Source organism: Paenibacillus silagei, from assembly GCF_017874735.1.
Lineage (GTDB): Bacteria > Bacillota > Bacilli > Paenibacillales > Paenibacillaceae > Paenibacillus_AQ > Paenibacillus_AQ silagei.
The window spans coordinates 173,014-230,684 of sequence record NZ_JAGGLV010000003.1 but is presented as its reverse complement, the minus strand read 5'-3'; the positions used below and the strand labels follow the sequence as shown (position 1 = coordinate 230,684).

The 57,671-nt window shown below is 53.9% G+C and carries 45 protein-coding genes (2 of these 45 only partly in view); 3 read left to right on the top strand and 42 right to left on the bottom strand.

Translation table 11 applies throughout. The features are described from left to right. The 3 genes from J2Z70_RS06495 to J2Z70_RS06485 form a co-directional block, all read right to left on the bottom strand. Nucleotides 1-399: the start of a sensor histidine kinase gene (locus J2Z70_RS06495; protein ID WP_209870644.1), read on the bottom strand. It extends 1,026 nt beyond the left edge of the window; the window shows 399 of its 1,425 coding nt (coding positions 1-399); it begins with the start codon at nucleotides 397-399; its stop codon lies beyond the left edge, outside the window. Continuing rightward, complete coding sequence (locus J2Z70_RS06490; protein WP_076075611.1) at nucleotides 377-1,084, bottom strand: response regulator transcription factor; 708 nt, start codon at nucleotides 1,082-1,084, stop codon at nucleotides 377-379. The genes J2Z70_RS06495 and J2Z70_RS06490 overlap by 23 nt, the downstream gene beginning before the upstream one ends. Nucleotides 1,085-1,383: 299 nt before the next feature. Beyond that, nucleotides 1,384-2,178, bottom strand: a complete 795-nt coding sequence (locus tag J2Z70_RS06485) for an SDR family oxidoreductase (RefSeq protein WP_209870641.1) — start codon at nucleotides 2,176-2,178, stop codon at nucleotides 1,384-1,386. A 159-nt stretch (nucleotides 2,179-2,337) separates the two neighbouring features. Here J2Z70_RS06485 and J2Z70_RS06480 point away from each other — a divergent pair, with 159 nt between their 5' ends. Further along, entirely contained in the window at nucleotides 2,338-3,243 is a 906-nt protein-coding gene (locus J2Z70_RS06480; RefSeq protein WP_209870639.1) for a LysR family transcriptional regulator, read from the top strand. Nucleotides 3,244-3,591: 348 nt separating this feature from the next. Here J2Z70_RS06480 and J2Z70_RS06475 read toward each other — a convergent pair whose 3' ends face one another. The 7 genes from J2Z70_RS06475 to J2Z70_RS06445 all read right to left on the bottom strand — a co-directional run bounded on the left by J2Z70_RS06475 (nucleotide 3,592) and on the right by J2Z70_RS06445 (nucleotide 14,754). Beyond that, nucleotides 3,592-6,402, bottom strand: coding sequence for a glycoside hydrolase family 2 TIM barrel-domain containing protein (locus tag J2Z70_RS06475; RefSeq protein ID WP_209870636.1), 2,811 nt, complete (start codon nucleotides 6,400-6,402; stop codon nucleotides 3,592-3,594). A gap of 11 nt (nucleotides 6,403-6,413) precedes the next feature. Beyond that, entirely contained in the window at nucleotides 6,414-8,018 is a 1,605-nt protein-coding gene (locus J2Z70_RS06470) for a response regulator (protein ID WP_245368025.1), read from the bottom strand. A 1-nt stretch (nucleotide 8,019) separates the two neighbouring features. Then, the gene (locus J2Z70_RS06465) at nucleotides 8,020-9,807 is read right to left on the bottom strand and encodes a sensor histidine kinase (protein ID WP_209870633.1); all 1,788 of its coding nucleotides are present in this window, start codon (nucleotides 9,805-9,807) and stop codon (nucleotides 8,020-8,022) included. Between the two features lie 167 nt (nucleotides 9,808-9,974). Continuing rightward, nucleotides 9,975-11,672 (bottom strand): type 2 periplasmic-binding domain-containing protein, encoded by a 1,698-nt coding sequence (locus J2Z70_RS06460; protein WP_342592992.1) that lies wholly within the window; start codon nucleotides 11,670-11,672, stop codon nucleotides 9,975-9,977. A 64-nt stretch (nucleotides 11,673-11,736) separates the two neighbouring features. Next, nucleotides 11,737-12,633 carry a carbohydrate ABC transporter permease gene (locus tag J2Z70_RS06455; RefSeq protein WP_209870629.1) on the bottom strand — a complete coding sequence of 299 codons (897 nt, stop codon included), beginning with the start codon at nucleotides 12,631-12,633 and terminating at the stop codon, nucleotides 11,737-11,739. A gap of 6 nt (nucleotides 12,634-12,639) precedes the next feature. Next, entirely contained in the window at nucleotides 12,640-13,533 is an 894-nt protein-coding gene (locus J2Z70_RS06450; RefSeq protein WP_209870626.1) for an ABC transporter permease, read from the bottom strand. A gap of 240 nt (nucleotides 13,534-13,773) precedes the next feature. Beyond that, a complete protein-coding gene (locus tag J2Z70_RS06445; protein ID WP_209870623.1) occupies nucleotides 13,774-14,754 on the bottom strand; it encodes an aldo/keto reductase in 981 nt (326 codons plus the stop codon). Between the two features lie 179 nt (nucleotides 14,755-14,933). On the opposite strand from J2Z70_RS06445, the gene J2Z70_RS06440 reads away from it, so the two are divergent. Continuing rightward, a complete protein-coding gene (locus J2Z70_RS06440; RefSeq protein WP_209870620.1) occupies nucleotides 14,934-15,851 on the top strand; it encodes an AraC family transcriptional regulator in 918 nt (305 codons plus the stop codon). Nucleotides 15,852-15,858: 7 nt separating this feature from the next. Here J2Z70_RS06440 and J2Z70_RS06435 read toward each other — a convergent pair whose 3' ends face one another. Together J2Z70_RS06435 and J2Z70_RS06430 are read right to left on the bottom strand one after the other, a co-directional pair. Further along, on the bottom strand, nucleotides 15,859-17,340 hold the full coding sequence (locus tag J2Z70_RS06435; protein WP_209870618.1) for an Lsa family ABC-F type ribosomal protection protein: 1,482 nt from the start codon (nucleotides 17,338-17,340) through the stop codon (nucleotides 15,859-15,861). A gap of 299 nt (nucleotides 17,341-17,639) precedes the next feature. Then, complete coding sequence (locus J2Z70_RS06430) at nucleotides 17,640-18,491, bottom strand: Cof-type HAD-IIB family hydrolase (protein ID WP_209870615.1); 852 nt, start codon at nucleotides 18,489-18,491, stop codon at nucleotides 17,640-17,642. A gap of 414 nt (nucleotides 18,492-18,905) precedes the next feature. On the opposite strand from J2Z70_RS06430, the gene J2Z70_RS06425 reads away from it, so the two are divergent. Continuing rightward, nucleotides 18,906-19,850: a hypothetical protein gene (locus J2Z70_RS06425; RefSeq protein WP_209870612.1), complete on the top strand. Its 945-nt coding sequence runs from the start codon at nucleotides 18,906-18,908 to the stop codon at nucleotides 19,848-19,850. A 564-nt stretch (nucleotides 19,851-20,414) separates the two neighbouring features. Here J2Z70_RS06425 and J2Z70_RS06420 read toward each other — a convergent pair. From J2Z70_RS06420 to J2Z70_RS06275, 30 genes are all read right to left on the bottom strand, one after another. Continuing rightward, nucleotides 20,415-21,569 carry an amidohydrolase family protein gene (locus J2Z70_RS06420; protein WP_209870609.1) on the bottom strand — a complete coding sequence of 385 codons (1,155 nt, stop codon included), beginning with the start codon at nucleotides 21,567-21,569 and terminating at the stop codon, nucleotides 20,415-20,417. Continuing rightward, complete coding sequence (locus J2Z70_RS06415; protein WP_209870605.1) at nucleotides 21,566-22,630, bottom strand: pyridoxal-phosphate-dependent aminotransferase family protein; 1,065 nt, start codon at nucleotides 22,628-22,630, stop codon at nucleotides 21,566-21,568. Before J2Z70_RS06415 ends, J2Z70_RS06420 begins: the two co-directional genes overlap by 4 nt. 25 nt (nucleotides 22,631-22,655) lie before the next feature. Beyond that, nucleotides 22,656-23,408 (bottom strand): ABC transporter ATP-binding protein, encoded by a 753-nt coding sequence (locus J2Z70_RS06410; RefSeq protein ID WP_209870602.1) that lies wholly within the window; start codon nucleotides 23,406-23,408, stop codon nucleotides 22,656-22,658. Then, complete coding sequence (locus J2Z70_RS06405) at nucleotides 23,399-24,163, bottom strand: ABC transporter ATP-binding protein (protein ID WP_209870600.1); 765 nt, start codon at nucleotides 24,161-24,163, stop codon at nucleotides 23,399-23,401. The genes J2Z70_RS06410 and J2Z70_RS06405 overlap by 10 nt, the downstream gene beginning before the upstream one ends. Further along, on the bottom strand, nucleotides 24,160-25,029 hold the full coding sequence (locus tag J2Z70_RS06400) for an ABC transporter permease (RefSeq protein WP_209870597.1): 870 nt from the start codon (nucleotides 25,027-25,029) through the stop codon (nucleotides 24,160-24,162). The genes J2Z70_RS06405 and J2Z70_RS06400 overlap by 4 nt, the downstream gene beginning before the upstream one ends. Beyond that, nucleotides 25,026-26,015 (bottom strand): ABC transporter permease, encoded by a 990-nt coding sequence (locus J2Z70_RS06395; protein ID WP_245368024.1) that lies wholly within the window; start codon nucleotides 26,013-26,015, stop codon nucleotides 25,026-25,028. The genes J2Z70_RS06400 and J2Z70_RS06395 overlap by 4 nt, the downstream gene beginning before the upstream one ends. Next, nucleotides 26,012-27,610 carry an ABC transporter substrate-binding protein gene (locus tag J2Z70_RS06390; protein WP_245368023.1) on the bottom strand — a complete coding sequence of 533 codons (1,599 nt, stop codon included), beginning with the start codon at nucleotides 27,608-27,610 and terminating at the stop codon, nucleotides 26,012-26,014. Before J2Z70_RS06390 ends, J2Z70_RS06395 begins: the two co-directional genes overlap by 4 nt. A 161-nt stretch (nucleotides 27,611-27,771) precedes the next feature. After that, nucleotides 27,772-28,899: an NAD(P)/FAD-dependent oxidoreductase gene (locus tag J2Z70_RS06385; protein WP_209870592.1), complete on the bottom strand. Its 1,128-nt coding sequence runs from the start codon at nucleotides 28,897-28,899 to the stop codon at nucleotides 27,772-27,774. Between the two features lie 36 nt (nucleotides 28,900-28,935). Beyond that, entirely contained in the window at nucleotides 28,936-29,691 is a 756-nt protein-coding gene (locus J2Z70_RS06380; protein ID WP_209870589.1) for an alpha/beta fold hydrolase, read from the bottom strand. A 575-nt stretch (nucleotides 29,692-30,266) separates the two neighbouring features. Beyond that, nucleotides 30,267-31,139 carry an amidohydrolase family protein gene (locus J2Z70_RS06375; RefSeq protein ID WP_209870586.1) on the bottom strand — a complete coding sequence of 291 codons (873 nt, stop codon included), beginning with the start codon at nucleotides 31,137-31,139 and terminating at the stop codon, nucleotides 30,267-30,269. A gap of 20 nt (nucleotides 31,140-31,159) precedes the next feature. Then, entirely contained in the window at nucleotides 31,160-34,279 is a 3,120-nt protein-coding gene (locus tag J2Z70_RS06370) for a GNAT family N-acetyltransferase (protein WP_209870583.1), read from the bottom strand. Between the two features lie 125 nt (nucleotides 34,280-34,404). After that, nucleotides 34,405-34,899: a DedA family protein gene (locus J2Z70_RS06365; RefSeq protein ID WP_036728489.1), complete on the bottom strand. Its 495-nt coding sequence runs from the start codon at nucleotides 34,897-34,899 to the stop codon at nucleotides 34,405-34,407. Nucleotides 34,900-34,905: 6 nt separating this feature from the next. Then, nucleotides 34,906-35,430, bottom strand: a complete 525-nt coding sequence (gene pssA, locus J2Z70_RS06360) for a CDP-diacylglycerol--serine O-phosphatidyltransferase (protein ID WP_076075653.1) — start codon at nucleotides 35,428-35,430, stop codon at nucleotides 34,906-34,908. 39 nt (nucleotides 35,431-35,469) lie between these two features. Continuing rightward, nucleotides 35,470-37,224, bottom strand: coding sequence for a sensor histidine kinase (locus J2Z70_RS06355; protein ID WP_209870581.1), 1,755 nt, complete (start codon nucleotides 37,222-37,224; stop codon nucleotides 35,470-35,472). Further along, the gene (locus tag J2Z70_RS06350; protein WP_036728495.1) at nucleotides 37,221-37,901 is read right to left on the bottom strand and encodes a response regulator transcription factor; all 681 of its coding nucleotides are present in this window, start codon (nucleotides 37,899-37,901) and stop codon (nucleotides 37,221-37,223) included. The genes J2Z70_RS06355 and J2Z70_RS06350 overlap by 4 nt, the downstream gene beginning before the upstream one ends. Nucleotides 37,902-38,725: 824 nt before the next feature. Continuing rightward, entirely contained in the window at nucleotides 38,726-40,567 is a 1,842-nt protein-coding gene (locus J2Z70_RS06345) for an ABC transporter ATP-binding protein (protein ID WP_209870578.1), read from the bottom strand. Further along, a complete protein-coding gene (locus J2Z70_RS06340) occupies nucleotides 40,551-42,296 on the bottom strand; it encodes an ABC transporter ATP-binding protein (RefSeq protein ID WP_209870575.1) in 1,746 nt (581 codons plus the stop codon). Before J2Z70_RS06340 ends, J2Z70_RS06345 begins: the two co-directional genes overlap by 17 nt. Nucleotides 42,297-42,340: 44 nt before the next feature. Next, complete coding sequence (locus J2Z70_RS06335; RefSeq protein ID WP_209870572.1) at nucleotides 42,341-42,826, bottom strand: nitroreductase family protein; 486 nt, start codon at nucleotides 42,824-42,826, stop codon at nucleotides 42,341-42,343. Nucleotides 42,827-43,359: 533 nt separating this feature from the next. Next, on the bottom strand, nucleotides 43,360-44,301 hold the full coding sequence (locus tag J2Z70_RS06330; RefSeq protein WP_209870569.1) for a ketopantoate reductase family protein: 942 nt from the start codon (nucleotides 44,299-44,301) through the stop codon (nucleotides 43,360-43,362). A 180-nt stretch (nucleotides 44,302-44,481) separates the two neighbouring features. Continuing rightward, on the bottom strand, nucleotides 44,482-46,803 hold the full coding sequence (locus J2Z70_RS06325; protein ID WP_209870567.1) for a universal stress protein: 2,322 nt from the start codon (nucleotides 46,801-46,803) through the stop codon (nucleotides 44,482-44,484). A gap of 63 nt (nucleotides 46,804-46,866) precedes the next feature. After that, on the bottom strand, nucleotides 46,867-47,487 hold the full coding sequence (kdpC, locus tag J2Z70_RS06320) for a potassium-transporting ATPase subunit KdpC (protein WP_209870564.1): 621 nt from the start codon (nucleotides 47,485-47,487) through the stop codon (nucleotides 46,867-46,869). 43 nt (nucleotides 47,488-47,530) lie between these two features. After that, nucleotides 47,531-49,564, bottom strand: coding sequence for a potassium-transporting ATPase subunit KdpB (gene kdpB, locus J2Z70_RS06315; RefSeq protein WP_209870560.1), 2,034 nt, complete (start codon nucleotides 49,562-49,564; stop codon nucleotides 47,531-47,533). An 18-nt stretch (nucleotides 49,565-49,582) separates the two neighbouring features. Further along, nucleotides 49,583-51,259: a potassium-transporting ATPase subunit KdpA gene (gene kdpA, locus J2Z70_RS06310; RefSeq protein WP_209870557.1), complete on the bottom strand. Its 1,677-nt coding sequence runs from the start codon at nucleotides 51,257-51,259 to the stop codon at nucleotides 49,583-49,585. A 19-nt stretch (nucleotides 51,260-51,278) separates the two neighbouring features. After that, nucleotides 51,279-51,356, bottom strand: a complete 78-nt coding sequence (locus J2Z70_RS33965) for a potassium-transporting ATPase subunit F (RefSeq protein ID WP_076154139.1) — start codon at nucleotides 51,354-51,356, stop codon at nucleotides 51,279-51,281. Nucleotides 51,357-51,586: 230 nt separating this feature from the next. Next, a complete protein-coding gene (locus tag J2Z70_RS06300) occupies nucleotides 51,587-51,904 on the bottom strand; it encodes a hypothetical protein (RefSeq protein ID WP_209870554.1) in 318 nt (105 codons plus the stop codon). 237 nt (nucleotides 51,905-52,141) lie between these two features. After that, the gene (locus J2Z70_RS06295) at nucleotides 52,142-52,858 is read right to left on the bottom strand and encodes a response regulator (RefSeq protein WP_036728515.1); all 717 of its coding nucleotides are present in this window, start codon (nucleotides 52,856-52,858) and stop codon (nucleotides 52,142-52,144) included. Further along, entirely contained in the window at nucleotides 52,851-55,511 is a 2,661-nt protein-coding gene (locus J2Z70_RS06290) for a sensor histidine kinase (RefSeq protein WP_209870551.1), read from the bottom strand. The genes J2Z70_RS06295 and J2Z70_RS06290 overlap by 8 nt, the downstream gene beginning before the upstream one ends. 119 nt (nucleotides 55,512-55,630) lie before the next feature. Further along, entirely contained in the window at nucleotides 55,631-56,470 is an 840-nt protein-coding gene (locus J2Z70_RS06285) for an RCC1 domain-containing protein (RefSeq protein WP_209870548.1), read from the bottom strand. Nucleotides 56,471-56,543: 73 nt separating this feature from the next. Continuing rightward, nucleotides 56,544-56,966 (bottom strand): FMN-binding protein, encoded by a 423-nt coding sequence (locus tag J2Z70_RS06280; protein ID WP_209870546.1) that lies wholly within the window; start codon nucleotides 56,964-56,966, stop codon nucleotides 56,544-56,546. A 46-nt stretch (nucleotides 56,967-57,012) separates the two neighbouring features. After that, on the bottom strand, nucleotides 57,013-57,671 hold the 3' portion of the coding sequence (locus tag J2Z70_RS06275; RefSeq protein ID WP_209870544.1) for a flavodoxin family protein. 112 nt of this gene lie beyond the right edge of the window; only the last 659 of its 771 coding nucleotides appear in the window; the start codon falls outside the window, past its right edge — the gene reads right to left on this strand; its stop codon occupies nucleotides 57,013-57,015.

Genomic DNA, 57,671 nt, shown 5'->3' with positions numbered 1-57,671 from the left:
CTCCGTTACGCTCGTAATAGAATAATAAAAGAGTTGGTCGCTGCGGTTCTCCAGTCCCTGAAACAGGCTGTCCTCATCATAAACCTGAATCTCATCCTGCTTCTCGCCAACAACACGGATCACCCGCTTGCCGGAATCCAGCAGCTCCAGCCAGCCTCCGCTCTTCAGCAGACGCTCACTTTCCGGCCCTTGGCCCAGCTCCTCCCGGTACGCCCCGGCTTCCACAGACAGATTGGGGTCAGGCGTCATTTGCTCCCGGATAACCTCAGCAATATCCTTTTGTACGAATAGATAGACCACTAACACCAGCATCAGCAGCATGCAGTTGAACAGCAGGAAGTCGATGGTCAGCGACGTCTGCAGCGGGCGGTTATCTCTACTTTTCCACGGGTGCTTCAATTTTGTACCCCAATCCCCTGATCGTCTTCAGGTATTCCGGTCTCTTGGAATCTCGTTCGATCTTGTCGCGGATGTTGCTGATGTGCACCATAATGCTGTTGTCCTCGTAGACGTAGAAATCTTCCCAGACGGTCTCATAGATCTTCTTGCGTGTAAAAACACGGCCCGGCTGCTGCATCAGCAGCTCCAGGATTTTATATTCGGTAGAGGTCAGAGCGACGGCCTCACCGGCCACCTCAACCTGACAGGTACTCCGGTCCAGCGTCAGCCTGCCGAGCACGATCTGCTCACTTGGCTTCTCCTCCTCCGGTGCCTTGGCATCGAACTGATGCACCCGCCGCAGCATGGCCCCGGCACGCGCCACAATCTCCAGCGGATTAAAAGGCTTAGCGATGTAGTCATCCGCTCCAAGCTCCAGCCCCAGGATTTTGTCATGATATTGGCTCTTGGCGGACAGAAACAATACGGGGAAATGCTCATGCTCCCGAATCCGCTTCAGCAGCTGCAGCCCGTCCATCCCCGGCATCATAATGTCCAGTATCGCCAGGTCAATCTTGTTATTCTGCATCAGCTTCAAGGCTTCGATTCCGTTCTCTGCCGTCAAAATGTTATATTCCTTCTCCAGATACAGCTGCAGAAGCTCAACAATCTCCGATTCGTCATCGGCTATGAGAATGGTATACATGGTGAATCCCCCTCTATCTTGTCATGCAAGCCGCGCTCTTTGTAACTATAGCCTGCCATTCTTAATCCAGTCTAAACCAAATCTAAAGAAAAGATAAAGAATTATTACAACTGACATTATAACTCGAAGCTTGGTCGTCGCTGCGGTGAACATTTGGACTTCCGGCCGCTGTTGTGTTTGGATTTCCTGACCAAAACAAATAAAAGAAAAAGGAACAGCCCGCTCAGCCAATGAATGGCTAACGGACTGTCCTAATAGTATAGGTTAGTTTAGACAGAGCTTAACCTTGAAGCTTCACCTTACACCGTAGGTACGGTTCCACCGTCAATCACGTACTCGGCACCCGTAATGGAGGCTGCGCGGTCGGAAGCAAGGAAGGCTACCAGCTCACCTACCTCCTCAGGGAAGCCGGGGCGTCCGATAGGTATGCCGCCCAGCGCGTCCATTACCGACTGCAGTGCACTTTCCACACTGCCTGTTACCTCCGCAATACTCTTTAGGAAGTCCTCGCTTGCTGTGGTTTGAATGAAGCCCGGCGCAACCCGGTTCACCCGGATGCCCTTCGGAGAGAATTCCTTAGATAAGCTCTTGCTGTAACTGCTTAACGCAGCTTTGGCGGCTGCATAGGGGATGGTCGATTCGATCAGCGGCAACACTCTTTGAATGGAAGAGATGTGGATGATGACTCCCTTGCCTTGCTCCAGCATGAGCGGGATCAGCCCCCGGTCCAGCCGCACAGCTGCCAGCAGGTTCAGATTCAGCGCATCCATCCAGTGTTCATCGGATGCTGCGAGAAATCCCCCCGCTGGTGTTGAGCTGCCGCCAGCGTTATTCACCAGAATGTCGATCCGCCCGAACCGGGCCTTGACTGCGGCAATGACTCGCTCCACGCCTTCGGGCGTGGACAGATCGGCCTGGACGAACAAATCCGAAGCGGGCCCTTCCGTCGGAAGTGTCCGGGCAGTAGTCATAACTTCAGCGCCTGCCGCTGTGAATCGGGCAGCGATTGCCTGTCCCATCCCCTTGGTACCGCCTGTTACCAAGATTCTTTTACCTTCGTATTCTGTCAGCGGGCTAGCATAAGTTACAGCCATCGTTACAGCCTCATTTCATTAGGGATTCCTCAGGATAGGCTGGAAGTCCAGCCGCCCTAAGGTCTATATGTATATATTAGACTTGATTAATATGAGCGTCTAATTTATTATTTTCATTAAAGTCATGAATAATATTAATATATAAAGGAGGCTGCCTGCATGGAGCTTACACAATTGGAGTACTTTCTGACCGTAGCCCGGCTTGAGCATATGACCTCAGCGTCCAAAGCGCTGCGAATTACGCAGCCTGCCTTGAGCCATGCGATTTCCAAACTGGAGAGCGAGCTGGGGGTTCCTTTATTCGAGCGTAAGGGCCGCAATGTCCAGTTGAACCGCTATGGGGTTATGTTCAGTTCACGGGTCGAAGAAGCGCTGCGCAGTATCGGGAATGGGGTGCGGGAGATTGAGGAGTCGGCCAATGCGGAGAGCGGAACCGTTCATCTGTCTTATCTGAATATTCTTGGCGTGGACCTGATCCCATCGCTTATCAGAGACTATCAGGCAGACCATCCGAAAGTGCGGTTTGATCTGTATCAGGGGAATCACGGGGATATCGACGAAGCGCTGGATAACGGGACCTCGGATATGCTGATTACGTCTAGAGAGACTACGGCGGAGAATAAGGAATGGATGGTGTTTCGCAGATTACCGATTTATATTGTGGTCTCCAGTTCCCACCGGTTCGCATCGCGTTCCTCATTGAGTCTGTTCGAGCTGTCGGGTGAGCCGTTTGTGGGACTGAAGACGAATTGCGGACTCAGGGACACCATTACCTCCCTCTTCCAAAATACTAATTTCGAACTGGCTCCCACCTATTATGCAGAGGATCTGATTACTGTGGCAGGCTTCATCAAAGCCGGGCTCGGCGTATCCGTGCTTCCGCAGACGCTGGGACTGATGCTTGACGGTCTGGTCTGGATTCCCATCCAGGAACCGGGCTGGGAATGGGAGGTGGGCCTGCAATGGCGGCGGGACCATTATCTGTCCCCCGCCTCCAGAAGGTTCATGGAGTATATTCGGGAAACTAGGGAGGTAGCAGATTTAGCCTTGCGAGTAATACAATAACCCATTAACACATTAACCCACTACAAGCTGAGGGTTTGCCGAGCGTCTGGTAAAGGTACACAGTTGGGCTTAATTGCAATCTGTACAGCTAAATCATTCGATTTTCTACCGAAAGTATGTTTAGTTGTATAAGGTACATTTAAAATTCCCTCACAGCCGGGTTTTCGCTCATTCGGGCAATTTTAGTTGTACAAACTACAGTTAGAAGCAGAATGCCTTCCTTTTTGCTAGTTTTAATTGCACGGAATACACCTATCTCCGAATATTAGCTTCAAACGAGGCTTCCGCATTCTAAAAAGCTGCCCCAACCAGCCGCTTCACGGCTGTGGGACAGCTCTACCCAGTCTTTTAACGAATCAATGCCTGAATCTCTGCAATCGTTGCCCGGTACTGCGGCTGGAAATCAGCAGAATTCATATAACCGGCTATGCTGGTCAAGAATTGTCTGCCTTCAGTGGTCCGGCTCACCTTAGCGGCATCCAGTACACACAGCAGCAGATTACCGTTACCTACGCGGCACTCTGTGAGGAAACTCAGCTTGTGATTACGCTCGAAATTATCGATGGTCTGTACGATGGGATTCCAGCTGCAGTCCGCCTCATCCATGATAAGCGATTTGGAATGCTGGGCGATAGTCCACCACGGGTAGGTGGAATGCGTTTCACTCGGGAAATCGCGCAGCACCGGATGCCCGTTATCGATCAGCAGGCCCATCGTACCGATGGGAACCGGCCGGTTCATGCTCTCCGAGATCGAGCGGAACATCGGGTAGCACCAGAAATCCGTGCAATAATAGCCTTCGATTCCGTTCTGAACCGACTCCGGCTCCGGCATCAGCAGCACGTTGCCGCCTTGCTCCAGCAGGGAGACTGCCTCCTCAGACAGCTCTGTGAACACATGGATGCCTTCAGCTTCAAGCGGTTTATCCCTCTGCTCAGGATATATCCACAAGTCGTAGCTTTTGCGGATATCGGTTCCTTGGACCCGAAGCGCCAGCTCCGCACGGCTCATCCGGTCAACCGCAGGAAGCTCAATCGCCAGATCACAAATGTCAATGTAATGGGTTCCGGCAGGAATAAAGGCTCCGGCTGAGCCCGTTGTCCGGGCTCTCCCTTCAACCGCAAGCTCCCAGTGCAGCTCAATGGCATCCGGCATGCCGCTGCGGAAGCAGCTCAGCTCCACATGGGCCTCGAAGGTCTCCCCGGCGCCGTAGTTGTATTTAGGGAATCTTGCCAGCAGCACGGCATCATTACAGAAGGTCCGCCACTCTTCCGGGCTAATCAGCCCCTTGGAATCCATGAAGGCATCCAGAACACCTACCAATGCTGTACCCTGGCCGCTGAAGTCCTGGAGATCCAGAAGCTGGAATCCCGCTAGCCGGCGGGAACGGAAGGCAGCCTCAAGCTCTTCCTTGTAGCAGGCGACAGCGAGCTGGCCTGAGCTTTTGAAGTATGCATCGGCCAGATGGCCAAGCCCCTTGCTCTCCAGCCGTTCCCGGAAGATAATGAAATTCTCCGCTTTGAGCGAACCGGTATATTTCTCAATTTCCGCAAAATTCGGAAACGTTGCATATTGTCCAATCTCATGCGAGATTACCGGAACCTGTGGTATCCATTCACCGGACTCACTGCCGGATTGTACGGCCTTGGCTTCGGTACCGTACTGGATCAGGATCTCGCCGCCTGCCTCGACGGACACTCCTTCACCATTCCCGAAGCCCGGCGGAACAATCTGATCGTCGTAATCCTTCATTGTACTTGGCAGCGAGGTCTGGACATGGCCTAGCGGAGCATCGCACATGGCATAGGACCCTCTGAACAGCCGGTCGCGCGTGAAGCGCACACCGCTGAAGAAGTCATCATGCTCCAGCACTTCAGGCACCCATTGATGATTATTGGAGCCTTGGGTGTATAACGGCCGGTCATCGAATGCCTTGTAGTCCTTCAGGAATGAATCAATCCGCTCCTTGCTGCCCCATAACTCATTGCCTAGCGACATCATGACGAAGGAAGGATGATTGCCGAATTCCCGCAGGATGGAGTATCCTTCACTGATCAGATAATCCTGCTCCACCTGGTTATGTCCTTCGTCCGTCTCTACTGTAATCGTGCCCCAGAACGGCAGCTCCGGCTGCATGTAGATCCCGAGCAGATCGGCAGCGGTGAACGCAGCCTCCGGGGGGCAGCAGGTGTGGAAGCGGTAATGATTGATCCCGTAAGACTTCGCAATACCCAGAATCCGCACCCACTCTTCTACGTCTGTTGGAGCATAGCCAGTAAGTGGAAAGATCAGGCCGTCATGCTTGCCGCGCAGAAAAGTCTTTTCCCCATTAATGGTGAACTTGTCCCCCTCAGCCCGGAATGACTTAAGCCCAAAGATCACCTCCTGCCGGTCCACGGGAATTCCATCGCTGCCCTTGAGAACAAGGCTGACAGTATACAGATTGGGAGCGAATTCACTCCACAGCAGCGCATCGGGACCCAGTGCATAGTCTATAGTGAACGGACCCGGTGCGATGACATATTCCTGTTCCTCTACGGAATGTGTTATCTCACTATTGAAGCTATTAGCAGATACCGCGAGTGTAGCACCTTGCATGCTCTCCAGCGTTGCCGAGATCTGCACCGAACGTGCAGGCAGATCAGACTTCAGCCGGATGCCGCTAATCCGGGCTTCCCCATAGAACTGCAGCTCCATCCGCCCGGTAATTCCGTTCCAGTTGGTCTGGGTGTCCGGCGAGGTCATATGCCCGCCTTTGGTCGGATAGCCGGTGTTGTCCACCCGGATAGTAAGCGTATGACTCCCGGGCTGCAGCTGCGGCAGCTCATATACATGCGGAGTATTCAAGCTGTCGCGGCTGCCGATCTCCTGACCGTCCAGCCAGAGGGTGGTAAGCCTTGTACGTTCCAGATATAAGCAGCAGTGCTTACCTGCCAGCTCTTCCGGAATCACAACCTCTCTGGAGTACCAGACCGGTCCTTCGTACAGATATTCATCCGTTAGTGCGCCTACGAGAATCTCGGTATTCTTCGGCCCTTTACGGGCGAAGGAGGTAGTTCCCGGCAGCATAATTACATCGGTAAAAGGTAGCACCAGTCCTTGCCCCTTCTCTTCCAGCTGCAGCTTCCATTCGCCTTCAAGGCTGATCTTTGACAGCACAATTATCACTCCTAGTAATGGTAATCTCTATACTCTTGCGGGGTAGTACCGGTGGTCTTCTTGAAGAGGAAGGCGAAATAGGCCGCCGTCTGAAAGCCTACCTGCTCCGCGACTTCATAGACCTTAATGCCAGGATCACGGAGCAGCTCCTTGGCCTTATTCATACGCGTTTCCTGGACATATTCGGAGATCGTCTGGCCTGTTTCTTTTTTGAACAGTACACTTAAATAACTTGAATTCAGATGGTACAGGCCGGCCAGCTGCTTCACCGTCAGATTCTCCTGCAGATGTTCAGCCAGATGCTGACGGACCTGCTGGATCAGATGATGCTGCTGTGCAGTCTGCTCCTTCTGCTTATGCTGTGTATAATGAACGAGATATTCCAGCACGACCTTCCGCACTTCCTCCACTCCGGTGCAGTCAATTAAGCGCTGCCACATCAGAATATTCGTTTCGGTATCCGTGTCCTGATTCCGCTTAAGCTTGCGTGCCAGCTCGCTGAGCAGTCCCATGCCGAACGCCTGCACATAAGAGAAGGAGATTGGCTCTCCGGCCAGCATCATCTCAAAAGCATGGCTTGCATAAGCCGACGCCTTGCTGTTCTCCCCAAGCTCAATCAGCTTGACGATCTCCGGGATATACTCCTCACGCAGCCGGAAATCATGATATTCGTTCATCAGATGCCGGTCACAATATACAATCTGCCCATATCCGGCAAGCCGTGCATCGGCAATCATATGCCGGACCTCTTTATACAGGAGCGGAATTTCCGTCCAACTGCACGCCATTCTGCTGACCCCGACCGTAACGGAAGCACCATATTGTTCCTGAAGCACTTCCTGAATGAAGCTTAGCTGCTTCTCCAGACTGGCCCGCACCTGCGGAACCGCTTCCAGAACCAGCACAGCGCTCTCCCCTGCTCCCGCTTTCCCGATATAAGCGCCGGAGAAGCCGGCCAGCCCAAGCTTCACCGCATTCTGCAGGCCTTCACCCAGCAGAATCTGTTCCTTAGCATCATGGCTATGATGCAGGTGAAGACTGTCACAGTCGAACAGAAACAGCGTAGCCTGCCAATCTCCTGCCGGAAGATCAAGCAGACGCCGCCACGAATCCAGCAGTTCATCACTGTGAATCCAGCCTCCGGTCAGATCCTTAATGAAACGCTCCAGCAACACTTCCCGGCTCTCTGTAACCTTCTCCTTGAGCAGGGCTGTTTCCTGCTCCAGCAGTTTTTTCTTCTCAGCTGCTGCGCGGAGAGCCTCCAGCTTCTGTTCCAGCTCCTGCGTCTTGACCGGCTTCAGCACATAGGCCTTAGCCCCAAGCTGGATCGCCTCCTGCACGAATTCAAATTCATCGAAGCCGCTGATGATTATCGTCTGCATAGACTGCTGCTGCGGATAATCAGCCTGAATTCTGGCGAGCAGCTCGATTCCGGTCATCCCGGGCATTGCCACATCGGTAATGAGCACATCCACTTTGTTCTCCTGCAATATAGCGAGCGCTTCCATCCCGGATCGGGCGGTAAGAGGCGCCCTATAGCCTAGCGCCTCCCAGCGGATATGCCGGAGGAGACCTTGAATCTGCATGGGCTCATCGTCAACAATCAATGCACGCATGTTACCCCTCCTTCTTCTTCAGCTCGGGACGTTCTACGCAGAGCGGAATATGGATGGTTACCACCGTCCATTCGTCTTCTGCACTGTCGATTTCAAGGCGGCCCCCGGAACCGAAATATAGTGCCAGACGTTCCCTGATATTGTTCATGCCGAATCCGTTCCTCGTGCCGCTGTAGGTACCGGAGCGTATCTTTTCAAGCTTATCCTGTCCGATCCCTTGCCCGTTGTCAAAAACCTGAATGCGCACCTCATCCCCTCTGCGTTCGGCCGTAATCTGAATAAAAGCATGCTTCCTGGCCGTAATGACTCCATGCAGATAACAGTTCTCTACAATCGGCTGCAGGATTAGCTTGATGGTATAGAGATTCAGGATCTCCGGCTCCACCTCCCACTCCACCGACACCTGGCCCGGATAACGGAGCTGCTGGATATCGATATACGCCTTCACATGCTCCAGTTCATCGCTCAGCCGGGTTACATTATCCTGATTGCCCAGTGCCAGCCGGTAAAAGGTCGTCAGCGCATCTATCGTGCGGACTTGCAGCTCATCCTGCAGATCCAGCGCCCGCCAGCGGATCAGGCTAAGCGAGTTGTAAATGAAGTGCGGATTAATCTGTGCCTGCAGCGCCCGAAACGATTGCTCGCGCTCCTTAAGCAGCGCTTCCGTATGCTCTTCAACCAGCTTCCCGAGCCGCCCTGACATGGAGTTAAACAGCACCTCCAGCTCGCCCAGCTCATCCTTGTCCCGGTTCTTCACCTTTACTTCGAAATATCCTTCCGATATATCCGTCATCCGGTTCCCCAGCTTGCGTATCCGCCAGATGATATTCTTCAGGACAATCATAATCAGGAAAACAGACAACAGCAGGAAGAACGCTATTCCCGCTGCGATATAATACAGAATCCGTCTGGACTGCTCCTCCAGGCGGTCCAGATGTACCAGTGCGCCAACCCGCCAGCCGGATTTGATCTCCTGTGTAATCAGTACCGTTCCGTTGTTAGTCCGGGTAGTTCCGTCAGGCCTGCCCCAGTATTCACTTAATGAGGAGGAGGATAACGAGGTAGCGATCTCGGACGGTTCTGAGGAGGCAATGATCCGCTGGCTGCCGTCAACGATATACATCTCCCCGGCGCCGTCAAAGGGATGGTCGAAGGATTCCGCGAACACGCTTTTATAATCCAGCAGCAGATAGACCAGCCCGTGTACGTCCCCATTGCTGTCAAGGATTTTGTGGGATACGACAAGCTTGTTTCGGTCATCCTTGGCATTGGTCCATACCAGATTATCCTGAGAAGATAGCCGCTGCGCATACCAGTCTTGCTCACGCTGTCCGGACAGCATCCGCCCCTCAGGCTTCCACAACAGGCCGCCATCCTGCACCAGCGTAGCATTGGTATGGTAGATGCGGAAGTTCTCAATACCCGGAAGGTATTTGCTGGTAAACAGGAAGGATCTGTCCACGTAATTGACGGTGCCAAGCTGTTCTGAGATATCCGTATAATCCCGCGTTATTCTTGAGATCAATTCACCATCTGTCGCTGTCCGTGTAGCTAGAAGGTCATAGCTCTGCTTGCGGAACTCGATGCTCTGCGCACTCTGGCGTACAGCTTCCCTGATGGTCAGAATATAATTGGCCCGGACGGTCTGCAGCATCAGGTAGCCTGCTCCCGCTGCAAGCAGCACGGTAGGAAGGAATACAATCAGGCCGTAGAACAGGACAATTTTACCTCTCAGGTTCATGGACCGGGTCATACGAATAATCCCTTTTTCTATACTCTGCTTGATCATATGGCCCTCCCACGAACTATAAAGGGAGCCCCCCTCACAGGTGAAGGGCGCTCCGGCATATTTTAAAATTTAAGAATTTATATGTTTCACGCTATACATTATCCTTCTATTTCTCGCTGAAACGGTGCCGTCCTTTAAAAGGACAGCAAAGCCGTTTCCACTTGTTTCTAGCTGCCTGCGTTCGTTTCTTCCTCATATCTGCTTAACCACTCGGCCTTGACCTCACTCCAATGTCCGCGTTTCTCCAGCGCTTCCTGGAACCCGTTCCACTCCGCTTCGAATTTGGCATCATCCCCCGCCATCAGCAGCTTAGCCCGGTATTCCTTGCGGATATTTTCCAGCTCCAGTGAGTATTTCTCCCATACCCCGCCCTGCTTAACCTCGATCAGATCATAAGGCTCGGCTACACGGATCGTGCCCATCTTCCCAATGGCTTCGGTGAATTGAATCGTCTTGGCTGCGCCTGCCTTACCGCCATCTTCTGTGTTCCACCACGGGTACCACTGATTACTGTAGGAAGAGGTCATATAGAGCTCTGGTGTCACCTTGGATTTCTGGGCGGCATCTCCGGAGTTGCGTGCGGTCTTATACGTCTCATCTGTAAATTTCCACTTGCCCAGCGGCTGGTCCACCCAGTCCCAGTACTTGCCTGCCGGCCCTTCGCTCATTACCTGCTGTTGTTCCGGCTTCGGCTGCAGGCTGTAATCCAGGAATTTCAGAATCGCCTCAAGATTCTTGGTCTTCTGGCTGATATAGACATCATAACCCGGATTCGGGTTCGTGACCTGATTAATGCCCAGCTTCTCAACCCCCGCAACCTTAGGGAAAGGAATGACCTCATAGAACCAGCCTGGCTCAGTAGGGCCATCCAGCGTCTCCCAGGCAGTTGCGTTGATGTTCCAGAAGCTGCCTACATTCAGCGCGACCCGGCCGGATTTGTTCTTCTCAATATATTGCTCTCCCTTATTGGTCACTACTTCCGGATCAATCAGCTTCTCCCGGTACAGCTTATTCATCCATTGATAAGCGGCCTTATAATTGGGATTATCATAAGCGAAGAGAAATTGATCCCCCTGCTTCTGAATGCCATTGCCGCCCGTACTGACTCCAAACGCAGTCAGTACCGCATTCTCGTCACTCCAGCCGAGCGAATCATTAGTGTCCATAAGGAAGGACATGGGAAGCAATGTTTTGCCGGAGGCGTCTTTCTGCTCTGTAGCCTTCTTCAGAAAGTCCTCAACCCCATCCAGTGTTGACAGATCGGCTGTAGTCATGCCTGTCTTCTCCAGCACATCCGTTCTGACGAACCAGCCCTGCGAGGCCCAGCCCGGCCAAGGCTGCTCCGGGTTCTGGTCAAACCAGGTCGGAATCGACCAGATATGGCCGTCCTCATCCTTCATTAACTCCAGATATTGCTTCGGAATCGCCGCAAGTCCCGGATATTTATCCGGCATGTCGAAATACTGCTCCACTGGCAGCACCTGCTTGGAGCGCCGCATGGCGCTTTTCACCGTCTCGTTCCGGCTGAAGATCGCCGCATCCTCGAACCCGCCGGTATTGATCTTCAGGTTAAGCGCTGTCATCGCATCGCCCTGTGTAGCCTCCAGCTTCACATCTACCCCCGGCTCCTCTTCCCGCCAATACTTCTGCACCAGGCTGTCATTATTGATGGTCGCCGTCCAGCCAAGCCAGAGGTTGAAGCCTGTAGAACCGCCCGCTGCCTGAGAAGCTGCCGGTTTATTACCAGTACCGCTGTTGTTTGCCGCCGTATTTCCGCCGCCGGAATTGGAGCCGGAACACCCGCTGATGATCGTCAGCAGAGACGTCATGGTCAGAGCTGTTAGCCGGGCTTGTTTGATTGTCACTAGAATACTCCCCCTATATGGTTATTGTACTGCATAATGCTTCTATGGCGGTTAAACTTAGAGGTCAACCCTTTACTGATCCCAGGAGAACGCCTTTGACGAAATATTTCTGCAGGAAAGGATACACACAGAGAATCGGCAGTGCACTGACCATCACCACAGACATTTTGATCGACATCAGCGTAATATTCTGAAGCTGCGAGCTCCGGGCCAGCGCCTCCTGATTATTGTTGGAGCCGAGCACGGCCGACAGATCCTGTGCCGCCAGCAGCTGCTGCAGGAAGGTCTGCACCGGAATCAAATTCTGCTTCGTGACGAAGAAGGCCCCGGCGAACCAGTCATTCCAGTGGCCCACAGCCGTGAACAGCCCCAGCGCAGCGAGCATAGGCTTCGATAACGGTACGATAATTTGCCATAGAATACGGACCGGTCCTGCCCCATCCAGCTCCGCCGACTCGATGAGTGCTTCCGGGATGCCCTGAATGAATTTCAGCATGACGAACATGTTCCAGACGGAGAACAGTCCCGGCAGAATATACACCCAGAACGTATTAATCAGGCCAAGATTATTGAGCTGAATATAAAAGGGAACGAGCCCCCCGCTGAACAGCATAGTCAGCAGAATGTAGCTGAGAATCATGCTGCGCAGCGGCAATCCCCGGTAGGAGAGGCCGAAGGCCACCAGCAAGGTGACCAGCAGCCCGCCAACCGTCCCAATTATCGTTCTGCCCACTGTAATTAGATAGGAATGCCGGATGGTCTCGTTGCCAAGCACAATCTCGTAATTGATCAGTGTGAAGCTGCGCGGCCAGAGATAGACCCCGCCTTTGGCCGCATCCGCACCGTCATTCAGCGAAATCGCCAGCATGTAGAGGAACGGATACAGCACCGATACGCATAACAGGGATAGCAGAATAATAATGATGTATTCTGCTATTTTTTCACCACGGCTTGCTTTCATGGGCCATCACCACAGTCCTTCCCCGTTTAGTTTTCTGGACAGCTGATTGGTTGAGACGACCAGAATCAGGCTGATCAGCGAAGACAATAGTCCTACTGCCGTCGCCATTCCGAAGTACCCCTGCTGCAAGCCGTTGCGGAGAATATACGTATCCAGCACATCAGCAACGCTATGATTGGCAGAATTCATGAGCGGATAAATCTGATCCATTCCCACTGTTATTAAGCTTGGAATACTGAGAATCAGCACAATGGAGATAGTCGGCAGTATTCCGGGAATTGTGATATGGCGGATCTGTGCCAGCTTGCCTGCACCTTCCACCTTCGCTGATTCATACAGCTGGGGATCAATGGTTGTAATGGCGGCCAGATAGAGAATGGTGTTCCAGCCGGTCTCTTTCCATAAGCCGCTGAAGATAACTATTGGACGGAACCACTCCGCCGAGCCCAGGAAGAATACCGGTTCTCCCCCCGCCTGCCCGATGAATTGATTGACCAGCCCGCCGTCCAGCGTGAGGAAGGATTGCAGAATATAAGCAACCACGATCCAGGAGAAGAAATGCGGCAGATAGCTGACCGACTGGACGAAACGCTTGAATGCCGGCCGGGTCACTTCATTGATCAGGAGCGCCAGCAGAATCGGGGCGGGGAAGCCGCAGATGAACTTCAGCACCGAAATGTACAGCGTATTCTGGACCACGGTCAGGAACTGCGGGTCTTCCAGGAATGTGAAGTTATCCAAGCCTGCCCATGTGCTGTCCCAGATCGAAGTACCAATCTGAAAATCCTTGAAGGCAACCTGAATGCCGGCCATGGGGATATAGCTGAACAGAAACAGCAGGACTACTCCGGGCAGGATCATCAGATATTGCCAGCGGTATTTGTAGATTTTGTTGAACAATGGTCTCCCCCCTTGATACTTCTATCATAAAAGGAACTGCCACCCGCGCCTATATAACAGCGGTTGGATATCTATCGTTCTGATTTGATCTTGTGAAGCGCTTACCAACAGAGGTAGGTTTAAGGGATACGGGCGGGTATGGCAGGCAGGTGTGTCGGTGCAGCAAAAAGCGCATGCCGGATCATACCGGCACGCGCTCAATGGATGGAGCTGATTCCGTTGTCTACTGAATGGAAATTTTTAAAGCGCTCCAACGATAGCATGCGGCACGTAGTGGTCTTCCAGCCGGGCAATCTCTTCAGCTGTCAGCTGAAGGGATAACGCTCCCACCGCATCGGTAATATGCGACAGCTTCGTCGCCCCGATAATCGGCGCAGTGACCGGCTGTTTCTGCAGCAGCCAGGCCAGTGCAACATGGATGCGCGGAACTCCGCGCTCTGCCGCAATGGCAGCTACCTGCTCGACAATCAGGCGGTCCTTATCGGCTGTAGCATCGTATTTGGATCTCTGTACCTGATCCGTTTCCGAGCGCAGCGTAGATTCCGCCCAGTCCCGGGTTAGCCGGCCAGAAGCCAAGGGGCTGTAGGGGATGACCGCAATGCCCTCTTCCTTACAGAGCGGGAGCATCTCACGTTCCTCTTCACGATAGATGAGATTCAGATGGTTCTGCATGGAGACGAACCGGGTCCAGCCGTTCATATCAGCAACATGCAGCGCCTTCTGGAACTGCCAGGCATACATGGCGGAAGCGCCAATGTAGCGGGCTTTTCCCGCCTTCACCACATCATGCAGGGCTTCCATCGTTTCTTCAATCGGCGTAGTATAATCCCAGCGGTGAATCTGGTACAGATCAACGTAATCAGTTCCCAGCCGCTTCAGGCTGTGGTCGATCTCGCTCATAATCGCTTTGCGGGACAAGCCCCCGCCGTTCGGTCCGGTTCGCATAGGGAAGAATACTTTGGTCGCAATCACCACCTCATCCCTGGCAGTCATGTCCTTCAAAGCCCGTCCGAGCATTTCTTCACTCGTGCCGTCAGAATAGACATTGGCCGTATCGAAGAAATTAATGCCCAGGTCCAGTGCGGTACGGATCATCGTCCGGCTCTGCTCTTCATCCAGCACCCAAGGGTGCACCCAGCGCTTGGCATCGCCAAAGCTCATACAGCCCAGGCACAGTCTGGAGACATCAAGGCCGGTGTTGCCCATTTTTGTATATTCCATTCGCTTGTTCCCTGCTTTCCTGAGAATAGTGTATATATCAGTCTCTCTTATTGTGCAACAGATAATGGATTAGCGTTATCACAATAGTCGCGAATGATTGCCTAATCCTACCGTTCTCATTAACACTCCCGCCGGATATGCCCTATAATGAAACCATATGAACCTAAGGAGGCTCTCAAGTGACTGAAGCTATCGCAACGCAAAAGCTTGAGCTGTGCCGGCTGATTGAGCGGCATACCGGCCGGGACGGCGCTCATGAAACGGCCGTGCCTGCACTGCAATTCATCCGTTACTCCCAGGCGAGTGAGCCTGCTTACCGGGTGTATAACCCGTGTTTCTGCTTCATTACCCAAGGCGTGAAGGAGATTATGCTGGCTCAGGAGCATTTTGTATATACCTCTTCTGATTTCCTGGTGGCTTCAATGAATTTGCCGGTAGTGGGACAAGTGATTAAGGCGTCCCCGGAGGTTCCCTATTTAAGCTTCAAAATGGAATTCACGCAAAACCAGATTCTGGAGGTCCTCCATGAATCGCAGCTGCAGATTCTCCCCCGGGAGAATGCCCGGCGTGCCTTATTCGTCGGACACATCGACACGGATCTGCTGGATGCGCTTCACCGTCTGGCGCGGTTGCTCAATACTCCCAAAGACATCCCGTTCCTTGCCCCTCTATATACTAAGGAAATTCTGTATAAACTGCTGCAGGGACCATATGGAGTAACGCTGGCCCAGATTGCCATGGAAGGCAGCAGCACTTACCGGATCAGGGAAGCAATTGAGCAGATTGTCAGCCATAGCGAACAGGCTCTGCGGATCGACGAGCTGGCCGATATCGCCAATATGAGCGTCTCCGCATTCCACCGCAACTTCAAGGAAGTTACGGCTATGAGCCCGATCCAGTTCCAGAAGCAGCTGCGCCTGCAGGAGGCTCGCCGCCTGCTATTAGCCGAGTCTGCAGATGCAGCCGATGTTGCCTTCCGGGTCGGCTATGAGAGCGCCTCACAGTTCAGCCGGGAATATTCCCGTATGTTTGGCGCTCCCCCGCGGGCCGACATCAAGCGGTTGAAGGAACAATTTGAGCTTCCGGTACAGATTTGATACCTGCTTAGTCGAGTACAACCTGCTTAGTTGCAATATTCGCGCAGAATTCGCGGTCATGCTCCACGAACAGGATCGTCGGTGTATATTCCAGCAGCAGCTCCTCGATCTGCATCCGGGAGATGACATCGATGAAGTTCAGAGGCTCATCCCAGATGTGCAGATGCACCTGCTCACTGAGGCTGGCGGCAATCAGCACCTTTTTCTTTTGCCCGCCGCTGTACGTGGACATATCCTTCTCGAATTGCAGCCGCGAGAAATCGAGCTTCCGCAGAATCGACTTGAACAGGCTCTCGTCGATCCCCTGCTCTCTCGCATATTCACTCAGGCTGCCCTTGAGCTGCGAAGTATCCTGGGATACATAAGAGATAGACAACTGGCTGTCCCGTGCGAAGTGGCCGGTATAGTTTATGTCCTCCCCGCAGATCAGCTTCAGAATGCTTGATTTGCCTGAGCCGTTGCTGCCGGAGAGGGAGATCCGGTCCCCCTGTTCCAGAGCGAAGCTAACACCGGAGCATACCGTTTTGTCGTCATAGCGGATCGACAGATCCTCCAGCTCCACCAATTGCTGCTTATGATAAGGAAGCTGTGCAATCTTCAGACTGTCCGCGCTCTCCAGATTACGCAGCAGCTTCGACTTCTCCGCGATGGCGGATTCCTGCCGCTGCTGAATCGACTTGGAGCGCTTCATCATCTTGGCGGCCTTGTGGCCGACGTAGCCTTTATCCAATTTGTTGCCGGAGCTCCGGGTGCCATTCTTAGATTTCTCGACTTCATGCGCCCAGCCGCCCGTTCTTTTGGCAGAGTCCGACAAGCGCTTGATGTCCTTCCGCAGCTTCTCATCCTCCGCCAGCTCGAACTGATCCTGTCTGGACTTATTCTCCCACCAGCTGCTGAAGTTGCCCTTCTGGATCTCAATATTGGTCTTGTTAATCGACAAGATATGGTCCACACAGTTATCGAGAAAAGCACGGTCATGCGACACCAGAATATACCCGCTCTTCGTACGCAGATAGTCACTGACCAGCTTCCGGCCCTTCGCATCCAGATGGTTCGTCGGCTCGTCTATGAGCAGGAACTGGTTCTCGCGCACGAACAGAGCGGCCAGCAGCACCTTCGTCTGCTCCCCGTTCGACAGCGATTCAAACGGCCGGTAGAGCGTATCTTCGGACACCCGCAGCAGCGACAGCTCGCGCATGAGCTTCCAGTGCTCCATCTCCGGGTCGATCTCCTGCATGACATCCATGGTCAGAGCCGCAGGGTCAGCCACCGCAAACGGGAAATACTCGAAGCCCACCTGCGCGGATATCGTCCCGCTGTACTCATATTTGCCAAGCAGCAGGTTCAGGAAGGTTGTTTTGCCGCGGCCGTTGCGTCCGGTGAAGCCCAATTTCCAATCTGTATCCAGCTGAAAGCTCACATTCTCAAAAATATGTTCGTAAGTGCCCTCATAGGCAAAAGTCAGCTTGCTCACATTAATCAAAGACATACACGTATCCTCCTGTATTTACAAAAATAAAAGCTGCAAGAAGGTTCTCCTCCAGCAGCTCAAATAAACACAGCAAATCCCATACCCGGACACTATCTCCAGGCGGACTTGAATAAGGATATTTGGACCAGAGTGAAAAGAGGCAGACCCTTCCTGCATATCAACCATAAATTGCGCGCCACAAATAACGCTTGTTTATTGGTCACATTACGCAAGAAATGTCCGCACGATACTCTTCAACTCCAATCGCTTAATTAAGTGCATTTTAACACGAGTCTTCCCGGAGATCAACCCGTTAGTCAGATCAGTCCGTGCTTCAGGAAGCAATTATACAGTCCATCATTCTCAATAGAATCTGTGATATCATCGGCAATTGCTTTGAGCTGCTCGCGGGCATTGCCCATGGCAATCCCCACCTGGACATATCCCAGCATCTCCAGATCGTTAAGTCCGTCGCCAATCGCCATACTGTCCTCCAGGGGGATATTCAAATGCTGCAGGACATCGGCAATAGCCGCAGCCTTATGAACACCAGGCATCATCAGCTCCCCGCTGTTCTCCCCGAAGATCGGGATGGAGCACTGAATTGCCGTGAAGCGATCCTGTAACTCCTTCTGAATCTGATCAAAGGGCAGGCTGCTCTCCAAGAAGCATATCTTATTAACGTCATCCAGATATAACTCCTCGTCCCCATAAGTTAGTGTTGCAATATAGGGATGGGGTGACTGCCGTTTTCTCTCCTGAGCCTCGGGGTCATTCAGCAAGTCGCCATAGATTCTGCGTTCCAGATGCGGTTGTAAATGGCGGCTGCCGTGAAGCGCCGTATTGGATTCCAGAATGAAATCGACCCCGTTCGCGTTAAAATAATCGATCAAATGCTTCGCATCCTCCGGGGTCACTTTTTTATGATAAAGCATTTCGCCACCGCTCTCCACATATCCGCCGGCCGCTCCAATCAACCCGTCGAACCCGATCTCCCAGATATAATCATAGATTTCAGCCTTGGAGCGTCCGGTGCACAGGTACAGCAAATGCCCGTTCTTCCGTGCCTGCTGGCATGCCTGCACTGCCGATTCCGGAACTATTCCATTCTCCATAAGAAGCGTTCCGTCAATATCGATGAAAACAATCTTTCTGCTAGTTTGATTCATGTCCTCTTCTCCCCTTTGTCTAGTCTTCCACTGAACTATAGGTTATGAAATGCGTTCCAAGTCAAGCGTTATTTCATATGAGTCGCCCGATTCATCCATTCCGGATCTGTCCAAATAAATAGGATAGATTGAACTAATGGCTTTTATGTTTTGGGATGTGCCGTGACTCCAGAGAAGTTTTGGACTTCCGGCCGCTGTTGTCAGCAGATTTCATGATTTATCCGTTTTTAACGGTAGAAATCCGCAGACTGCTGATGCTGTAGATAGCGAGCTTTCCTACGGAAAGCTTTCAGGCGGTCGCTACCGCTCCTCCAGTTCCAAAATTCCCCTCCGCCACTTTTCCCTTAACTTAAATCCTTAAGTTCAATTTATATAGGCGTTGCAGAAAGCATCTTATCCCACAGGAGGTACATAATGAGAACATTACCAGAAACCTTAGCAAAAACAGCAAGAGCGGTGCTGCTCGGTACAGCTCTGACTCTGGCAGGCGGCACAGTGTTTGCAGGCGTTGGTGGACAGCCCGTAGCTGCAGCGTCGGCATCCACAGCTGATGCCCAGACGGTCTACAACCAGTTCCGCAAATATGCCAGCAATCCCGCAAGCCTCGCGCAAGCACGCAAATATCTTATGAATCATATCTCCAAAGTTGGTTCCTGGTACGGCACGGTAATGACCCTTCAATTGGAGAATGCCCAGAAGGCTGGGCTTGAGCAGTTCTCTGAGAAGCTATATACAGATTCTGTGCAAAGGGCACTAATGGATGCCGAAATTAACAACGATATGACCTATACGGAGATCCTGAAGCGGGTTAAAGCGCCTGCGGTCCGCAAGCTGATGGAAGAGATTTGGGATAAAGGCTATAAGCTGGAGACCAGCGAAGGCATGTATTATGCGGTTATGCATTATGAAGGCTTCAAGGTCTTCAAGCCCTATGTCAGCAAGGATATCGCCGCGTATATTGATATCATGGCAACGGAGAGCAACAAGCCTTCCACCTTCGATGCAGGTATCGTGATCACTTGGGATGAGCTGATCGGCAGAGCGGCTATCATGAGTGATTATGTTCAGGATTATCCGAAGTCGAACCGGACGGCGGCCATCCGCAATGAAATGTCCTATACGGTTCGACTAGTACTGCTCGGCTCGGATAACACCCCAGCCTACGATTACGACACGAATGAACTCGACCCTGAGCTGCGCCGGGCCTACGACCACGTCCTGATGGAGGGCCCGGGTGACAACAAGGTGCTAAATATTCTGCCCAAGCTGGTAACGCTGCTCGATGCTGCCGGGGATAAGAAGACACCTGCGGTTGAGTCCTACCTGGATCAAGTGGTTAAGCAGTATACTGAGCTGTGAATGGTTACGATTTGAATTGAATGATGCTGGCAGGTGAAAATCTGGGAGGCTCAGAGGGCACAATGTGATCGGTTTTTCGATTACATTTGGTCACACACCTCCGTAGCGTCCTAATGTGATCGGTTTTTCGATTACATTCGGCCACACGCCTACGTAACGCTCCAATGTGATCGGTTTTTCGATTACATTCGGCCACACGCCTACGTAGCGCTCCAATATGATCGGTTTTTCGATTACATTCGGCCACATGCCTACGTAACGCTCCAATGTGATCGGTTTTTCGATTACATTGGGACCACACGCCTACGTAACGCTCCAATGTGATCGGTTTTTCGATTACATTCGGCCACATGCCTACGTAACGCTCCAATGTGATCGGTTTTTCGATTACATTTGCTCACACGCCTACGTAGCGCCCCAATGTGATCGGTTTTTCGATTACATTTGCTCACACGCCTACGTAGCGCCCCAATGTGATCGGTTTTTCGATTACATTTGGCCTCGGGCCATCACACCGCAAAAAGGCTGTCCTTCATCAGAAAGGACAGCCTCTTTGCACAACCGTTATAGCAAATCCTCTTCCTGCGCTCCAGTAATGACCGTAACAATGCTTGTGCGCAGTTGATCCGCATTCTTGGCCTGATAAGGATCGGCGGCGTAGATGACGGCATCGGCAAGATAGCCTTCCGCAATCCGGCCCAGCTCATGGCCGCTTCCAAGTATCGCCGCTGCGTCTTCTGTAGCTGACCGCCAGACCTCCGCCCGGCTCAGGCCGTAGTCCAACAGCGTGTCGAATTCCTGCAGGTTGTAGCCATGCAGCGCAGGCGTAGCATAATCGGTGCCGAAGCCAAGCCGCACCCCTGCCTCCCTGGCATATCCGAGCGCGATGGCATGAGCATCGGCGGCCCGGGCGGCCCGTTCACAGATGAGCGGACTTAGCGCCAGCACTCCCTTCGGATCGGCGGCGATCCGGTAGATTGAAGTGGTCGGCACGTAAGCCACGCCGGATTCGGCCAGTCTCCCGGCCTGATCCCAGGTCATGAACATCCCGTGCTCAATAGATTCCACTCCGGCTTGGATCGACCAGTCAATCGTCACCCCGCCCCAGGTATGCACCAATACCTTCTTCCCGTTCGCATGGGCATGACGGACGATGAAGGCGAACTCCTCCCCGGAGAAGTTCGGCTCCGTAACCTTCTCGGTAGGTGCGCCAAGACCGCCGGTTGCCATGATTTTGACCCAGCCTGCCCCGGTCGCGTAGATCTCCATCAGGCGGTTCTCCAGATGCTTAACCCCCTTGGCATCGGAAGCTCCCAGCATTTCACTGCTGGTCTCTACCCGCAGCGGCTGCTGGTAATACTTCACGAGATGCCGGATCGTGGCTGGCAGAATACCGCCGGCGTCGCGGGCTGTAGTTACCCCCGTCCGCAAGGTAGCGGCGAAGGCCTCCGCCTGCATGACCTCAATCTCGCGGGGGTCCCGGCGGAGCTGGTCGTCATGGTCGAAGTCGGTCCAGGCCAGATGGGTGTGTAGATCGAGAATGCCCGGACTGATCCATAGCTGCTGCTGCCGGGAGCCTTCCGCCTGTTCCGGGTGCGGACCTACTTCTGCCACTGCGGTGAACCGCCCGTTCGTAATCTCGATATCGAAGCGTTTCCCCTGGGTGCCTGCAATATGGATTCCAGTGTATGCCTGAAATTGAGGCTGCTTAAGGATCATTCCGCTTCCCCCCAGACCTGGCGGACGGCCTGCACTGCCGGTTCAGCATCCAGCTTCAGCAGTCTGGCCAGCGTCTGCACCGCTGCTTCGACACTCTCCCGGCTGGCATTCGTTCCGAAATGATTGATCCGCAGCAATTGACCGAATAATTCCCCGTCCCCGGGAGCTACGATACCGACAGGCTGCTTGATCAGCAGAAGCGGCTGCTCGTCAATCCGAACAGTCGTAGTCAGCGTGGAATAATGACTGCTGTCCTTCTGCCAAGGCGCAAGCCCAAGCTCCGAGACCCCTGCGACAGCAGAGGCCGCCGCACGTTCATGCCGCTGGATAACCTGTGAAAGCCCCTCTTCGGCAACAGCCTCCAGGGCTTCGATTAGAGCTCTGGCTTCCAGGACCGGGATATTCGGCGGGACGCGGAGCGGCGCTGCTCCGTCCGGGGACGGCTGCAAATCCAGCAAGGACAGAATGGAATTGCGCGGAGCCCGTTCGTTCGACTCCAGGAAGGCCCAGCCGCGGGGAGAAATACTGACCGCGCTGATTCCGTTAGGACCGGCGAGCGCTTTTTGCGCACCCATTACAGCGAAATCCACCGCCCACTCATCCACAGACAACGCCTCTCCCCCGACAGCCGACACGGAATCCGTTACCGTAATCAGGTCATGCCTGCGGGCCAGCTTGAAGATCTCCTCCGCAGGGTTCGAGCCGCCTGTAACCACCTCTGCCTGTACCAAAGAAATCGCAACCGGCTGATGCTTCTCAATCGCTGCGGCCACCTCCTCTACTGTAACCACCTGGTCGAAGGGAACCTTCACTTCCTTAACGGTAGCCCCGCCGCGCGTAAGCCATTCCCCGAACAAGCTGCCGTAAGGTCCGGTCACTACGTTCAGAATCGTACGTCCCGGCGCAGCAATTCCTGCCGCTACCGCCTCAATGCCTAGAATCGCCTCCCCCGGAATGATTACCGGAGGATGCTGTGTCCCTAATAGCCGGGATAGCTGCTGTGTTAATGTGTCCAGTTCAGATAGCGTGAGTGGTACGAATCCTGTAATTTGACGGTTCATATAATCCTCCTGATGGTATGAATGTTCAATATTGCGGCATCTTGGGCACCGCAGACAATAGCTCCCGGCTGTATTCATGCTGGGGCCGGACGAAGAATTCATCCTTCGAATTCACCTCGACCAGCTGCCCCTGGCGCATCACAGCGACGGTATCGCTGACGGCATGAATGACTCCCAGATCATGGGAGATGAACAGCATCGTCAGATTAAGCTCGGCTTGCAGCGTATGGAATAGCTCCAGCACGCTGCGCTGCACTGAGACATCCAGTGCGCTGGTAGGCTCATCGGCGATCAGCAGACTAGGCTCCACGCTAAGCGCGCGGGCAATGGCAATCCGCTGGCGCTGGCCGCCGGAGAATTCATGCGGATATCTGTCCAGAGATTTGGCATCCAGCTGCACCCGGCTAAGCAGCTCCTTACTTCTGCGCTCAACCTGCGAACGCTCTACAATCCGGTGGAACAGCAAGGCTTCCGCCAGAATCTGCCGGACGGTATGCCGGGGATTCAGCGAAGAATCCGGGTTCTGAAAGATCATCTGAATCTGCTTATGCTGCGCCTTGCTCCGCTTCTTGCCTAACGGCTCCGCACCCAGCAGAAGCTGTCCTTCATCCGGAGTGATCAGTCCGGCAATGACCCGGGCCAGCGTAGACTTCCCGGAGCCGGACTCACCGACAAGCCCCAGTGTGGTATGCCGCGCAAGCTCCAGCCGGATCTGATCTAGTGCGGTGAAACCGCCATAACGGACGGTTATATCCTGCACCTGTAGTGCTACTTCCACGAGACCCCGCCTCCTTCCAGCTCCGGCAGAGGAAGCACCGAATCCATTAACATCTGTGTATATGCCTCAGCCGGATGCCGCAGCAGGCTATGCGTCTCGCCTTGCTCAATGATCCGGCCCTGCTTCATTACAACCAGTCTGGAGCAGAGATTGGCGGCAATCGCCAGGTTGTGGGTCACAAAGACCATAGCGAAGCCCAGCTCCTGCTGCAGACTCGTAATCGTATCTATAATCTGGCGCTGAACCGTCACATCCAGCGCCGTAGTCGGCTCATCGCAGAGCAGAATACCCGGCTTGCAGGCCAGCGCCAGAGCAATGACGACACGCTGGCACTGGCCGCCGGAGAGCTGCCCCGGGTAGCGGTCTTTTGTCTTCAGCGATGCTGGAAGACCCAGCCGCTCAAGCAGCTCCAGGGCGATGCGCCGCGCAGCCTTCAGACTGGTTCTCTGTCTGTAATAGACAACCTCAGTCAGTTGCTTCACTACCGGACAGAGCGGGTCCAGTGCTCCTCTGGGGTCCTGGAACACCATGGCACTGCTTACCTTGCTGCGGACCACTCCCCCGGTCTGCTCCACACCACGCGGAAGCAGGCCGAGAATCGCCCGCAGCGTCAGCGATTTGCCGGAGCCGGATTCGCCGACTAGTCCCAGGCTTTCGCCGCGTTCAAGGGAGAAGCTGATGCTGTTGACCAGAATTTCTGTGGACGGGGCCGCGAGTGTCAATTCTTCGAGTTCAAGTACAGGTTGTATTGTCATCCTTTTCTCCTCCAGATATCGGCCAGCCCGTCTCCCAGGAGAGACAACGCAATTCCCGTATACACGACTGCGAAGCCGGGAACCGCCGACAGCCACCAGGCTGTGGTAATGAAGGGCTGTCCGTCTGCGATCATCGTTCCCCAATCCGGCGTAGGCGGGGCAATCCCTATTCCCAGATAACCCAGCGTAACGATGGCTACCAGGAGTCCAATCATATCCGTCATCAGCACGACAACGGCTTGCGGCAATACATTCGGCAGAAGATGGCGCAGAAGGATACGGTGTCCGGGCAGACCTAGCGTCTGCGCCGAGGCGATCCATTCCTGCTTCCGGAAGGATGCGCTGAGTCCTCTGACCACACGGGCGAATACAATCCAGCCTACGAGAATGAAGGTAATATAGATTCCGCGCTCTCCTGCCCCGCTGGCGAAGGCCACGATAATGACGATCAGATAGAACGGGAAGGCAATAAAAGTGTCCGTGACCAGCGCTATAATTCTATCGGTCCATTTGCCATAGTACCCCGAAATCATGCCCAGCATGACGCCCGTGCAGAACGGAATAATCTCAGCCAGCACCATGATCGTCAGATCCGTCCGGGCGGCATAGATCAATCTGGTGAACAAATCACGGCCAAGCTGGTCGGTACCGAGCCAGTGGGCTGCGGAAGGCGGCTGCAGGAAGGCGCTCAGATTCTGCTCCGTCGGGTTGTACGGACTTAAATAAGGAATGAATATGGCGAGCAGTATAAGTATAGTGAACATAATGATTCCGATCAGCAGTGACGGGGTGTTCAGTACTCTTCGGAGTCCGCTTGCGGGCTTCCCGAGGTCCGGCAGGGTTGTATCTATCTGTGTAGTATTCATGATTTCCCCTTCGTTCTGGGATCAAGCCACCCGGAGATAATTTCAATTAGCAGACTGATAATTACAACAGCCAGTGCACAATAGAGCGCAATCCCCTGAATCACCGGAAAATCTCTATTCGAGATGGAGGTGAACAGCAGGCTGCCAATGCCCTTGATCCCGAAGACCTGCTCCACAACGAGCGTTCCCCCGATCAGGTAGGACACATTCACTCCCAGCAGCATCAGGGTCGGCAATGCCGAATTACGCAGCACATGCTTGAACAGGATGACTCTGGACGGGATTCCAGCTGCATGGAGAGTGACCACGAATTCGGATTCCAGCACCTCCAGCATTTGCGCACGCAGCGAGCGGACCAGCGTAGGAATCTGTGAAAAAGCAATCGTGACCGCCGGAAGCACCAGACTATGGAGCGTACCCGACCATCCCTCGCCGATTCCCCCTACGGGGAACCAGCCCAGCCGCACACTAAAGAACAGAATGAACAGAATCCCAACCCAGAAGACCGGCATCCCAAGGGTGACCGCTGGAATAATGCGGATCAGATGGTCTAGCAGCTTGTCCTTGTGGGTGGCAGCAACCGTTGCCAGCAGAAGGGCTACAATTATCGCAAGCACCGAAGCAATTACAATCAGCAGTAGTGTGACCGGAGCACGCTCTGCAATCAGCTCTCTCGTCGAGGTGCCGGCAATAATAGAGTTTCCGGTATCTCCCTGAGTGAACAGCAGCTTCACGAACCGGGTGAACTGATCCCATAAGGAGAGATCCAGTCCCAGTGTGTGGTGCATATTCTTAAGCGCTTCAGGTGTGCTGTATTCACCGAGAATCATTTTGGCGGGGTCGCCGGGTACAATTCGGATCAGGAAAAAGACCGCCGTCATTACGCAGAGGATAACAAGTAAGGCTCTTACAAGGGCTAAGGCCAGCCACTTGTAAGAACCGTTGTTTCCAGCTGCACCGCTTAGGGTCAGCTTGGATTTCATCATTTAGCTAGTCGGACATCTTCCAGACGGATGCTGCCGTTAGGCAGAACCACAAGTCCGTCTACAGAAGACCGCGCGCCGATCAGGATATCCGGATAGTACAGAGGAATGTAAGGGACTTCATCGGCAAGCGTCTGTAAAAGCTCGGCGTAGATCGTAGACCGTCCTTCACCATCAGCTGTCTTCTGGCCTTCATACAGCAGCTTGGTTACCTTCTCATTCGTGTAATGCGTCCAGTACGATTTGCTGAAGCCTTCCGGGTCGGTCTGGAACGCCAAGATGGAGTTCGCTTCCGGGGAATCCGCCTGACCGCTGTTCAGCATCGCCGCGAAATCATAAGCGAAAAAGCGTTCGCGGAAGGTAGCCAGCTCCACCGATTCAATCTCAATCTTGATCCCGATCGCCTGGCCGGCGGCCTGGATAATCTGGGCTTCCTGAGCCCGGGTGCTGTTGCCGGAAGCAACCAGCAGCTTGGTGGAGAATCCGTCAGGGAAGGCCGATTTGGCCAGCTCTGCCTTGGCAGCCGCCGGATCGAAGCTCAGTGCCTTGATCTTATCATTGGCATTGTAAGGAATCGTAGTTGGCAGCAGCGAAGTCGCAGTCTGTGCATAGCCAAAGGTCAAGGCCTTGGTCAGTCCGTCACGGTCAAGCGCCAGTGCCAGTGCCCGGCGGACATGCACATCGGAGAAGTGCTTATCCAGTGTGTTGAAGAAGAGCTGTTCTGTCACCCAGCTGCCGTTCGTTACTACTGTGGTGTCTGCACCGTCCTTGATCTCGCCCGCATTCTGTAGTGACAGGGCTTCAACTGCATTCACTGCCCCGGCTTTAAGCTGGTTAATGGCCTGACTGTCGTCCTGGATCAGCTTATAGACGAGCTTGTCGATATAAGGCTTACCTTCCTTCCAGTAGTTAGTATTCTTGGTGAAGGTCACATCACCTGCCGGGTCCCATGTCTCGATCACGAATGGCCCGGTCCCTACCGGCTTCTTGAAGAATTCCTCTTCGCTCACTCCGCCGAAGTTATTCGGGATGATCCCGTTCGAGAAGTTCGATAACTCCGAGATGAACGGGGTGTAGGGTTCTTTTAGCGTGATTACGAGTGTCTTCTCATCCTGTGCCTTCACCGTATCTACCTTGGCCGAGATGGCCAGGGGACCGCCAACCTTCAGATGCCGCTGGAGGGAGAATACCGCATCCTCTGCGGTCACCGGCGTACCGTTCGAGAACTTCAGGCCGTCACGGAGTACGAACGTATAAGTTAAGCCGTCTTCGCTGATCGTATGCGAGGCTGCGAGCTGATCCGTAATTTCACCCTTGCTGTCAAAAGCAACCAGTGACTCAAACACTTTATCAATCGCGAATGCGTTATTCGATGTAATCTGGTTATGCAGATCAAATGACGTTACGGAAGCCGGGCGGCCATACACGAAGGTGCCTCCAGTTGCAGGCTCTGCTGTGCTTGCACTTTCTGTTGCCGCTGGAGCCGTACTGGCCTTAGCCCCATTATTGGAATCCGCAGGATTGGCAGACCCGGAGCAGCCGGCAAGCAGCGATACGAACAATACCGCAAGTGTGCCCAGCCCTGCTGTTTTTCTCATAGAAGCTTTTAAATTAATCACGTGTGATCCACCCTTCCTATAAATCATATATGTTTAGTATGGATTGTATTATGGATCAGACCTTCACTTCTGTCAAACAAAAATTCATCCGGCAAGCCGAATTGAATCATAATGTTCCAATGAAGGAAATGTATTCGTAATCATCCGCCCGTTATGGCTCTCTGAAGGCTATAATCGTCCAGCTCCAGATCAGGCTCTCTGCCGAGTGCCAGCTTCGCCAGCTGATAACCGATATACGGCCCCATCGTAAGTCCTGAAGCTCCCAGACCATTGGCCGCAAGGACTCCGCTCCACCCGGGGACAGCCCCTATGACCGGCAGAAATCCCGGAGTGAACGGACGGAAGCCGACCCTCACTTCACTATAAGTACCGTCCGCCAGTCCAGGCGCTACTTCCAGTCCTTTAGTCAGAATCTCCTGCATCCCGCCGGCGGTCACTCTGGTATTATATCCTTCTACGTCATTCTCATGAGTAGCTCCGATAACAATCTGCTGCCGGGCAAAAGCGAGCAGATATTGATCGCTTGGCGGGATCACCACCGGCCAGACTTCCGTATCTTGTTGGTCAGATACCTGCAAATGCATGATCTGCCCCTTCTGGTAGCTCACCTTGAAGTCAATGCCCAGCGGCATGAGCAGCGGGTTCGCCCATGCGCCTGCACAGATAATAACTTCATCCGCCGGATAATAGTGTCCTCCTGCGTTGACTCCGGTGACCCGGCCCGGTTCAAAGGCAAGCGCAGCGTCACCGCTTATCATGACCGCCCCATGCTGCTGCGCAGAATGAAGCAGAGCGTCCCGCAAAGCGCGGCCATCCACTCGGGCAGCTCCACTAATATGAACCGAGGCATATCCTTCCGCCAGCAGCGGGAAGCGTTCACGGGTCTGCCCTGCGCTAAGCCGCGTGATGACTCCGATCTCCGGGGCATCTGCCAGCCGCATCCGTGCCCGTTCTTCTATTCTGTCGAGCTTGCTCTCATCCGTATGTATACTAAGCGCTCCAACCCTGGCATAACCGGTATGCGCTTCGCCGCCTTCCTTAAGCTGGCTAATCAGCTCAGGATAGAACCGCGCCCCCGCCTTCGCCAGCCGGTACCAGGCCTGATTGCGCCGCTGCGACAGCCAGGGACAGATAATGCCTGCCGCTGCATCCGTAGCTTGCCCAGGGTCTTGACGGTCTATAATCAGCACCTCTGCGCCCATCACTGCTAACTGGTAAGCTGCCGAGGCTCCGAGAATCCCTGCTCCGATCACGATGACTTTCTTCATCTGTAACTCCTTTCTGGATGTGTACATCCCCTTGTGTTAGTGGATAGGGTTCTGTGCAAGGAATTCAAGAATCGTATCGTTCACCAGAATGGGTTGTTCCCTTAACATATGCGGGCGGTGCCCTGCTCCCTGAACGATCAGCGTCCTTGCATCCGTAAGCAGGGAAGCGAGCTTCACCGTTCTATCCTCTCCCGCGAACGGGTCATGTTCTCCTGAAATTAGCAGTGCCGGGCAGGTTATACTGCCCAGTTGCTCCTCCGTGAGATCCGGGTATCTGATCCAGTCCTGCACCGTTTGCCGCAGATAGTATTGCCAATTCCCCTGATGGGCCTCCTGATGCCTCTCGATCATCTGATTAATGAAGGCTTGCTGCTGATTCGCCAGCAGTTGTTCAGGCTCGTATTCTCCGGCTCCAGCCGGTTCACAGAATCCGCTGGTTCCAATCGTAGTAAGCGTAGCAATCCGTCCCGGATGATTCACCGCCAGGTACAGCCCTACACCCGCGCCCATACTGTATCCAATAAGATGTGCCCGTTCAATGTTCATCCTATCCATGAATCCAGCGACATCCTCAGCTATTCGTGGAGTAGACCAGTCGAGATCCCGGCAGCGGGTCCTGCCATGGCCTCTAAGATCAAGGAAGTAACAACTGTAATGGCTCTGGAAGTCCAGAATCTGGCTGCTGAAGGCCAGCATGCTGCGGGAATAATGACTGTGCAGGAAGATTACCGGTTCCCCGGTGCCCATCTGTTCATAGAACATTTCAAGATCGTGGACCTGTATGTATGGCATAATACCCCTCCCTCTCAACTTCTAGCAACAATTGATTGCTTAACGGGCTACAAACTACTAGCTCATGAGATTTCAACTTATGAAAATTACTTTAACTAATCGCTGCTGAGGGTTTACTCCACCCCAATTAGGATGCAAAGGGTAGGCTTAAATGCAATTTATACAACTAAAACGTCTGATGCGCCGCCAAATCTCCGTTTAGTTGTATTTCGTGCAAATAAAATGCTTCTCTACCTGGATTTTCGCCCATCCCGGCAAATATAGTTGTACAAAATACACTTAGAAGAGGAAAGCCTTTCGTTTCCCTGTTTTTAGTTGTACAAAATACACTTATCGCTAATGATTCGCTACGAACAGAATGGATTCTTCCTCCGCCCACCCCAATATCAGCTCGTTCATGCTCAGACTTTAACACCCCTGAGGTTCATTCTTACAGTGTTAAAGCTGATGCTGTACTACTCTCAGCTTACCACAGGTCGTCCATCAGAAGTAGTAACCCGCCCCCACTCAACAAGTGGAAACGAAACTAAAAACCCCCGGAATACCATTCCGGGGGAAGTTTGCAGCCCATCTCATTATAGATTCAGTTCTCTGATCCGCTCCGCAAGCTTAGGGAACACGCGGAGTGAATTATTATAAAAGACATCCTCATGATAAGCTTCCGGCACCAGGTGCTTCACGAAGGTAATATAAGCGTCCAGCGGGACCAGCGGCCAGTCGGTACCGAAGACCAGCCGGTCGTATTTCTCGGCGAACACCAGCGCCCGGCGGAAATGATCGGTATAGGTCTGCTCGGTCAGCAGCCGGTCCACCTTGGCCTGATCGCCGACAATCCAGCCGGATAGATCCGCGTACAAATTAGGGTTCTTCTCCAGCAGGGCTGCGGTGTCCATCACCCAGGGATCGCCCAGGTGGCAGAGCATGAAGGTAATCTCCCGGTGCTTCAGGAAGGTCTCCTCCATGGACAGCGGATGGGAATACTTCAGCAATCCCTGGTCCGCATAAGTCAGTCCGCCATGAATGACCACCGGGAGGTCGTAAGCAGCTGCCAGCTTATAGACCGGATCGTAGATCTCATCCCCCACATTGAAGTGGTAGTACCCGGCGTACAGCTTGATGCCAACGACATCGGAGCGCTGCAGCGATTGCTCCAGTGCTTCAAGCTGCCCCTCCAGATGAAGGGTGAGCGGGTTAATACCTACGCAGGTGAACAGATTGTCCGGCAGTGTCTCGCTCAGGTCAAGCAGCATAGGATTCAGGGCAGCGGAATCGGGAAAAGCTCCGGCAACCGTCTCGGTCACTCCCATGCCGACCCCGGCAATGACACCGCTGCGGCGGAACTCCTCCTGGAGTCCCTTGCCGGTATAGTCGATATGCGCCAAGGTCTGCGCCGTTTCGTGGAAAGCTGCAATATTGGAATAATGCACATGTGCGTCAATGATTTTCATAGAAGCTTCCTTTCTCTGACTCACTTCGTGAACCGGATCGACAGCAGATCGCCATAAGCCTGCTCAGGTACCTGGAGATCCGAGATCAGATAGAATTGCGGCTTGCTGAACTGCTCTTTGCCATCCTGCAGATGCAGGTACTCTTCCGCATAAGACGTCAACGCGACGGAATTGACTAACAAGGAAGGTGACGGATGCTTAAATGATGTAACTAATGACAGACGCTGCTGGCGTTCCTTGGAACCCACTTGCAGAATCCCGCTATGGCTGGCATCCTCTGCCTGTCCCCGGCCTGCCTTGTAGGTAAGCTCTTGACCCTTGCTGTTCTTCAGATATCCTCTTCCATCCTGTATGCCGGAGGCGGCAGTATAGAAGGTTGAAGTCTCAAGCTTCAATGGGCATAGCGGGCCGCCTGTATTCTGCTCCACATGTACCGTAGAGGCAAGCACCGGAACGCCCGGCAGCAGCATGTAATATTGATGCAGTACGAGTCCTTTGTATTTATCATTCTTCTGAATGGTGACGCTCATTCGGATACCCGACCAGCGGTTCCCCTTATTATCGGTCAGTTCGGCGAAATCAGCCGTTAACGGCTCCTCCATGAAGCTGCGCAAGGCAATGTCGCCCACACTGGTTACGATTCCGCCTACCCATGGATTCCACCAAGACTTTGCAATCGGCTGCGGAAAAGAAGATTCCAGCCATTCCTCGCCCTGATGGGCAAGCGAGAATAATCCCGGTGCAAAGTCCGGGCTGGCCTGTATCCGCAGTATCCCGTTGTCTACAGCCAGTACCTGCGCCCCTTCTGCTACAAGTCTCTCCTGCCGGACACGTTCATCCGCGACAGGCAAGACCAGGAAGGATTGATCCTGCACATAACTGTCCATATCCAGATGCAGGTTCAGCACATCCGGGGCAGCGCCTGCCGGTACTGTCAGCGGCAGAGCCGCTTCTCTGAGCTTCTCTTCCTCGTGAACCGTTAACCGCGCTTCCTCCATGCTGCCTGCTTCGGAAGAGATCCGAATCTCACCCACCAGGTAGCTCTTCTTCTGCTCCTGAAGGAGAAGCTTAGCCTCTCCGCTTATGAACGGATTCCCATTATTCAGGCTCAGCTCCAGCTGCTCTGTAGTGGTCAGTTCCTCAGCATTCCTGTTACCGCTTTGCAGCGCATAAGCACGGAAATCCTGCCAATGGTCCCAGGTTCCCAGAGCGATCCGCAGCGGCTGCGTTTCCTTCTGCCCGCCGGCGGGAATCCGTCCCAGAGAATGCTCCACAGCATGCATCCACGAGTCCTGAATCAGCTTAAGCTCTGACGGCCAGCTAATCCCTCTGGAGAAGCCTTCATCCGCAGCGAACATCCAGTTCTCCGTGAATTCCTGCGCTTCCCAGTAATCCATGCCGGAGGCTTCAACCCCTGCGCTCAGATCTATATATTTGCCGCGGTAAGGGATGACGCCTCCATGCAGGTTGAAGCGGAAGCTGTCCCTCAGGAACAGCTCTTCCTCCTGAACGGTAGCCTGCGGGTTGTCGATTCTGAAATAACGGGAGACTATACCGTTGCTGAACAGCTTCACAACCATCGTCAGCAACAAGCCCTTCCGGATGCCGACCTCATAAGTGGCCTCAAGCACGATAGCCTCTTGATCCCTGGAGATCTTCGCATCCAGCGCCGAGAATTTGTTGAATTCATTCGTATAAGGCAGGCCCAGCTTCGGATAAGGCAGGTTCATCAGATATTTACGGTTCTGGAAAAAAGTAAGCCAATGATTCGTTTTGTTCAGAACGGCGGAATAGCGGCCATTGCTGATGATCCAGTCCTTGTCGGTCGGGCCGCCGAAGACCGTCTCTGCTCCGGTGAAGACCAGGCTCAGCTCCTGCTCCAGTATAGCTGAATCGGCTCCTTCTTCTACACTGCGGATGCTCACCGAATGGTGCCAAATTCCGTACCCAAGCAACCGGGCCGCTGCGGTAACAGTCCTCCGGCTCTTGGCAGGAACCTCAACGGTGTACTGCTTTTGACTGAACGACAGAATCTCGTCCTCCGGCAGCTCGAAGCTGAACACGGTGTCTGTGCTGTACTCATTCTCCACCGTCACATCCAGCTCCACCTCTTCGCCCGCGAAAAGCGTTCTGTCCGGTACCTGGAGCTTCACCTTGACCGGGAACTTGGGCTTAATGCCCAGCTTGAATACGGCAGGCAGGCCGTTAATGAGCAATTCTGCCTCCACCACAGGATGGGTCTGATAGAGATCCTGCTCCTCCTCCACCGGATGGATGAAGAAGCGGCCTTCGATCCGCGCCTCGGATTCGATATCCTGAGCAGCCTCCAGCTCCAAGCGGATTTGCGCATTGCTTTTACCGCTAATCTGGAGCGACAAGGGCTTCCCGCTTTTATTAACGGCTTCATAAATGACAGGATATTCCGCTCCAAACGGCAGCTCATGCTGCGCAGGAATCGTTACCTGTATCCGGTAATCCTCCGTCTCAATGAGGCGCAGGCCGCGGCCGGTCCGCTCATATTCCATCTTCAGCGACAGACCGTCCTTCAGCCATTCATATGTAAAATAGTCAAAGCCGTTTTCCCCATGACCATCAGGCTCCACCTTGATCTCACGGATGCTGTCGTTATACCAGTCTATCTTCTCGAAATAAGATTTCACCGCTCCGGTCTGAAGCACCGAGGGAATGAAGTTCATCAGATGAGTCGTGTCATCCCGGTTCTCCCAGAAGAACCCGCTTTTCTTATACGTAGGCACCGCCTTGACATTACCGGGCCACGTATAGAGATCCAGCCGCGGCCAGCCCAGCTTAATCGTCTCTTCAATCGAACGCCTTACCAGCGCCTTGCCCACCTTGCGTCCATGGTAATCCGGTCTCACGTTGAGCAGAGCGATATAGAGCGCCCCGGTATCCTCTTTATAGTGAGAGAAGCTGCAATATCCGATGACCTCTGAGCCGCTTACCGCCAGGAACAACTTGAGCATGGGGCTGTTCTCGTGTTCCCGCAGCACACTTTCCTCTGTCCGGTACGCTCCGTCTCCGCCCCAGCTCTCTGCGCTTCTGTTCCACATCTCGGCAATGGAAGCGGCATGCTTAGCCGGCACATATTCTTCAATCTCGATCTCTTGTAATTCGGGCATTACAGTCATACCTCCTCGGATCGCTATAATTCCTAGCTTCATAGCAATAAATACTACTTGCAGTATATAACAGAACGTTAAGCCGCTGTAAGTTCCTGTTTGATTATAAAAGATTATTACTTAACTCAAGCAAAGGTTAGCCTCGAACCGATCAGATAACCGATCGAGACAAACAAGAGTGACCAGATAAAGGCACCAGCCAGGGTGACCATTAAGTATTTTCGGAAGGACATGGCACTGATGCCCGAGATGTAGCTTGTCACATGCCGGATGCCCGGAACAAAATAAGCGATGAATATCGTCCAGTTGCCGAACCGGAAAAACCAGCGTTTGACATAGGCGAATCTTTTGGGCGTCAGGCCTACCCATTTCCCGTACCGGTCCACGACAGGCTGCCCCACTCTGAGACCGATGGTATAGCTGATCAGCATGCCTGTAATCGAACCTATGAAACAGACCAGAACCGAAAGTGAAAAATCCAGCACCATGGTAGAGGATAGATAGCCAACGAACAGCGTCAGCAGCTCATCGGGAACGGGAAGTCCGACAAGCCCCAGCGCCAGCAGCGCGAATATAGCTATATAACCGTATTGTGAGATCATCTCGATGACCCATGGCATGAACAATCACTTCCTGTTACCGAATTTTTTGAACGAAGGGAACGGAACCCTGCTTATCATCAGTATAGACAACAGTCCCATAATTAAAATGACCATTTCCGGCTTCAGCCGTTCACCTATAAGTGTGGTCATCGACAGAAGCAATCCGGCTGCCGTAATCGGCATGCCCACGAAGCCCTTGGAAGGAGCCGAGATATTGAATCTGGCCAGCCGCAGCGCCCCGCAGATCAGGAATGCGACCGCAGCGACAGGTCCAACCCACTGCACGTTCTCCAGCCGGTATAACAGAATTAGGAAGGCGGGAGCGATGCCAAAAGAAATAATATCCGCCAAAGAGTCCAGTTGTTTGCCGAAATCACTGGTGCAATGCAGCATCCGGGCGAGCAGTCCGTCCATAACATCGCATATCGCAGCCAGCAGTATCATTAATAAAGCAAGATCATAACGTTCTTCAATCGTGAATAGCAGGGAAATTGATCCGAAGCCCAGGTTTCCCAGTGTGCACATTGAAGGCAGCCAGCTCCATTTCATGCTGTTCACTCCTTTCCTGACAAGTTAGTAATGGGCGGCTCAGCCTCCAAAGGTTACACTAAAACAGACGCCGTCCGAGGTGTTCATCACTGCATACCGGCAGCCATGCATATCTAAAATCTGCTTCGCAATGGATAATCCGAGTCCGGTCCCGCCCGTCAGACGGCTGCGTGAAGCCTCGATCCGGTAGAAGCGCTCCCAGATATGCGCCAGCTGATCCTCGGGGATTCGCTCCCCTTTGTTGTGTATGGTGAACAGCAGCTTCTTGGGTGAACTCTCCAAGGTGACGGTTATCGTACTGCCCTCTTCCGCATGACGGATCGCGTTGGTCAGCAGATTGCTGAGCACCTGTTCAATCCATGTAGCATCCGCATATACGGGCAATTCATTCGCCGGAATAATGACCACATCCAGCTGCTTATTTTGAAGGGAATGCACCAGTTTATCGGTCACCTTCTCCGTCATTTCGCTCAGCATGAAGGAGCTTTTGCGCAGCTTGATCGTGCCGGACTCCAGCCGGGCCAGGTCCAGCATATCTTTTACCAGGAACTCCATCTTGTCGGCCTCTTCGATAATGACCTTGATGTAATGATCCTGCTTGCCGGCGCTCACCCCATCCTCCAGACCCTCGGCGAAGCCCTTGATAATGCTAAGCGGCGTCTTCAGCTCATGGGAGGCACTGGCAAAAAAGTCCTGCTGCATCTGCTCCAGCTTCTTCTTCTGCTCCATCTCCTCCACCAGCTGCTGATTCGTCTCCCGCAGCTCGCCCAGTGCAGTGTCCAGACTTTGGGACAAGGTGAACATGCTTCTGGACAGATTGCCCAGCTCATCCTTCTGGCGGATGGAGGCATGGCCGGTGAAATCGAGTGCTACCATCCGTTTAGCCGTATTATTGAGCTTGATCAAGGGCCGGGTCACCATCTTGGAATAGAACAGCGAGAGGACCAGAATCAGCACGAACCCGCCAAGCCCTAAGTATAAAAAGAACCAGCGCAGCGCTTCATTGGAATCCTTAACATCCTGCAGTGAGGTCACTGAGAACAACAGCTCAATCTCCCCGCTGGCCTGTTTCACGGGCAGAATCATCACGGAATTGCGGATACCGCTCCAGGGAGCCGTCCACTCTTCCTTGACCATATTCAGCTTGCCCAGGCTCTCCAGCTGCCCCGTATTTAACGGGAACCAGTCCTCGATAGCCTCGAAAAGGATGCCCTGGCGCGGGTTCCATATTTTCAGATCCGGTAGGACCAGCTCCGTAATTGTCCCGGTAATGCTTGTGTTGCCCAGCTCCGCCTCCTCGCCTACCGGCTGGAACCCCTGTTTCGTAATCGTGAGCGGGAAAAACTGATTGCCGAGGTCATTCTCCCCAGTGACAAGCTCTCCCTGGATGGTAACCCGGTCATTCTCTTTCAAATGGGCCGACCGGAGCATATCTCCGAATTGATTCATGAACAAGGACATGGGGATCACCTGAGTCTGGCCTTTATCGTCAATCAGCTTCATGCGGAACGGATCTTCCGACTTCATCCGCCCGTCCAGCTTCAGAATGACCATCTGTGTCTTATTGCGCAGCATGAACCGGACCAGCTCGCGGGAAGTGCGGGTTCTGCCCCAGGCTTCTTTGGTGTAGCTTGTCCCGAAGCTCTTAAGATGCTTCTCTACACGGGACTCCTTCTGCGTCTGGTAGAAGCGGTCGAACAGCAGGAACTGGCTGAGGATTACCATCCCGTAGAAACAGACGAAGAAGATCACGGTCATCACGAACAGCTTGAAGGTAATTCCCCATCTTTTCATTCTTCATCCTCGAATCTGTAGCCGGTTCCAATCACTGTTCGAATGTGTCGGGATTCATACCCCAGCTTGCTGCGCAGTTTCTTGATATGGCTGTCCACGACCCGGGAGTCCCCCTCGAATTCAATTCCCCACACCCGGCTGAGGATGGTATCCCGCGAGACCACATGGCCCTTGTTGCGGATCAGCAGCCACAGGAGATCATATTCCTTCGGGGTTAGCTCGACATCGGCGCCTTCCACCTCTAGACGGTGCGCCATGGTGTTGAAGATGGCTGAGCCGAATCTCACTACCCCGGATTCTGGCTGATGTGCGCCTTCAACCCGTTTCATCAACGCGGCAGCCCGAGCCACCAGCACCTTGGGACTGAACGGCTTGGTTACATAATCATCGGCGCCCAGCTCGAAGCCGTGTATTTTGTCGTCATCGGCGGATTTGGCGGTCAGCAGAATAATCGGGGTCGCCGATTTCTTGCGGATCTCCCGGCATACCTGAAATCCGTCCATTTTGGGCATCATAATATCCAGAATCAGCAGATCCGGCTCAAGCGAATCGAACCACAGGAGCGCGTCCTGCCCATTATCGGCTTCGCGCACCTCCCAGCCGTCCTGTATGAAGTAATCCGACACCAGCTCACGGATACGCAGCTCGTCTTCGACAAGCAGTAACTTTTTCTTCAATGTACTCCCTGCTTTCAACCCGTTTATACCTCTCAGCATAGTCGAGTGTTATGTCCTTTATGTGTCCTGTTGTGAAATTGGCTGATAATAAGCCGAAATATATGGTGCAGTTACTTGGGAGACCCTTGGTTTTGAGTATGATATACGTCTTAGCTCGGGTGAACGCTGCGCAAACGGAACGTTGTTACAATCGCTGTTGTGTCCAGATTTTTATTATTTTTACCTAATCGGTGAAAATCCGCACACAAAGGCGAACGCTCCGCTTTTACGCGGGTCGTTCCGTCCGCTCCGCTGTTTGAATGTAGGGTGCGAATGCACTTAAAACATACTGAAAGAGATTAGTGTTCTCATGCAACACAAATCTGAAAAAGAAATAGCCGCACTGAACGCCTCAATGAACGCCCCACTGAACGCCTACTGAACACTTCACTGAATATAAATGTTGTACTTTTTGCAGGAACTCCGTTCGTTTGAGCTCAGATCATGCACATTGTTGTATTTATTGCAGGAATTCGGTTAGATTCACAGCTGAGGAGCGCAGATTGTTGTAATTAGTGCAGGAATTCCATCAGCGCGGTGCTGGATCATGCGCATTGTTGTATTTTGTGCAGGAATTCCATCTGTGCGGTGCTGGATAAGGTGCATTGTTGCACTTTGTAACCAATAATATGAACATTCGAAAGAAAGCGATACCGTGAACGGTCACAAATTCAATAGCGGCTGGAGTAAAAAAATGAAAAACAGCAATTCTCTTATAAACGGAGGATCGCTGTTTTCCTGTAATTATAACTTTAAGATACAATATTCGGCATTCGCCGCCTTAGTTACCCGGCTTCAAAGGCTTGCTTAAACTGGCTGTTATACAGCTCGGCATATATCCCTTGCAGCGCAAGGAGCTGGCTGTGGCTTCCCTGCTCGGCGATCTGTCCGCCTTGGATGACCAGAATCCGGTCAGCATCCTGAATGGTACTGAGCCGGTGGGCGATCACGAAGCTGGTGCGGCCCTTCATCAGTGTCCGCATAGCCTGCTGAATATGCATCTCTGTCCGGGTATCCACACTGCTCGTTGCCTCATCCAGAATGAGGATGGCCGGATCGGCCAGGATGGCGCGGGCAATGGTCAACAGCTGGCGCTGGCCGTGGCTCAAGGTGGTCCCGTCCGTGCCCAGCAGCGTGTCGTACCCCTGCGGCATTCGCGCTATGAAGCCGCTGACGTTGGCTAGATTGGCCGCCTCTTCCACTTCACGGTCCGTGGCCTCCAGACGGCCGAACCGGATATTCTCACGTATGGTCCCCGAGAAGACATGGGCGTCCTGCAGCACCATGCCGAGCTGGCGGCGCAGCTCGTTTTTACCCAGCTCCCGGATATCCCTGCCGTCGATCAGCACCTCACCGCCGCTCACTTCATAGAAGCGCGTCAGCAGGTTGACAATGGTCGTCTTCCCCGCTCCGGTCGGCCCGACCAGGGCGATCGTCTCGCCTGGCTGTGCGGTGAAGCTTACACCGTTCAGAATAGGCGCGCCCGGCTTATAGCCGAACACTACATCCCGGAAAACAACTTCCCCGCGAATCCGCTCCAGATCCTGAGGCTGCTCCCCGCTGTACTCGGAGGACATATCCATCACTTCAAATACGCGCTCCGCTCCGGCGATTGCCGATTGGATCAGATTATACTGGTTCGCAAGGTCGGAGATGGGGCGGCCGAACTGCTTGGCATAATTCAGCATACTGACGATGACCCCCACGGTAACCAGCTCATGATAAGCCATCCAGCCGCCAATTCCGGCAATCAGCGCGAAGTTCAGATTGTTAATCAGGTTCATTACTGGTCCTACCAGGCCGGATACGATCTGCGCCTTAATGCTAGCTTGGTTAAGCTCCCCGCTTATTCCGCGGAATCTGGTGACCTCCGCCTGTTCTCTGCGGTATTGCTTAATCACCTTCTGGCCGCTGACCGCTTCTTCAATGAAGCCGTTCAGCTCACCCAGATGCTGCTGCTGATCCTTGAAGTAGATCCGGCTTAAGCCGGTAATCCGGCGGCTAGCCAGCACGACCAGCGGAATGGTTACCAGAGCAACTCCAGTCAACGGCACATTCAGCATCAGCATAATGACCAGAGAGCCGCTAAGTGTAATCAGACTGTTCAGCAGCTGGGTTACACTCTGATTCAGGGAGTTGGAGACGTTGTCAATGTCATTGGTTGCACGGCTCATTAGCTCACCGTTAGCATGGGTATCGAAGAAGCTGACCGGCAGCTCCTGGTATTTGGCGAACAGGTCCCGCCGCAGCTCGTACACCGTGCGCTGGGAGACGGAGGTCATCACATAAGCCTGGACCCACGAGACGGCGCTGCCCAGCAGATAAATGCCGCCCAGAAGGAGACAGAACCGGACCAGCAGACTATAATCCTGCGGGAGGATCGCGGTATCAATAGCTTTTCCTAACAGATAGGGTCCGATCAGGGCGAGGACAGCATTCAGAATCGTGAATACATAGACCATAATCAGCCCTGTCCGCTGACGGTTCAGATAGGACCAGATGCGGAGGATCGTTGCCTTGCTATTCTTCGGACGTACCTTGGGTACTACGCCAACCCGGCCGGGAGGCCCGCCGCCTAACACTCCAGGTCCGCCGTGAGCCTGCTCCCCTTTACGTTGACTGGACATAGGGCTCCTCCTCTTCCTTCAACTGGGAGTGACGGATGTCCCGGTAGATCTCGCTGCCTGCCATCAGCTCGGTATGCGTACCCTGTGCGGCGATCCGGCCGTTCTCCAGAATCAAGATCCGGTCGGCATCTATAATGGAAGACACCCGCTGGGCAATCATAACGACAGTAGAGTCCTGAAGCTCCGTCTTCAGCAGCAGGCGGATGCTTGCTTCGGTAACTGCATCCAGAGCGCTGGTGCTGTCATCCAGGATCAGAATGGCTGGCTTAATTAACAGCGCGCGTGCAATGGACAGACGCTGCTTTTGTCCGCCTGACAGGTTCACCCCGCGTTGTCCGAGCTGCGTGTCGTAGCCTTGCGGCATAGCTGTAATGAATCCATGTGCTTCTGCGGCCACAGCCGCCTGCTCCACTTCTTCATCTGTTGCTTCCGGCCGTCCGTAACGGATATTATCCCTGATACTGCCGCTGAACAGCAGGGACTGCTGCATTACGAAGCCGATCCGGCTCCGCAGATGCTCCAGGCTAATCTCCCGGATGTCTGTTCCGTCGATCAAAACGGCACCGGACAAGACCTCATAGAATCTTGGAATCAGACTAACCAGGGTAGACTTCCCTGCTCCGGTAGCCCCCAGAATAGCGATCGTCTCCCCAGGGCTGGCTGCAAAGCTGATATCCTCCAGCACAAGATTCTCATCCCCGCGGTTATAGGCGAAGGAGACCTTGCTGAACTCAATCCGTCCGAGCGTAATGGCTGCTTGGTCCGCCGCAGGCGCTTCGGTAATTTCACTTGTGGCGGCGAATACTTCATTCACACGGTCCCCCGATACCTTAGCCCGTGATACGAAGGCAAGCATCGTGCTCAGCATCATCATCGACATGAGCAATTGAGTAACATAGTTAATGAAGGCAATTAGTTCACCAACGGGCAGCGCCCCGTTCCAGTTCTGTAGGCCCCCGAACCAGAGCACGGCAATAATGCTGGCATTCAGAATCAGCATCATAAGCGGCATATTCAGCGCCATCAGACGGATCGCCCGGATTCCGGTATCCGTATAGCCGGTATTGGCGGTATCGAAGCGCTTCTGCTCATGGTCTCCACGGACGAAGGCTTTGATTACACGAATGCCGGTGAGATTCTCCTGCAGTACATTGCTCACCCCATCCAGCTTCTCCTGCATCCGGGCAAATAACGGAAAAGAGAGCCGGATCAGCACAAACAGCAGGATGAACAGCAGCGGAACCGCACCCAGCAGGATCAGCGCCAGGGACGGGCTGATCCGGACCGCCATGACCAGACTGCCGATCAGCAGCAGCGGTGACCGCACGAAGCTCCGCAGAATCATCTGCACGAAGGTCTGGAGCTGCACGACATCGTTCGTCAGCCGGGTGATCAGCGAGCCGGTCTTCAGCCGATCCAGATTGCGGTTCGAGAAGGTCTGGATATGCTCAAACAGCTTGATGCGCAGATCATTCCCGAAATTCTGTGAGGCGATACTTGCACATATCGCACAGCCCACACCCCCAGTCATCCCGATGATAGAGATTCCAATCATCATTCCTCCTGTTGAAAGGATATGCGATAAATCATTCTTCATCAGGCCTTTATCCACAATACTGGCCATAAGTGCAGGCTGCAGCAGGTCCATCACTACTTCAACTACCATTAACAGCGGGGCAAGCACGCTCCAGAGGGCGTACGGCTTCATGAAGCCCCTGAGCTTCCACATTCAGTTCACCTTCATCTCATCAGTCGTCGCATCCGTTCGTCCGTTTAGGGTAAATATGTGATTTTATCAGTCATTGGCGTTCGCTGCTTGGCAGCAGGCACTTCCGAAGGATACCCTACGGCAAGCACCGCAATAACATCCTGCTCTTCAGGAACGCCTAGCACCTCACGGCCCTTGGCTGTACCGCCGAGTGACGACCAGAACACGCCAGCTCCTGCCTCATGGGCTGCCAGCATGAAATTCTGGATATAGCAGGACACGGCCATGATGTTTTCTTCACGTTCCATTGTGGTAGCGGCAGATTTGGATAAGACTCCAATCAGCACCGGAGCACCGCCAAAATCAGTCTTATGGTTCAGCGCTGCACGGGTCTGCGGCCCAATGAACAACAGCTCCCACGGCTCATTCATCCGGTGGTTCGGAGCATAGCTGGCAGCCTCCAGCCAAGTATTCAGCTCCTCCTCCTTAATCGGGTCTGGCCGGAAGGCTTTGATCGTTCTTCTCGTTTGAATCGTATCGATAATAGTCATAGTTAGTCCACTCCTTCTGTTGTATTTGTATCCACATGGTAATAAGCATATCTCTTTAGCACGTTAAATTACAAGACTTTATAACTAGAATGGAACATTATGTATGTTATGTTGATAGCGGCATCTGGCGAATTCATGGGAAAATGTTGCTGCACTGGCTGCCGCTCATTTGCTCCTTTTGGGCAGCAGCATGCTCACACAACTTCAGGCTGACACATTGTATGCGGTTTTTAGCATACATTGGGCCCGGGCTCCCTCGTACCAGCATATTGTGTGTGGTTTTTAGCATACATTGGGCCCGGGCGCCCTCGTACCTGCGTAATGTGTGTGGTTTTTAGCATAGCATTGGGCCCGGCGCCCTCGTACCTGCACATTGTATGTGGTTTTTGGCATACACATAAGAAAACCATAGTGATTTACTTAATTAGCAAAAACAGCCCAGCAAACTCCGCCTTAGCGGAGCTTCCTGAGCTGTTCTTTTGGAGGAACTGATCTGTTCATATGTTCATCTGTATTCCGTGCACTCGTTCATCCTAGGCCTGCTCCAGCGCATATTTTCTCATCGTCTGCTGCTTGAAATCATCCCACGCCGGTGTGGACAGACGGGCTTGCTGCATCAGAGGTTCAAAGGCTTGATAGAGCGCCGCAATCTCGCTGAAAGAGCCATCGATCAGCTTCATGAAGGGCAGCTTTTGTAACAATCTCAACCCTTGAGCGAGCAGTGCCGGGTGCTTCTTCGCCCCGTTAACAAGGGAGGCGGGGTTAACGGGTAAGCCCAGCGTGGAGAGCACGCGGAACCCTTCATCCATTACAGCAACCGCCTGTTTCCAGCGGGCGGAGTCTTTGCTTGCTTTTGCCAAATCAAAATCATAGAGATAAATGACCGACATAACCGGAATAATTGAAACGATGTGACTCAGGAGCCAGGCGTTAATATCCTGCGAATAATCCAGCTTATACTTCGTCTTCCGGAAGGCTTCCTCAAGCAGCGGCTTGAACGGAACCTCACCCTCCAGACTGCCTAGCACCATCTTGCCGCCACCGCTTACCACGATAACACGCCCGTCTTCCTCCCGGGTACCCCCGTTAATTTGGAAGCCAAACGCAATATTCTGCGGAATCCGGCTGTTCTCCTGGAAGAACTGCTGCATCCCGCGGGTATCCCCGTTATTGCCGACAAGCACAATATTCTTACTTTCGTTGTCCGCCAGCGCCGGCAGCACCGCCGGGAAGTCATTGTATTTCATCACTACGAAGATTAGATCATAGACATCGTCCCTCCGCAGTTCGGATATCACCTTCACCTGATCCACAGTCGTTTTGCGCTGAAAATAATGCCGGAGGACCAGTCCGTCCTTCTGCAATTGGCCCGCCCGCTTCGTTCTGGCCAGTATTGTGACCTCATTCCCGCCCTGTACCAGCACATGTGCCAAATAACTTCCTATTACCCCTGCACCCATCACTAATATTCGCATCTAGTATCCCCTTTCCGCTTCAAACAGTTGTATTGAAATGAACATCTGTTCATTAGGTTAGCAGCGGGGACTCTATTGCGCAATTGCCAATGGTGCCAAGCCAAGGATGTCAATTACTGAACAAACCCGTGTAAATTGTACATTACCCGCACAGTGCCGTAGGGCCGTATGCAGACAGGTTCATTCCATCATCTGCGTATGAACGGCCACGATCAGCATATCCATATGCCGGGCATGCCGCAGCAGATATTGAACGAAGCTCGTGGAGAACAAGCTGCGCAGGAAGGGTCTGCGGGACTGACCGATGATTACCTGCGTAGTGTGCATGTCATTCATCCGCTGGAGCAGATGCTTATAGAGATGCTTGCGGCTTCCCGCTTCCGTGATGTCCATTACCCCGCCCAGCCGCTCGGTCAGAGCCCTCAGCGTATCCAGCCGCTTCTGCTCCTCCGCCGTCTTCATGCGGGCACAGTGCACATAGTGAACATGCCACTCCGCCTTCAGGCGGTGTGCAATGCGGAATCCGCGGCGGACCAGCCGTTCAGCCTGCGGTCCTGTGTCTACACAGACGAAGATAACCTCCCGTCTGCTCCAGGGTCCGCGCAAGGCAGGCTCACGCTCCCAGGCCTCCAGCCGCTCATCCACATCATCGGCAATCTCGCGCAGGGCCAATTCACGCAGCGCGATCAGATTGCCGATTTTGAAAAAAGACTCCAGTGCCTGATTAACCTTCTCCTGCGCATAGATCTTCCCTTCCCGCATCCGCTGCTGCAGCATCTGCGGAGTCACATCAATCAGCTCCACCTCACTCGCCATCCGCAGGATGGCATCCGGCACTGTCTCGCGCACACGCACACCGGTTAGCTGCTCCACCGCATCGTTCAGGCTCTCCAGATGCTGTACATTAACCGTGGTAATGACAGAGATCCCGTTCTCCAGCAGCTTGATCACATCCTCATACCGCTTCTTGGTGAGGCTGCCGGGGACATTGGTGTGGGCCAGCTCATCCACCAGCACCACCTCGGGACGGCGGGCGATAATAGCCGCTGTATCCATCTCCGTAAGTTCAGTGGACTGGTAGGCAATCTGCGCTCTCGGAATCATCCTTAACTTGCCCACCTGCTTGCCGGTTTCCTCTCTCCCATGGGTCTCCAGCAGTCCGATAACCACATCGATGCCCCTGCCCAGCAGCAGATTGCCTTCCTGGAGCATTTTGTAGGTTTTGCCTACGCCGGGGGCTGCGCCGATGTACACCTTGAAGGTGCCCCGGCGGATATCCTCGATCCGCCGCTCCAGCTCCCGGCCGGTCAGCCGGTGGAACGGTTCTGCCGCCATCTTCACGGCGGGACGGACCGGCAGAACCCGTTCTCCCTCCTGCTCGGCACGGTCAGCCATCAGGAACACATCAATATTCCGCGTCCTCCGCAGGACACGGCTGGCAATGGAGCCTTGCCACTTCTCCTGCCAGCGGCTTTTCTGCGAATGCCCCATCACAATTCGGGTGACATTGTTCTGAATGGCATAGCGCACAAGCATGGAAGGCAGCATCCGCAGACGCAGCAGCTCCAGCTCCTCGAACCGGGCCTGAATCCTTTCGGTCAGCTTGCGGATGGAGCGCTTGAATACCTGCTGATCCTTGGTCAGGGGACGTCCGCGCAGGAGGAACGTAACGATTAGCAGGTCTCCGTTCAGCCGTTTGGCAATCTGCTGTCCCCTTCTAATATAGAGGGAACCGTTCCAATGATACTGCGCGGATACCAGAATCCGCTCTGTTGCACCCGAAGGGCCGATCAGTCCTTCGGCCTCGCGATGCTTTTCCAGGGAATCATTGACCCCTTCGGCCATCAGCCGCAGCGACACCTCACGGAGAACGCCAAGGTTACCCCTGAGGGATAGGGCCGGATGCGCACCTTCTCCAAGCACCCCCTCCTCCAGCCGCTTGAGAATCGTCTCCGGCGACACATCGATCAGCCGTACCTCATCGGCGAGCTCCAGTGTATTGAGCGGTACGGTACACTCCGCACGGATGCCGGTCATTTCATAGATCTGCTCGCCCACACCGGCCAGCTCATAGACATTAATTGTCGTAATTACGCTGATTCCCTGATCCATCAGATAACGGATGTCCGCAAGCCTGGTTGGGAAGCGGGCCTCCGGACGGTTGCGGTGGGCCAGACCATCGACCAGCAGCACCTCAGGATTACGCTCCACCAGCGCCTCAAGCGGCAGATCCTTCTCCTCCTTGCCGTCCTTCAGCCAGTGAATGCTGGGCACGCGCTCCAGATCGCCAAGCTGCTGAACCGTCTCCGCCCGGCCCATAGTGGAGACCGCACTGATCACCACATCAATTCCCTGTTGCTTCAGCAGCTTGCCTTCCTCCAGCATATGATAGGTTTTGCCGGAGCCGCTGACCGAGCCGATGATGATCTTCAGCCGCCCTCGCTGGAGCTGATAGATAGAATATAGAATCTCCTCAGGAGACTTGCGTTTATAGGGCGCCACGGACTCACCTTCTTTCTATTCTCACAACTCACAACTGGAGGAAGCAGTCTCTATGAACTCAGCTTACTTCGCTACCTCTGTCAGTGCCAGATTCAGCTTCAGCACATTCACCCGTTTCTCTCCGAAAAGCCCCAGATCACGCCCTTCGGTATGCTCTTTCACCAGCGCTTCAAGGGTATCTGCCGGAATGCCGGTCAGCTTGCTGATCCGGGGAACCTGCACGAGCGCCGCAGCTGGAGAAATATGCGGATCAAGACCCGATCCGGAATTCGTAATCAGATCCACAGGGAGCTGACTTACAGGGACGCCGGGATTGTCCAGCTTCCACTGGGCAATGGAATCCTTCGTGCGCTGCAGCATATCGGGATTCGATGGGCCATAGTTATTCGATCCCGAGGCTTCGGCTTTGTATCCGATACTTGATACACGGCTCTGGAACATAGCCTGGTTCGTGAAGCTCTGCCCGATCAGCGCAGAACCGACGACCTTCCCGGAAGCATCCTTCAGCAGGCTGCCGTTCGCCTGGGCAGGCATCAGCACCTGGGCAAGCGCGGTGGAAGCCAGCGGATAGATCATTCCGCAGAGAATGATGAATACTATGCTTAACCTCACTGTAGTGAAGACAAAAGCTGCTGGTGAAGCGGAGACCTGCTCTCCGGTTGTCTCATGTGTAGATTGTGTCATGATGATTACGCCCTCCTTATATATTCAATCGTCTGCCGGACCCCTAGATCCATATACTGACGAGCATATCAATCAGCTTGATGCCGGCGAATGGAACAGCGACTCCGCCCAGACCATAGATGACAATGTTGCGCGTCAGTAGTCTGGTCGAACTCATCGGCTTATAGGAGACCCCGCGCATCGCGAGCGGAATCAGCAGCGGGATGATAATCGCGTTGAAGATCAGCGCCGAAATAATAGCGGAGCTTGGGGACCCTAGACCCATGATGTTCAGGGCTTCCATCTCAGGAATAGCGAGCGTGAACATCGCCGGAATGATGGCGAAATACTTGGCAATATCGTTAGCGATGCTGAAGGTGGTCAGCGCCCCGCGCGTCATAAGGAGCTGCTTCCCGATGGCTACAACCTCGATGATCTTGGACGGATCAGAATCCAGATCGACCATATTGGCCGCTTCCTTGGCTGCAGTTGTCCCGCTGTTCATCGCCAGCCCGACATCGGCCTGAGCCAGTGCGGGAGCGTCGTTCGTTCCATCCCCGGTCATGGCGACCAGCTTGCCCTCGTTCTGCTCCCGGCGGATCACCGCAATTTTATCCTCCGGAGTACTCTCAGCTATAAAATCATCGACCCCGGCTTCACGGGCAATCGTGGCGGCGGTCAGCGGGTTATCCCCGGTACACATAATCGTCTTGATCCCCATGCTGCGCAGCTCGTCGAAGCGCTCCTTCATCCCGGGCTTAACGGTATCCTTCAGATAGATTAGCCCGAAGATCCGGTTATCTACAGCAACCGCGAGCGGAGTGCCGCCCAGCCGGGCGATAGCATCCGAGTTGCTGTCCAGATCGGCCGGTACGGCACCGCCTTGCGACAGCACCCACTTCTTCACGGAGTCGACCGCTCCCTTGCGCACAGAGCGTCCGTCCCGCATATCCATCCCGCTCATCCGGGTCTCTGCCTTGAACTCAATGAACTCCCCGCCGTCCGCGAGGCTGCTCTCATACTGAAGCTCCAGCTTCTTCGCCAGCTCCAGGACAGAGCGCCCTTCGGGCGTCTCATCCTTCAGTGAGCTGACCGCCGCCCAGGCTGCAAGCTCGGCTACAGTTGCTTCGCCTACCGCAACGAACTCACTGGCCATCCGGTTGCCGAAGGTAATCGTCCCCGTCTTATCCAGAATCATCGTGTTGATATCCCCGGCAGCTTCCACCGCCTTCCCGGACATCGCCAGGACGTTGAACTGCGTCACCCGGTCCATTCCCGCAATCCCGATGGCCGACAGCAGCCCGCCGATGGTGGTCGGTATCAGGCAGACGAGCAGTGCGATCATGACCGGAATCTCCAGCTTCACCCCGATATAATCCGCGATGGGACGCAGGGTGACTACGACAATCAGGAAAATAATCGTGAGGCTGATCAGCAGCGTGTTCAGAGCAATCTCATTCGGTGTCTTCTGGCGCTTCGCCCCTTCGACCAGCGAGATCATCCGGTCCAGGAACGATTCTCCCGGATCACTGGTGATCCGCACCTTGATCTGGTCGCTGACTACCCGGGTACCGCCGGTCACGGAGCCGAAGTCGCCTCCGGCTTCCTTAATGACCGGAGCCGACTCCCCGGTGATGGCCGATTCGTCCACAGAAGCCAGCCCTTCGGTCACTTCCCCGTCGCCGGGAATCAGTTCTCCTTGGCTGACGACCACGATATCGCCTTTGCGCAGCTCAGAGGCCGGTACTTGCTTGACCCCTGATCCTGTCAGCTTATTGGCGGTGATGTCCTGCTTGGTTTTTTTGAGCGAATCGGCTTGTGCCTTGCCCCGGCCCTCCGCCAGCGCTTCTGCGAAGTTAGCAAACAGCACGGTGAACAGCAGGATGAAGAACACGGTAATATTGAAGCCTACCGCATGCTCCGCATGGAAATACCCCGGCGCCAGCACCATAAGCAATACGATAACCGTCCCAACCTCCACGACGAACATGACCGGATTCTTCATTAACGTCACCGGGTTCAGCTTCACCAGACTATCCTTGGCAGCACTTAGCAGGATGGGACCCGTCAGCAGCTTCTTTCTGTGTACAGTACTCATTCTCGTCTCTCCCTCTCCCTACCGTAAAGTCAAATATTCTGCAACCGGACCGAGGACAATCACCGGCAGGAAGGTCAGCGCGCCGATAATCAGCACCGTACCGATCAGGATGCCGGTGAACAAGCCGTTGTCTGTGCGGAAGGTTCCTATGGTCTCCGGCACCGGCTTCTTGCGCAGCAGGGAACCGGCAACCGCCAGCATAGCGATCATCGAGACATACCGGCCCAGCAGCATGACCACCCCGGTGGTGATATTCCAGAATGAAGTATTGTCCGCCAGTCCTTCGAAGCCCGAGCCGTTATTGGCCGCAGACGATACGTATTCATACAGCACCTGGGTCATTCCGTGGAAGCCGGGGTTACTGATACTGCCTTTACCGAGCTCTGTCAGAAAAGCCCCCGCCGTCGGCACCAGAATAATCAGCGGATGAATCAGAATCGCGATGGCGATCAGCTTCATCTCCCGCGCTTCAATCTTGCGGCCCAGGAACTCCGGCGTCCGGCCCACCATCAGCCCGCAGAGGAACACGCCGAGGATCGCATACATGAGCATATTGATCAGCCCGACACCTTTGCCGCCGAACACGTTATTCAGCATCATGAGGGTCAGCGGGGTAATACTGCCGAGCGGCGTCAGCGTATCATGCATATTGTTCACACTGCCGGTGGTTGCCGCCGTTGTAACGGTGGTGAACAGCGCCGACTGTGCGATGCCGAACCGGACCTCTTTTCCCTCCATACTGCCCTGTGAAGCATCTATCCCCATGGCGTTAATCGCCGGGTTGCCCGCACTTTCCGCAGCGTAATTCACTCCGAGCAATACCACGAACAGCGTCATCATCGCGCCAAAAATCATCCAGCCCTGCCGCTTGTTCCCGGCGAACTTCCCGTACATATACGGCAGAGATGCGGGCAGCAGCCACATGGAGATGATCTCCAGCACATTGCTCAGCGGACCCGGATTCTCAAAAGGATGCGCAGAGTTGGCTCCGAAGAAGCCCCCGCCGTTCGTGCCGATGTGCTTAATGGACTCCAGGGAGGCCACCGGACCGATAGCAATCTGCTGGGTCTGCCCTTCAAGCGTAGTGACTTCCAGCGTAGGCTTCAGGGTCTGCGGCACATGAAGCGCTACAAGCGCCATTGTTACAAGCAGCGCCAGCGGAATGAAGATCCGGATATGCGCTTTGACGAAGTCCTCGAAGAAGTTCCCCACCGAGCGGCGGCCTGTAATCCCTCTGACAAAAGCAACCGCGACCGAAAAGCCGCTGGCCGCCGAGGTGAACATCAGCATCGTCATGACCGCCATCTGTGAGAAGTAGGACACGCCCGTCTCCCCGCTGTAATGCTGCAAGTTCGTATTGGTGATGAAGCTGATCACCGTGTTGAAGGTAAGCGTCTCTTCCATATTGCCAATCCCGCCCGGGTTGAGCGGAAGCCCCTTTTGCAGCCGCAGGAAGAGATAACTGAATACCACCAGTACAAGGTTCGTTACGATGAAGCTGAGCACATATTTCTTCCAGGACATCCCGCCCCGATGCTTCAGCCCGATCAGACGATAAATTCCTTTCTCCGTGGCACCAAATACCCGGTCTGTCCGGTTCGGTTCATTCGAGAATACATGATATAGATAAGTGCCCACCGGCTTCACCAGCAGTACGAGTATTAAGATGACGACTATAATCTGCACAATCCCCACGGATGGCCCTCCTTAGTAGTTAGAATTTCTCAGGATGAATCAAAGCATAGCCCAAATACAGAAACAGCAGCGCAGTAGCTGCGAGGACAACTGCCATTACTCCGTCCCCCCTTGCTCATCGGTCACACGGCTGCACCATTGTACAAACGCATAGAATACCGTGAATATCGCTGCCAGCATTGCCGTCATATACACATCTATCATCGTCTTTGCCACTCCTCACCTTGTGGTAATCTCTCTCTCTTGTAACTTCCGGTCTAGCGTATCATTTCTCCCATTAGTTCAGGGTAAGGGTTTCCTCAGGCGCATTAAGATTGTATTAAGACTTCAGGAGGAATGGTAAATCTCTTCACCCAGCACCCTGTTGACCGCCCCGATAAAAGCACCATAACCCCCGTCCGTTTCCATCCGGTGCGGGAGCGCCCAGGCAAGGATCACTTCCGTCTCCTGATGATCGAACTCGAAGCTGGTCACAAGCAGCTCACTGACCTCACGTGCCGAAGCCCCGCTGGCAAACTGGTATGCCGCAGCGTACACCCCGCTATTCTCATAGGTGCACTCTTGCAGCAGATAGATCCGGTCATAATGCCGCTTGATCAGCGCCAGCAGCGCCGTCAGCACCGTCACCCATCCGATATTTCTCATCCACACATCCATCTCCATGCCTTCTCTCCAGTATGTTAACTTCAGAATTCAGCGTACCACTCCCGCCATTAGTTCAGGATTAGGGTTTGGTTCTACAGATTAAGATTACGTTAAAATACCGCCGGAACGCTGCTCCAGCCGCTCTCGCATCATCCGCCGGAACGGCAAAAAAACCATGCCTGCACAGGCATGGTTAGGAACACTATGAAACACGCTATACGGCTTCCGTAAGCCGGTTCAAATCACTCGGCTGTCGTCTCCCGCCTGCAGCATCCGGTAGCCCACACCGATATGGGTCTGGATCACCTTGGGCTGGGAAGGACTGCGCTCAATCTTCTTGCGGAGCGTAGCCATGAACACACGGAGCGCCGGAATATCATACGTAGGACTGCCCCAGATTTCATGCAGGATATAATTATGGGTCAGGACCTTGCCGACATTCTTCGCCAGCAGGCACAGCAGCTTATACTCAATCGGCGTCAGGTGGATCTCATCATTGTCCAGCCAGACACAGCCCGCAGCATAGTCAATCCGCAGATTTCCGTTCGCAAAAAAGGCCGAATCCTTCATCAGCTTCTCGCTGTCCCCCCGGATTCGCCGCAGACTGACCCGCAGCCGGGCGAGCAGCTCCTCCACGCTGAAAGGCTTGGTCAGATAATCATCGGCTCCGGCATCCAGCGCTTCGATCTTGTCGCGGTCCTCGCTACGGGCACTGACCACGATGATCGGAAGGTTCGACCACGCCCGGATCTTCCGGATAATATCCACACCGTCCATATCGGGCAGACCGAGGTCCAGGATCATCAGGTCCGGCTGACTGGATACAGCCTCCAGGATGGATGCCTCCCCCGTCTCTGCGGTATGGTATTTATAGCCCTGAGTCTCCAGAGTTGTGGTAATCAGCTTGCGGATCGGCTTGTCGTCTTCGACGACCAGAATCATGGGTTTATTCATGGACATTCACCTCCTCTGCCAGCAGGGTGAAGCGGAAGACCGTTCCCTGCGGTGCATGATCTTGTACTTCAATATGCCCGCCATGGGCATGAATAATTGATTTGCAGAGCGCAAGTCCCAGGCCCAGACCGCGCCTGCCATCTCCCCGCACATTGTCCGCCGTATAGAACATTTCGAACACCTTAGCCTTCGCTTCCGGGGATATTCCCGGCCCATCGTCAGCGACCTCGACCACTACTAGCCCCTTCTCCTGTCTGGCGGATAGGGTAATATGTGAACCCGACCCGCTGTACTTAATCGCATTATCCACCAGGTTGATGATCACTTGAATGATCAGCCGTGAATCCATCCGGGCCATCAGCAGTTCCTCTTCGAGCACCACCCGGATCACATGATCCTCCTTGTTGCGGTTCACATGCAGCAGCGCTTCCGCGATCACTTCCTCCAGCAGCTCCGCCTGAAAGTTCAAATGAAGCGCGCCATTATCAATCCGCGTAATCGACAGCAGATTCTCCACCAGATTGATTAGCCAGATCGAATCGTCATAAATATCGTTGTACAGCTCCTGCTTCTGCTCCTCGCTCAGCACCGCCGAGTTACCGATCAGGATGCCCGCGTTACCGGAAATACTGGTAAGCGGCGTACGCAGATCATGCGAGATGCCGCGCAGCAGATTGGCGCGCAGCTGCTCCTGCCGGATTTGCAGGGAGCTTTCTTTTTGCAGCTCGTTCAGCTTGTCTTTCTCCAGCGCGAGGGCGCATTCACCAAGCATGGCGATCATCAGACTTGACTCGAACACCTCCAGCGGTTCTTCCTGCTGCATCACAATTCCTGCTACTGCAAACACCGTATCGCCGCTTCGCACCGCATGATACAGACAATGGGCCGCCGAAAAGGTATCGGTAGACGCTCCGGCCCGTTTATTGTTCCGCAGCACCCATTCCGCTACCTCGCGTTCCGCTTCCAGCTTAGCCTTTTGAGCGTCAATCGTACTTCCATCCTTGTTGTACAGCAGCGGCTCCGAGAGCCCATCGTCCACAACCTCATAGATGATGATGCTCCGGTCCAGCAGCTTGAGCATTTGCAGCGCGGTCTCGCTCAGAATGGCGGGCGTGTCTTTGGCCTGCTGCAGCTTCCGGCTGGTCTCCAGGAGCACCTCGGTGCGGTAGGCTTTTTGCGCCGATTCTCTGGCCTGCTCCTTCACCCGCAGCGTCAACGTACTGGTGATGAACGAGGCGGCCAGCATCACGAGGAAGGTCACCGGATACCCGGAATCATAGGCCTGAAGCGAGAAATATGGCTCGGTGAAAAAATAGTTAAAGACCAGCACGCTCAAAATCGATGTCACCGCGCTGTACAGCCGTCCTTTTGTAACCATCGCATCCAATAGAACACCCAGAATATAGACGGTGATAATGTTCGCTTCACTGAAGCCGAGCACCTTGAACCACAACCCGATGATCGTGCAGACCAGCAGAATCCCCAGGGTTTTGCCCGTATCAGCCAGGGTGAGAAGCGGAGGTCTGGCATATTGCGGAATTTTGGATTGCAAGGCAGACTCTTGATCCGGGATGATATAGATGTCGATATTCGGGGCAGCAGCCGTCAGTTTGTCTACGAAACCCGAACCGACGGACCAGCGGCTGCGATTCTGCGACCGGCCCAGGATGATTTTGGAGACCCGGCTGGTTTTGGCATATTCGGCGATCTGTGCCGGCACATCCTCCCCGTAGACAGTGGCAACCTGCGCATTAAGCTGTTCGGCCAGCCGCAGATTCTCCCGCAGCTCCGACTTGTTCCTTGCCGTTAACTCTTTCGTTCGAGAGGTCTCCACGTAGAGAGCAGTGAATTCCCCCTGCAAATCTTCGGCCATTCTCGCCGCTGTGCGGATGACCTTCTTGTTGGATATTGCCGACGACAGGCAGACCAGGATATGTTCTCTGCTGTACAAGTTGGCTTCCACTGCCCGTTCCCCTAACCTGCCCTCATAACGTTTGAATTGATCCGCCCTGTACCGTTGAGCCAATTCCCGCAAAGCGATCAGCTTCTGGGGAGTGTACAGATCACCGGCCTCCTGCCGGAGCTGCTCCGTGGAAAAGATTCGCCCGTCATGCAGACGCTTCAGCCAAATGTCCGGACTGATATCAATGAACTCGACCTGGTCCGCACGCTCGAACACACTGTCGGGAATACGCGCTGGCTCAGCCATTCCGGTCGTGGATGCTACAACATCGCTCATACTTTCCAGCTGTTCTATACTAACCGTAGTGTAGACATCTATTCCCGCGCGCAGCAGCTCCTCCATATCCTGAACCCGCCGCTTGTGGCGTACACCCGGAGCATTGATGTGGGCCAGCTCATCCAGTAAAATCAAGTCCGGCCTCCTGCGGATCGCCTGGTCCAGATCGAATTCCCGCCGGGTGGTCCCGTTTACAGGAATGTCCAGCGGCGGCAACAGCTCCAGTCCGTTAATAAGCTCCGCTATATCTGCTCTGTCATGGGCTTCAATGTAGCCCGCCAGCACCTGTTGGCCGTTTTTCTGCTCCGCATGGGCAGCCTCGAGCATCGCCCGGGTCTTCCCTGCTCCCGGTACATAACCGAAGAATATCCTCAGCCTTCCGCGCCGCTTCTTCGCTGTATTTTCCCCTATCATCTAAAGGTTTCCTTCCCTCTAAGCCCATCTATAGGCCAGCCATTGTACACTGTAGCGTTAGTATAGCATGTGCATAATGAGCATAGTATTATGGATTCGGCTGTGGCATTAAGATTGTATTAAGATGATCGACCATGCAGCAGCGCTGTATCACATTGCCCATACGCATTACTCCCCGCCGTAACCACTGTACCATCCTTCTGTAGACCGAGCGTGTGGGTGCAGCCTGCCGCTATGGCAACGATATCCGTCCAGCCGCTTACCTCGCATTGGCCGTAATCATTCCAGCCTGTAGCCGTCACCTTACCATCCCATTGAAGACCTACCGTATGATGACTGCCAGCCGCGATGGCCTTAATCTTGCGCCAGCCGCCTACTTCACCCTGTCCGCGCTTGTTCAGACCTGTAGCTACTGCTGTACCGTCTGCTCTGAGTCCGGCCGTATGAAGATAACCCGCTGAGATCATCTTCAGCTCCTGCCAGCCATTCACATTCCGCTGCCCATAGCGGTTGTTCCCCGCCGTAATAGCCGTACCATCGGCCTTGAGTCCAACTGTGTGCCAGTCTCCTGCGGTAACCGCAACGATATCCGACCAGCCACTGACTTCACATTGACCCTCGTTGTTTCTTCCCGCCGCAACCACTGTTCCGTCTGCCCTCAACCCGACCGTGCGCCGCCAGCCTGCCGCAACCGCAACGATATCGTGCCAATCGTCCACGTTGCATTGATTATGCTTATTCCAGCCTGCAGCGATCACCGTTCCATCCGATCTTAGCCCTACTGTATGCGAATTCCCTGTATGAGCATTGCCCGCTGCAACCGCAATTATATTACGCCAGCCGCTTACCTCGCATTGCCCGTATGTATTTTCGCCGCAAGCCCGCGCGGTTCCGTCCGGCAAGAGCAGAACAGAATGGTGGTATCCCGCCGCGATGGCGGATAATGAGTCAGTATGCATATGGATGTTGCTCCTTTGGTTTTTTTTCGCGTAAGGATCTCATAATGGTATTGCTAGTATTGCAAAATATTTGTTACATTTCAACGCTCTTGTGAAGAGCATTCTCTATGGCCTTGAGATAGGCTTTACTTGTAAGCGTGGCACCGCTGATGCTGTCTACCTGAAGCGATTGAGCCTGGATCACTCTGCCGAACAATTCATCTGCCGACGCCGCAGGCTGATTCTCCGCATGCTCCAGGAGCTGGATCGCTGTAACTTTGTGCGCTGTGACGGTAACCAGCACCTTATTCGCCCTCCATTTATACATTCCACCAGCATATTCACCTGTATACTCACCTGCATGCAGCTTGTTGAAGTTCACTTGATCGATCTCTACGTTTCGCGCTTCACGACGCTCTTTTTCTGTATACAGCAATGCCGCGCCTGAGCCGATTAGTCCCACGAGAATCACGGTTAGGCACACCAGCAGCAGGTTGCGTTTCCACTTCTTTTTCATGTTGACCCTCCTGGTTATGAATGAATATATTTAAGTTCATTCATTATTAAGCGCGTTTAGCCATTCTTTTACCGATTCTGTCAAACAGATGTCCAGCCAAACTTTTGACAGGACCCAATGAGACCGGATAATAATACGCCGCTTCAAACCAACCGTTAGCCTGGTAATGCCGGTAATCTTTTGACCGCTCATCCAGCATATGCTGAATACTGGTCCGGGACAGCCGGAACATCAGCAAGCGGAACAATGTGGGAGCCGGCGGTACCGGACACATCAGTCCTTTGTAGAAGCGGGCCGCAGACTTGCGGATTCTCACTGCATTCTTCTGCGCGGCTGCCGGGGTAACTGGCTCCATCGTACTAAGCACACACCCTTTGGTAACCTGGAAACCCAGATTCTCTCCCATGCTGCTAAGATATTTGACAATCGCATTTCCGCCGTGAATCCCCTGATTGACGATCGACGTATACGTCTTGCCGAAGAACTGCGGCCGATGGAACACATACGCCAGCCGGTCCAGCAGATTCTTCATCGATGCCGAGACATGGAAGGCGTAATTGGGAGTCGCCATAATCACACCGTCCGCACGCTCCAGCTTCTCGATCAGCACATCCCTGTCATCTTTGAGCGGACAATATTCTTCGCCCTTACTGAAACAGGTTTTGCAGCCCCGGCAGAACTCCAGCCTATAGTCCTTGAGGAAAA

Excerpts from the sequence above, each read along its gene's own strand:
- J2Z70_RS06355 (WP_209870581.1), bottom strand. The coding sequence starts at position 37,224 with ATGAAAAGATGGGGAATTACCTTCAAGCTGTTCGTGATGACCGTGATC.
- kdpB (WP_209870560.1), bottom strand. The coding sequence starts at position 49,564 with ATGAGTACTGTACACAGAAAGAAGCTGCTGACGGGTCCCATCCTGCTA.
- J2Z70_RS06335 (WP_209870572.1), bottom strand. The coding sequence starts at position 42,826 with ATGACTATTATCGATACGATTCAAACGAGAAGAACGATCAAAGCCTTC.
- J2Z70_RS06395 (WP_245368024.1), bottom strand. The coding sequence starts at position 26,015 with ATGATGAAATCCAAGCTGACCCTAAGCGGTGCAGCTGGAAACAACGGT.
- J2Z70_RS06420 (WP_209870609.1), bottom strand. The coding sequence starts at position 21,569 with ATGATCCTTAAGCAGCCTCAATTTCAGGCATACACTGGAATCCATATT.
- J2Z70_RS06340 (WP_209870575.1), bottom strand. The coding sequence starts at position 42,296 with ATGTGGAAGCTCAGGGGCTTCATGAAGCCGTACGCCCTCTGGAGCGTG.
- J2Z70_RS06415 (WP_209870605.1), bottom strand. The coding sequence starts at position 22,630 with ATGAACCGTCAAATTACAGGATTCGTACCACTCACGCTATCTGAACTG.
- J2Z70_RS06485 (WP_209870641.1), bottom strand. The coding sequence starts at position 2,178 with ATGGCTGTAACTTATGCTAGCCCGCTGACAGAATACGAAGGTAAAAGA.
- J2Z70_RS06330 (WP_209870569.1), bottom strand. The coding sequence starts at position 44,301 with ATGCGAATATTAGTGATGGGTGCAGGGGTAATAGGAAGTTATTTGGCA.
- J2Z70_RS06465 (WP_209870633.1), bottom strand. The coding sequence starts at position 9,807 with ATGATCAAGCAGAGTATAGAAAAAGGGATTATTCGTATGACCCGGTCC.
- J2Z70_RS06490 (WP_076075611.1), bottom strand. The coding sequence starts at position 1,084 with ATGTATACCATTCTCATAGCCGATGACGAATCGGAGATTGTTGAGCTT.
- J2Z70_RS06480 (WP_209870639.1), top strand. The coding sequence starts at position 2,338 with ATGGAGCTTACACAATTGGAGTACTTTCTGACCGTAGCCCGGCTTGAG.
- J2Z70_RS06380 (WP_209870589.1), bottom strand. The coding sequence starts at position 29,691 with ATGCCATACATACAGGTCCACGATCTTGAAATGTTCTATGAACAGATG.
- J2Z70_RS06345 (WP_209870578.1), bottom strand. The coding sequence starts at position 40,567 with ATGTCCAGTCAACGTAAAGGGGAGCAGGCTCACGGCGGACCTGGAGTG.
- pssA (WP_076075653.1), bottom strand. The coding sequence starts at position 35,430 with ATGAAATGGAGCTGGCTGCCTTCAATGTGCACACTGGGAAACCTGGGC.
- J2Z70_RS06430 (WP_209870615.1), bottom strand. The coding sequence starts at position 18,491 with ATGAATCAAACTAGCAGAAAGATTGTTTTCATCGATATTGACGGAACG.
- J2Z70_RS06370 (WP_209870583.1), bottom strand. The coding sequence starts at position 34,279 with ATGCCCGAATTACAAGAGATCGAGATTGAAGAATATGTGCCGGCTAAG.
- J2Z70_RS06365 (WP_036728489.1), bottom strand. The coding sequence starts at position 34,899 with ATGCCATGGGTCATCGAGATGATCTCACAATACGGTTATATAGCTATA.
- J2Z70_RS06300 (WP_209870554.1), bottom strand. The coding sequence starts at position 51,904 with ATGAGAAATATCGGATGGGTGACGGTGCTGACGGCGCTGCTGGCGCTG.
- J2Z70_RS06280 (WP_209870546.1), bottom strand. The coding sequence starts at position 56,966 with ATGAAAAAGAAGTGGAAACGCAACCTGCTGCTGGTGTGCCTAACCGTG.
- J2Z70_RS06435 (WP_209870618.1), bottom strand. The coding sequence starts at position 17,340 with ATGTCTTTGATTAATGTGAGCAAGCTGACTTTTGCCTATGAGGGCACT.
- J2Z70_RS06385 (WP_209870592.1), bottom strand. The coding sequence starts at position 28,899 with ATGAAGAAAGTCATCGTGATCGGAGCAGGGATTCTCGGAGCCTCGGCA.
- J2Z70_RS06425 (WP_209870612.1), top strand. The coding sequence starts at position 18,906 with ATGAGAACATTACCAGAAACCTTAGCAAAAACAGCAAGAGCGGTGCTG.
- J2Z70_RS06445 (WP_209870623.1), bottom strand. The coding sequence starts at position 14,754 with ATGGAATATACAAAAATGGGCAACACCGGCCTTGATGTCTCCAGACTG.
- J2Z70_RS06400 (WP_209870597.1), bottom strand. The coding sequence starts at position 25,029 with ATGAATACTACACAGATAGATACAACCCTGCCGGACCTCGGGAAGCCC.
- J2Z70_RS06285 (WP_209870548.1), bottom strand. The coding sequence starts at position 56,470 with ATGCATACTGACTCATTATCCGCCATCGCGGCGGGATACCACCATTCT.
- J2Z70_RS06375 (WP_209870586.1), bottom strand. The coding sequence starts at position 31,139 with ATGAAAATCATTGACGCACATGTGCATTATTCCAATATTGCAGCTTTC.
- J2Z70_RS06295 (WP_036728515.1), bottom strand. The coding sequence starts at position 52,858 with ATGAATAAACCCATGATTCTGGTCGTCGAAGACGACAAGCCGATCCGC.
- J2Z70_RS06290 (WP_209870551.1), bottom strand. The coding sequence starts at position 55,511 with ATGATAGGGGAAAATACAGCGAAGAAGCGGCGCGGAAGGCTGAGGATA.
- J2Z70_RS33965 (WP_076154139.1), bottom strand. The coding sequence starts at position 51,356 with ATGGCAGTTGTCCTCGCAGCTACTGCGCTGCTGTTTCTGTATTTGGGC.
- kdpC (WP_209870564.1), bottom strand. The coding sequence starts at position 47,487 with ATGACACAATCTACACATGAGACAACCGGAGAGCAGGTCTCCGCTTCA.
- J2Z70_RS06455 (WP_209870629.1), bottom strand. The coding sequence starts at position 12,633 with ATGAAAGCAAGCCGTGGTGAAAAAATAGCAGAATACATCATTATTATT.
- J2Z70_RS06405 (WP_209870600.1), bottom strand. The coding sequence starts at position 24,163 with ATGACAATACAACCTGTACTTGAACTCGAAGAATTGACACTCGCGGCC.
- J2Z70_RS06470 (WP_245368025.1), bottom strand. The coding sequence starts at position 8,018 with ATGCGTGCATTGATTGTTGACGATGAGCCCATGCAGATTCAAGGTCTC.
- J2Z70_RS06390 (WP_245368023.1), bottom strand. The coding sequence starts at position 27,610 with ATGAGAAAAACAGCAGGGCTGGGCACACTTGCGGTATTGTTCGTATCG.